Below are 57,671 nucleotides of genomic sequence, written 5' to 3'. Positions count from 1 at the left end.
GATATTCCTATTTTTCCAATAATTGGAAATCATGAGGTAAGAAATTCTACCAAGGCTTTGTATGAAAATTATATGGGACCTCTGAATTATACGCTTGGTGTGGATAGATTGAACTTGAAACTGGTATGTATGGATAATTCTGAGGGTATATTGAAAGAAAATCAGCTGCAATTTTTGGATAAAGAGCTCTCTGACGATCGCAAGATTCTATTCGTGGCCATGCATGAGCCGCCATCTTATGGTGATTGGTGGATACACTCATATGACAAAGGCGATAAAGAGGCGATAAATATAATATCTGCACATCAGGTAGACTCGGTTTTTCAGGGGCACATTCATCTTTACGACCACAAGGTCATTGGCGGAATAAATTATTATATTTCTGGAGGTGCAGGCGGCAAGATCTTCCCTTTGAATTTTGGAGATCCTTCTTACAACATACTTCATGTAAAGGTTATCAAAGGCAAGGTTTCTGTGGAAGAGCTTCAGCTACGAAGATTTTTCGATGTTAATAAACTTTTAACTTAGCAAATAAATTCTATTTAAAATTAAGCTAAATTGGATATTCTTTCCAGCGCCATAGCGCTAAGGTGGGTGATAGCATCAAGTGCTATTCTGTCATCAATTTTTAAATTTTTAACATCTGTGATGTTTACTGCTATTATTCCATAAATATCTTTTGCAGTGAGCATAGGCAAATATAATGCTTTTGTGTTCGAGAAGGTATCGGTTCCAAATCCTGCAGATTTTTTGTTTACAAAACACCATGAGATTATTCCTTTTATTTCTTGACTTATTTCAAATTTATCAGTTTTCGCACCTAATTTAATTTTTTCTTCTTCTTTAATGAATATAGCTGTTTCACATAAAAATAATTTTTTTATGTGATTTATAGTTAAAGATAAAACGTGATTTATATTTCTTGCCATTACCAGGTCTGAACTCAATTCATATAATCCTATCTCTCTTTTCTGGCTCTCTTTAAGAGTTTCAACTTTATTTTTAAGCTTCGAGGCTAACATGCTGATGGTGGCAACAGCAATAGAATAAACCATGAAGGAAAAAAAATAGTTTAAATCTGATATTGCAAAGCTGAAATACGGCGGTGTAAAGAAAAAATCAAAAATTAGCAGGCTTAAAAGAGTAGACAACAGCGTTGGCAATATCTGGAGGAAAAATGCGTTTAAAATTAGAGCTAATAAAAATAGGGATATCATATTGGTATGATTTAAATATCCTCTTAGAATATAAGCTAAAATTGACACAACAAAAATATTAAATATTCCTATTGCGTATTGGCCTGGGTAGATAAGCTTGAATTTTTTCTTTTTAAGATTGGCTGATTCTTCCTTTAGATCAAGCATGTATATATCTATATTCTTTGTCTTTGTGATGAGCTTTTCCGGTATGCTGCGTAAAATCATATTAAATTTTTTTGGTTTACCTATAACAATCTTGGTAACGTTATGGCCCTTGGCATAATCGATCATCTCTTTGGCGGTATCATCGCCCTTTAGCCAAACAATTTGGCCGCCGAGGGTTCTAACCAAATCAAGAGCTCCATTAAGCCATTTCATCTCTTCTTCTGTGAAAGATTTATTTTTTTGTGTTTCTACATGAAGTGCTATCCATTGAGCGTCTATTTCACTGGCAAATCTATATGTCGCTCTTACAAGCTGTTTTGCATACGGACTTGCAAAAACTCCCACAAGGACTTTTTTCTTTATAGACCATGGACCTGCTACTGCATGCCGCATCATATATAGGCGCATTTTGTCATCTACGCTGTCGGCTACAACCCTTAATGTAATTTGTCTTAAAGCTAGTAGATTTCCCGCTTTAAAATATTGGTCTATAGCATTCTTAGCCATGTTTTCAACATATATCTTGCCTTCTTTGAGCCTTTTTATAAGCTCTTCGGGCGTGAGGTCTACCAGTTTTATTTCAGCCGCTTCTTGAAAAAAATTATCTGGTACTGTTTCTTTTATAGAAATTTTTGAAATTTGCAAGACGATATCTTTAAAGCTTTCAATGTGTTGGACGTTGACTGCGGTATAAACGTCTATCCCAGCATTTAGCAACTCCACTATGTCTTGATATCTTTTGGAATTAGGGAAGCTGGGGGGATTGGTATGGGCAAGTTCATCTATAATTACTATTTGTGGATTTCTTTTTAGTATTTTTTCAAAATCTACCTCTTTTAACTTTAAGCCCTTATATTCTACTCTCAATGTAGGTATGATCTCTAAACCATCAAGTAGTGCTTGTGTTTCTGGACGATTGTGAGTTTCTGCGTAACCAACTACGATATCAATGCCTTCATTTTTTCTAAGATGTGCATCGCTGAGCATTGAATAGGTTTTTCCAACTCCAGGGGCATATCCCAGATAAATTGTAAGCTGGCCTCTTTTAGCTTTTTCCTCGCTTATTGCGAGTTGAAGCATTTCTTCTGGAGATGGTCTTTTTAGTTCTTCATCTGGCATATTGTTTCTCTATCTCTAAAAGTTTTAAATTTAATTTAAGAACGTTTACTCTATTAGCTCCAAGAAGTCCAAAGTCTTTTGGCTCAGTGTTATTTATAACAAGCTCTTTTAAAGTGTCTTCTGGTATGTTGGTAATCTTTGAGATTCTTGGAATCTGAACCATGGCTGATTCTGGTGTGATGTCTGGATCTAGTCCGCTGCCAGAACCCATAACCAGGTCAGAAGGAATAGGCAATTCTATCCCATTTTTCTTTAAAAATTCAATCCTATTTTCTATTTCTGAAATAAGTTTTGGATTTGTAGGGCCTAAATTTGAACCGCCACTAGAGGTTGCGTTATATGGACGATCAGGCGTTCCTGAAGGTCTTGACCAAAATAAATCAGGTCTTGTGCTAAACGATTGACCGATTAAGGCTGAGCCCACTGCAACCTTGTTTTGATATATAAGGCTGCCGTTAGCTTGCCATGGAAAAAATATTTGTCCAATGGCAGTGATTAATAGAGGATAAACTATTCCTGTAGTAAAGGTTAAAATTATAAAAATTATTATACAGCTTTTTAAATTTTTCATTTCTACCTCACTTAAATAAATATGCTTAAAACTAAGTATATTAACTTAATGCCAATAAAGGGTGCAATCAACCCGCCACCACCGTAAATAAGAAGATTGTATATAAGCAGGTTCTCTGCTTTCATAGGCCTATACCAAACACCTCTAAGAGCTAAAGGGGTAAGCAAAGGTATTACAATTGCATTAAAAATTACTGCTGATAAAATCGCTAAAAATGGATTAGCTAATTGCATTATATTTAGGGTGTTCAACTGAGGGTAAATAGATATTACAGCCGCAGGAATTATTACAAAATATTTTGCTATATCATTTGATATGCTGAACGTTGTAAGAGCACCTCGAGTCATAAGAAGCTGTTTGCCAATATCCACTATGTCCAAAAGTTTTGTAGGATTAGAATCTAAGTCTATAACATTGGCAGCTTCTCTGGCAGCTTGTGTGCCTGTATTCATAGCCACTGCCACGTCAGCTTGAGCGAGAGCTGGCGCATCATTTGTGCCATCTCCTGTCATAGCGACCATCAAACCTTGCTGCTGATATTCTTTTACAAGTCTGAGCTTGTCTTCTGGTTTTGCCTGGGCTAAGAAGTCATCTACCCCTGCTTCTGCTGCTATGGTAGCTGCTGTGAGAGGGTTGTCTCCTGTGATCATTACAGTTTTTATTCCCATTTTGCGAAGTTGTCCAAATCTTTCATTTATGCCAGTTTTTAGTATATCTTTTAGATTTATAACTCCTACAATATCATTGTCATAGGCAACTACTAGAGGTGTGCCGCCTAACTTTGAAATTTCCATAACAATTTTTTCCAAATTTTCAGGAATCTTTCCGCCTATTTGGGATATGTATTCGCTGATAGCGTCAGCGGAACCTTTTCGATATTTATGAGAATCGATGTTTACTCCACTCATTCTAGTTTTGGCGCTAAAGGGTATTGTTTCTGTATTGGCAGGCAATTCATGGAAGCGTAGGTTGTATTTCTCTTTGGCTAATACAACTATACTTCTGCCTTCTGGCGTCTCGTCTGTCAAAGATGACATCAAGGCTATTTGAGCGCATTCTTCTTTAGTGTGACTTCCAGCTGGTATAAATTCAACGGCTTGTCTGTTCCCAAGCGTAATGGTGCCCGTCTTATCCAGTAGCAGCACGTTCACATCTCCTGCTGCCTCTACTGCCTTTCCAGATAATGCAACTACATTTTTTCTGAAAAGCCTATCTATTCCTGCGATGCCTATTGCTGGAAGAAGTGCGGCAATAGTGGTGGGGGCAAGGCAAACAAACAGAGCTACAAGGATTACAAGCGATATAGGTGAGCCATGTCCTGAAGAATTGATGCTATAGATTGAAAGCGCTTTTAGGTTGATTACTACAAATATAAAAACTAATGTAAGAGCTATTAATAAAACTTCGAGTGCGACCTCATTCGGCGTTTTACGGCGTTTTGCGCCTTCTACCATCGAGATCATCCTATCTAAAAAGGTTTCTCCAGGATTGGATGTTATTTTTACTATAATATTATTTGAAATTACTAAAGTACCCCCAGTTACAGCACTCCTGTCTCCTCCTGCTTCTCTTACAACTGGCGCAGATTCACCTGTTACTGCTGACTCGTTTACCAGGGCAGCGCCTGATATTACCTCTCCATCACCAGGTATCAAGTCATCTTGTTCTACAACTATGATATCTCCCTTTTTTAATTGTGTAGAGGGAATGACCTCGAATTTACTATCAAATGAAGCCTTCTCGATTTTTTTTGCCATTATTTGTGTTTTCGATTTTTTTAAAGATTCAGCTCTTGCCTTTCCTCTGCTTTCGGAAAATGCTTCAGCGAAATTTGAAAAAAATACTGTAAACCAAAGCCATATTGAGACCCATCCTGTAAACCAAATAGGTATACTGCTCCCAAAAATGATTTGGCGCACGAACTCAAGTGTGGTGAGTATGCTGCCAATTTCTACTGATAGCATAACGGGATTCGAAATCAATTCTTTCGGGTTTAACTTTTTTAAGGAATTAATTAAAGAAGTTTTAAATATTTCAACACTGTAGAGATCTGATTTTTTTGCGCTCATTTAAAAGCCTCTCTGCATAAGAATATTTTCAAGAAATGGTCCCAATGCTAATGCTGAAAAGAAGGTTAAAGCTCCTACAATAATTATTATCAACATAAGCCATATGATAAAGGGAACGCGGTCAGTAGGAAGAGTTCCGACACTAGGAGGAATGTATTTTTTCCCTGCAAGAGAGCCTGCCATATAAATAACTGCTACCGCAGGCACATAGCGACCAATTAACATAGTTATAGAAGTCGTAATATTATAAAATAATGTGTTCGCATTTAAACCAGCAAGGGCGCTTCCGTTATTATTTGCAGTAGACGCATAAGCATATAGTATTTCGGATAATCCGTGGGGACCAGGATTTAATATAGAACTCAATCCTTCCTTTGTAGTAAGCGCAATAGATGTAAATATCAATATTAAGATGCCTGAAGTTAGTACTATGATTATCGACATCCACATCTCCTTAACTTCTATCTTCTTCCCTAGAAATTCAGGGGTACGGCCTATCATTAGGCCTGCCACGAAGACAGCAATTATTATGAATGCAAACATTGTGTACAACCCTGAACCAACACCTCCAAATATTGCCTCACCTGACAATATGAATATCATCGAAATCATCGATCCAATAGGCAAAAGGGAATCGAGCATAGCATTAACTGCTCCGCATCCAGTTGCTGTGGTAATTGATGAAAAGAGTGTGGAGCCTGCAACCCCAAATCTTATTTCTTGTCCCTCCAGATAATGTCCTGAAATTCCAAGAAGACTAACTATATGGTTGGAAGAAATATTTGCCCAATATTGAATGCCCATAAAGGTTATGAGCAAGAAAAGCATTGTAAAATAAATTGCCCAACCTTGTTTGGTGTTTTTTTGCATCCTCCCAAATGTGTATGTGAGCGAGGCAGGAATAAGAATCATCATAAATGTTTCCAAAAAGTTTGTTAAAGGGTTGGGATTTTCGTAAGGATGTGAAGAGTTTGCGTTGAAAAAACCTCCTCCGTTCGTGCCTGTAAACTTGATTGCTTCTTGTGAGGCTACGGGTCCCATCGGAATAATCTGTGATGAAATTAGATGAACTGATTGATAATCTTTAAAGTTTTGGATAACTCCTTGACTTATCAAGAAAACTGCAAAGATTATCGATAATGGCAAAAGAATGTAAAAAGTTGATCTTGTTATGTCAACCCAAAAATTTCCAATAACTTTTGATTCTCTTCTTGCAAAACCTCGAATTAGCGCAACAAGGATAGCGATGCCTGTTGCAGCGCTAAGGAAATTTTGGACTGCAAAGCCGAGCATCTGGGTTAGATAACTAACAGATGACTCTCCTGAATAAGCTTGCCAATTTGTGTTCGTGATAAAGCTTATGGCACTATTTAAGGCGATGTCAAATGAAAAGCCTTGAAAGTGTTCAGGATTTAGTGGCAGCAATTGCTGTGTTAGAAGTAACAAGAAAAGAAACATAAAACCCAGAAAGTTAAAGAGCAGCATTGATATAGCATACTCTTTCCACTCCATCTGGTTGTCTGGATCTACGAAACTCAATCTGTAAACAAGCAGTTCTATTGGAGAGATGATTTTCGAAAGAAAGTTTTTTCTACCTTCAAAAATATTTGACATGTACAAACCAAGAGGTTTTACGCACAACGTCAATAACGCAAAGAAAATTAAAAACTGCAAAATATCTAAAAACAAATTAATTAACACCTCCTGAAAACATATAAATTTACTATTACTTAAAAGTTAATTATAACCTAATTGAAAAACTGACAAATTAAATTGAGTTATATACTTATTTATATGCTTTAGTCAATTTGAAGGTTGAAGCTATTTTAAATGTTAATTTAGATTTTTAGAAATTTAAAAACCAGGTTTAATCTGCGTTTTCTTTATAGAAAGTTAGCTTATTTGTTTGATAGTATGCGCTTTCGTTGTGGTTTACCACTATCAAACTAAATTCATGGCTCCCGTTTGGAAGGTTTTTTATGCTGACATTGGAATTAAATCCTGAAAATTTGAACTGGGGAATTTTGAAAAGTCTAACGACGTCTTTCCTTGGGAAGCCATAAGTCAATGGATAAAGTTTGCCATCGATATCGGCATATAAAAATGATGCGGTATTTAATGCAAAAGGATCTAGCGCCCATCCATATAGATTTATGCTCTCATATCTTTTTACTATTAATTGAAAACTTTTGTTTGCGAAGGGAAATGGATATTTATGAAAGTAAGTAAGCACGATCAATGGCGGTGAGCTATATTTTCTGAGCTGTTTTATATTTTCCGCAAGGTGAAATTCTTGCTTTGTTTTATCATAAACATTTTGCAGTGGGGTAAACCATCCATGATTCTTGGCAAGCCTTATATTTTCAAACGCTCTGTCCTGATATGGGTATGACATAAAATTATTTAACATATATTGTTTGTCAGATAGCTCTGAGTATGCTGTTTGAATCCAGCCAACATATAAAACGATTGATAGTATAAAGCCCGAAAGAGCTATAAATTTTCTGATATTTTTACTTTTAGCGTTTAAGAAAAGTGATATATAAGATAGAGAAAATAAGAAAAGCGAATACATTGTATATCTTGAAAACATTGCGCTATCAAATCCTAAAAAAATTCTATTTAGACCTACTACCATAGATGTCAAGAATATGAAACTAATAAGTAATATTAAGGCATGGTTTTCTTTATTTAGTTTTCTGCGCAAGAGCCAGAGATAGTTTAATATTAATAAAATTGCGATAATAAACACTAAGGCATAATTTTTGGCAGCTGATGCTATAAAAATCAACATATAGCCCAATAGTGAGGCGGGGTTTTTTAAGCAAGAGATTAATGTGTCTTTTATCGGAGGCGAGATGTAATGCAGAAGAGGAAAGTAAATGTAAAAAATTATGATAGATACAATCAAAAAAATCGAAAATCTTTTATATTGTTTTGTTAACAATAGATATAAAAGAACGATAGGTGCTACGAATAGACCGCCTCCGCCAGTAAAGACTGCTATTATGAAGAATATTATCCCAAGCATAAAGCCATACCCTTCACAGGTAAATGCTGTGATGGATATGATCGAGAAAAGAAGCTCATAATATTGCTGAATAGATGCCATTGGAAAGTTCGACATCAGCTCCCATTGTGAAAAGCAAAGCATTGCTATGACCACTGGAAATAACTCTGATATTTTCAAATTATATTTTTTCTTAAAAAAGATAAACAAAAATAATATTATAAAGAGAAGTCCAAAGTTTCCTACAATTGATAATATTTTAAAGTCTATCTTGCCAATAATATTGAAAAAAAATAGTGTAATAATCCTGTCAAATACAATTCTGTGCTCGTGAAATTGAGAAAAGAGCAGATATAGTCTATATCCGAAGTCGTTATGAGTATAAAATTTGTTTATGAAGTCTAAAATAGCATCATAATCGTCTGAATAGGGCATATTTACAGAAAATTTTATGCTGGTATAAAAATAAAAAATAATCGCTATTACAATCAACGGAATAGAAGTCAGTAGATAAATCTTATTTAATTTATAAATTATATTTTTTAGTAAATTTTTAATTTTTAGCAATATGGCTGATAAATTATTTTTCATTTTTTATTTCTAAATCTTCTTCAATTACCTTTTTGTTTAGCCACTCTAATAGCTTCTTGCTGTTTGACTTTAGATCTTTTCCAGAATGGATAAGCTCGTGAAATCTAAAAGCATCGGTTTTTTCAAGATTGCTCTTAATTAAAAAGTCTGTTAATGGACAATCCTGAATAGAATTGTCGTGTAGAAAGTTTTTTCTTCTCATATATTGAAGATGATATGCAAGTGCTCCAAGATAGCTATGTATCTTGCCTTCTTCTATGGGGAATTTAAAATTTTGTATCCATTGAACTACCTGATTTGCTGGCATTGGCTTAGCCAATGCATATCCTTGTCCATATTGGGCTCCAAGGATGGCTGCTGCCTCAACCATATCTATCTTCTCTAGTCCTTCTACTACTACTTTTCTTTCAAAATCATCGCCCATCTGAATTATACTTTCTACAAAACATAGCGTTTGCAAGGGGTTTTGCCTTATCTTAGACAATAAGCCCTGATCAACTTTTACTAAATCAAATGGAAGATTTGATAACCTTTGCAGGCTGCTGTATCCAGACCCCAAGTCATCCATAGCAATTTGAACTCCAATATTTGAAATCTCATTTATTGAGCGGTCTTGTATATCCTTTTCAATATTTTGAGACTCTAAAAGTTCAAGGGTGAGCCTTTCTAGAGATATTGAATATCTATCTAAAGTATTTTTAATATATTTAGGGAGAGAGATGTCGAGTAGCGAGCAAGGGGCAAGATTGATTGATGAATCAATAAAAAATCCGATAGAATCCCAAATGGAAATTTGATATAATACCTCTTCCAAACCCAAGTGGAACAGCAAATCTAAATCTTTATTGCTTAATAGCGGCAAAAAAACACCAGGGGGGATTATTTCATTATTTGAAATTTGCAATCTGGCTAAGGCCTCTACTTTGACAAATTTTTTTAATTTAAGGTCTAAAATTGGCTGGAAGAATATTTTTAGACCTCCTGAAAATAGCTGCTGTTTATAATAAGTTGCAATGCTTTGGGGCATAACAATTTCGGTTTTTTTATAAATTGAGATAATTTGCTCCCAACGATACTTTAGACTTCTGGCGAATTGACCCATAAATGAAGATTCAAATTGATTTGGAAAGGCGCCATTTAGAACTATTATAGCTGTTGTTTGATTTGATTCGTCTAATATCGGAATACTTAATATAGATCTAATATTATTTTTTAGCGCTATTTCATTTATATAAATGTCATTTAGGTCGTTTGACAGGCAAGCCAAGCTTATAATTTTCTTACCAAGCCACATTTTTGAAAGTATTTTTCGCAAGCTAATATTATTTTTTGCAGGGTTTTCTTTATTTAATAGCGATTCAAAATCTATTGTAGTCCCAACGATGTTATTACCGCTACTGCTTTCTAAGGTAAAAATTCTTTTTTTGTCTAGTCTAATAAGTAAAACCGATTGGATTCCTGGCAGCCTGCCTAGTGGAGTTAGCTCTCTTTCTCTTGCGTCTGGCCATGATATGCTATGCGGTGGGAGACTTGACGACAAAATCTTTAGATATTCTTCTTTATAGGAATTTTCAAATTCAAGTTCTGTTTTAATATCTTGATGAAGTCTGATATCTGCAATCAACAATATCCAATATCTGTCACGAGGCGACATAAGAGTGCTGTTTAAATGATCGCTCAATAGTCTTCTAAATAAATCTGTAGTTTGTAAAAGCATTGAACTAGTCACACCAACTAGCGCATGGGAACGACCTGCATTTTGCGCCCTTTTTACAATTTCATCCTTAGTAGTTTTTGGATTAAAAATAAATCTTAAATGAGCAAACTGGCTTTGCTTTAATTTATCCACTTCTGCTATAGAAAGATTGACAGCAATCTTCTTTTGCTCTGGGTCATGCGATACCTTTTTGAAAAAGGCTTCTATAAATTGAGATATTACAGAATCAAAATCATTTGAGGCGTTTTTTAAAAGTATTGTGGCTTTTTCACCATAAGCATCAAACTCTTCTTCAATTTCAGGCTCATATAGACTTTTGGTAAAAAAGTGATACCAATTTTCTCTATCAAGTTTATGAAGCTTCATGTGGTAAAGAGCTGCGTCAGCCTTTCTTATCAGAGAATCAGTATCCTGGGCATCTTTTGGGTAAATAGAAACCCCTATGCTCATCCCTACATTGGCATATATGCCTTTGGCTACCTCAAATGGAGCTTCAATTGCTTTATGAATGCGTTTCAATATTATTTCGAGTTGTTGATAATATTTTAGATAGTCAAGGTCTTCAATTACTATAATAAATTCATCTCCGCCCAGCCGTATAACCAATTCTGAATTTCTCATTAAATTTTGGAGTCTGTGAGAAAAATCTTTTAGCAACCTATCCCCAGCTTCATGTCCCCATTTATCATTCACTGGCTTAAAGTTGTCCAGATCAATTATACCGACAGCGATATAAGAGCCATTTTTTTTGGATCTTTCAATTGATAGCGGTATGTGATTTTCTAATGCGCGCCTATTCGGAAGTCCTGTAAGGGCATCGTGAAATGCCTGATAAACTATTTTTTGCTTAGTATCATGTAATTCAGTTACATCTATCAGATTCCAAATTACCCCTTTCTCCCCATTTGGAAGAGTTAGTGGAGCGCCTAAAATTTCTGTCCAAATTATAGAACCATCTTTCTTCTTAAATTTATATTCTATTCTTGTTTTTGATTTATCTTTTTTGGATGTTTCAAATATTGGATAAAATTGATAATAAGAAATTTTACTCTCGTGAAGGATTAAAGCGCTTTGACCAATTAGCTCTTCTCTGTCATATCCAAATATTTTGCACATTGCAGGATTGACTTCAGCAATCACTCTTCTGGAATCGACTACGAATATGCCAGCTGAACTATTTTCGAAAATAGTCCTTTGATATTCAAGAGATTGTGAAAGCTGCTTTTGCAGGACATTTCGCTCTGACACATCCTTTATAGCCCAAATGCTGATATTTTCATCATTGTCTCTGACCAGTCCGACTGATACATCGCAAGTTAAGATCTCAGAATTTTTATTCTTATATCGAACGTTATTAATAGATATATTTCCCTTTTTAGATAGTTCTGGATAAAAAGAACCTATACGCTTATACTCGTCTTCATCAGATAGCACCATTCTTGTGGATTTACCGATGAGATCCATTGGTCTGTTATAGCCAAACATCTCCAAACAATGCTTGTTTATCTGGACAATCTTTCTATCCTTTATCATCGCGATTCCTATCATAGCGTTGTCTAAAATGGCTTTTTGTAAAAAATTAATTCTTTTCTGTCGTTTTTGCGACCTTATTTTACTAACACCAATGGAAATGCAGTTGGCAGTTTCATTGGTTAATATTTTACAATCCTTGTATAAAACCCTTTTCTTGTCGCAATAAACAAAAAGAATGGCCCACAGGTGATTTTTACTGTAAATCGGAAATGAGTATCTGGAATAATCTTCAAGTTTATTCTCAGTTTCATCTGTAAAGCTCTGAGAAACAATATTCAATGATAATTCGTTAAAATTTCTTTCGTTTGAATTTCGGGAATCTCTTTTGGCACTTTCAATCAGATTTTGGTTCGCTGCAACTTTGATGGTTTTACCTTCTATATTTTCATCATTGGAGGCTATTATCTTAAAAGCCCCATCTTTATTAATCTTGGCTATAAAAACTAGATTGAACTGGCCATATTTTGAAGCCAAATTACACATTGATTTGAGAAAAGTGTCTTCATCATCCGAGTCATTTACTAGCTGGATAGTTTTTGTCAACAATAAATTTAAATTAAAGAAATATTTGGCTTTTTCGATTTGCAATTTTAATTTATTTCTTATTCGGATGTATTTTGTCAATAAAACATAAAAATTCCTGTAAGAAATAATTTGTTTATATATATTGTTTCTTTTTGCCATAGAAGTAATATCAGGATTTGTTTTTTTAAATTCTCGAATTAAAATATGAGCTTTATTGTTTATATCCTGATTCATAATTACACGCTTTCAGAACTATGCTCCTTATGATTTAAATTTATAGAGATTTGTAATAATTATACTACTAATTAAATCGGCAAATTATATCTTTATCTTCTCAACCTGCCAATTTTCATTTACCCATAGGCCTATAATTTCTACATCATACCAATGTTTGACTATTTTTATGCATTCTCTTATTTGCATTACTTGAGTGTTCATATTCTCTGGATTTCTGGCACAGTCATAGTGTCCAACTATCGCAATAAGTTTTGAGCCGTGAATATTTATGGAAATGTTTAATCTTTCTTTTATAGAATTTATTAGGCAAATATCTGAGTTTTCAGAAATAATTTTGATTGGTCCTGCTTCAGTAATCATATCGACATATTTTACGTCATAGTTATCTTTTATCCAATTTATAACAGGTTCTTGAGTTCTTCCATCCATGCAATTTATAGTGCTTGCAAAGTCCATAAATTAACACCTCATTTGTGTTTATCATTATTATACAAAAAATTTTAAATAAAAGCACATATTAATCTATTAATATAATGTGCTACAAATAAATTTTTTTATATTTCGAATGATTTTAGGCTTTTTTTATATCCAAATGAGTACCGTATAAATTTATAGGGCTATTGTCAATGTACAAATCTTTTTTATAATTAGCTTTTTTTACTTTTAAGATAGAATTTGTTAAAATTAAAATTTAATTTGGAATATAAATGGATATGCGAAATATTTTATTGCATCTAAAGTTATGTACAAAGATCAGTAATTGAAATGAAAGGAATTTTCTATAAGAAATGAGAAAGAAAACTTTTTTAATTATAACTGTATTTATTCTTATTTTAACTACTATTCCTGATCTTGTAAAGGTTTTTGCTCCAACTGGCGATACTCTAGACACATCATGGTGCTGGCTTCTTGGATATGCATTTTCAAATAATTTGCAATGGGGTAAAGAGATAATATTTACCTTTGGACCTCTTGGCTTTTTGGAGAATACTTATTTTTATAGCAATCATTTGTTATGGCTTATAACAGCTATCACAAGTATTTTTGTAAGACTTAGTTTCTGTGCAATATTTATTTATTTTCTGTATTTATATGTTTTTAAGAACAAAGATTCTAATATTCACAATTCAATAGCATCATATATATATATATATATATAATTGCAATTAGCATCATAGTATCATCTTCTATCCCTATCTCAATGCTTCTTTGCCTGATGGCAACTCTGATAATTGCTGATACTTTTAATTGCGATTTTATAAAAAATAATAAGATTATTTTGATAAGATATGTCTTGTCTGGGGCTTTGTTCGCATTTAGCTCGCTTATCAAATTTAACATTATCCCCTTTTCAATATTATTCTTACTAATATATCCATTTTTAATAGAATATAATTTCAAAAGTAAAAAAAATTTCTTTCAAGGCTTTGTCGGATTATTTTCATTTATCTTAGTTTTTCTACTTATCTATCTACTTATTGGACAAAATTTGTCTAATTTACCTGATCTCTTTATGGGAGTATATGAAATAATAAAAGGATATACTCCAGCAATGTTTTTAAATGGTAGGATTTTACAGACATTTGGTGCGATAACTACACTTTTATATTTTATTTATTTAATTTTAAATTCGTATAAAAATAAGCAAAAAATTCTTTTTTCTCAACTTTTTTTACTTTTATTATTGTTATTTCTTGTTTTTAAAGAAGGTTTTGTTAGACAGGATCCTGGTATAGCTGGCGGACATGCTTTATCCTTTTTTACAGTTTGTATAATTGTAATAGCATTTACCATTCTTCTTTATTCAAGAATGAGGTTGTCAAATAATTTCATAAATTTTATTTTCTTGTTTATATTTTGCTTTAATTTAATTGGTGGTTCAGTAAATATTAACGGTGCCAATAGTACTAAATCCATTATTAATTTTATAAATCTAAGTTTTAACAAACACGAAAGAATCAAACTTCAGCAATCAACAGATAGCGCTATTCGTAACCAATTTAAAATTGATTCAGCGATTCTTCAGACTATTGGAGATAAATCTGTTACAATAATTCCCTGGGATCTTATGATGGCTCAGGGTTATAATTTTAAATTTACCCCACAAATTATCCCACAAGCTTATTCTGCATATACTCCATATCTTGATGAGCAGAATGCAAAGCAAATTTTAAGCGATATAGCTTTGCAAAAAATAATTTACACATTTGAGGATATTGATAACAGATATCCCTTATTCTCTGAGCCATATACTTTTATGGCAATATTATCTTGTTATAGAACTGAAATTCAGGGAAATAGGTATAGTCTTCTTACAAGAAGAGATTCATGTCATGATCTAAATTTGACTTCAATATCAAGTATAAAAACTGAATTAAATCAATGGGTTGATTTGCCCTCAAATGCTGATTTTATGGATATTTATATCAATCCGACCTTTATATCTCATATTATAGATATTCTTTACAAACCTCTTAGCCAAATTTACATATCTTTTAAGCTATCAAACAATCAAATAGTTGGTCCATATAGATTTATTCCTACTGTATCTGGGGATCACCTTTTTGTAAAATATTTTATTAGAAACCAAAGCGATTTAAACGACATAATGAATGGGGATGCTTATAACCTCTTGAAAATAAAATCTTTTAAAATTATTACAAAAGGCATAAACTTAGATTATGATAATAGCTATAATGTGATTTTTTATAATTCTGATGCTAAATTTAAAGATATTAGCTTTTTGACTCAAAACACTCATTTATTAAATCAACCAACCTCTTACACAATAGAATCAATCACATTAAATAATACAAAACCTTTATATAACTTATCACAAAATCCTACACCTCCAACTGATATAAATCTAACAAAAAATGATAAAAATGACATTATCCAAATATCTGGCTGGGCAGTAGACAGCGTTGCAAAAAATGCTGATAGAGGTGTTATTGCAGTAATAGATAATAAATATTTTTATCCGTTAGGAAGTGGAGTCAAAAGACCTGATGTAAGTAAGGCTTTTAATAATTTAAATTATGAATATTCCGGATTTAGTGGTTCAATACCTTTGAACGAATTAAGTTATGGGAAACACATTTTAACCTTAAGAATAATAAATTATGATGAAACTGGTTATTATGAATCTAAGCCAATAGAATTAAATATTGAAAAGTAATGTAGAATAATTATGAATTGTTTTTTTAATTTGTGATCACAACCAATTGGAGGTTCATATTAAAGATTTAGAATTGAATGCTGATAAAGTTTTTCTCACGCATAAAGAAAGGGTAATTAGGTTTATCCTGATAGGTTTAATTTCTGCTGCCTTTAACTTTCTTCTAATATATGTCTTCATAGATCTCTTCAGAATGAACTCTACTCTTTTAAAAAATATTTCTAACTTTATTGCCCTCATCTTGAGCATATTGTTTGCATTTTTTTTACACAGGGCCTGGACATGGAGAGACTGCGTTTTTGAAAAAGGATACAAGCTTTTAAAACAACTAATTCTTTTCTACTCTTCCAACACATTTGCAATTGTCATCAGAACAGTTTCTTTTGCCTTCTTTGACTACTTTTTTAAATTAAACTATATGCTGAATGTTGCAATTGGAATCGGAATAGCATCACTGTTAAATTATGTAGTGTACGACAAGGCAATCTTTAAGAGATAAATCTTACTTAACTAAATTTGGAGGTTAAATTGAGCTTTAAGTATGACGTATGTATAGTTGGCGGTCTAGGTCATGTGGGACTACCACTTGGACTATCCTTTGCAAGCAAAAATCTAAAAACTATCCTGTATGACATTAATAAGGATGCAATAGATCTGGTAAAGAATAAAGTGATGCCCTTTATGGAATACGGTGCAGATGAAATATTAAAAACTACTCTTGATAAAACCCTTTTCGTTACTGACGATAGAGATGTAATTAAGGATTCAAAGTTCATCGTCATAGTAATAGGAACCCCAGTAGATGAGCACCTATCTCCTAATTTTGTCTTATTCAGAGACTTTCTATCACGATTTATAAATCTATTTTCAGATGACCAGCATATAATCTTAAGAAGCACGGTATATCCTGGTACTACTGAAAAGATTGTTGACTACCTTAGAAAGAACAATCTGAAGACAAGGGTATCCTTTTGTCCTGAAAGAATTGCCCAGGGCTATGCTATATCTGAAATATCCAGTCTCCCTCAGATAATCTCATCTGATGACGAAGAATCTTTTTCTGAGGCTGAAAAACTATTTAAGACTATTACGTCAGAAGTAATAAGGCTCTCTTTTATGGAAGCAGAGTTAGCAAAGCTCTTTACAAATGTTTATAGGTATATAAAGTTCTCTATTGCAAATCAGTTCTATCAGATTGCCTCTCAAAACGACCTCGACTTCTACAAGATATATGATGCTATTGTGTATAACTACCCGAGAGCAAAGGACCTTCCTAGAGCAGGCTTTACTGCAGGGCCATGTCTTTTTAAGGATACCATGCAGCTTGCTGCCTTTAGCAAGAACAATTTCTTCTTAGGACATGCAGCTATGCTCGTAAACGAAGGACTTCCTTACTTTCTTGTAGAGCAGCTAAAACAAAGAATATCTCTTGAGAACAAAACAGTAGGCATTCTTGGCATGGCATTTAAGCCAGATAGCGATGACAAGAGAGAATCTCTTTCATACAAGTTAAAACACATATTAGAGTTTGAAAACTGCACGCTCTTTTGCTCAGATCCATTTATAAAAGATCCTAGATTTTTATCCGAAGATGAGTTAATAGAAAAAAGCGATATCATATTCATAGGCTGTCCGCATAGCAAATATAATAATTTAGAGATACCTGATGAAAAGATATTAATTGATCCGTGGAACACTATGTTTAAAAAGGATTTTAAGAATAAAAAACAAATCTAATTTTAGGAGGCTAATTTAATGAAGATACTTGTAACTGGATCTGCTGGTTTTGTAGGAGGATATCTTGTAGAAGAGCTTTTGAACAACGGCCATGAGGTAGTAGGAATAGATAACTTTTCAAAATACGGTGAGCTATCTAAAAGCTATGATACAAATTCAAAGTATAGGCTTGTAAAAGGAGACGTAAAGGATACAGAACTCTTAAAGGAGCTAATCTCTGACTGCGATCAGGTGGTAGCAGGAGCTGCTATGATAGGAGGCATACCGTATTTTCACAAGTTTGCATACGATCTCTTGGCTGAAAACGAAAGGATAATAGCATCTACCTTTGACGCTGCTATATGGGCATTTAAAAACAAGAAATTAAAGAAGATAAACGTACTTTCATCCTCTATGGTATTTGAAAACACATCGGTATTTCCTACTCCAGAGGGAGAAGAGAGAAAGTGTCCGCCTCCATCCTCCACATACGGCTTTCAGAAACTTGCCTGCGAATACTTTGCTCAGGGAGCATGGGAACAATACAGACTTCCATACACCATTATCAGGCCCTTTAACTGTATTGGAATAGGGGAGAGAAGAGCTCTTTCAGATGAGAGCGTTATGTCTGGCAACGTAAAACTTGCTATGAGTCACGTAGTCCCAGATCTGGTCCAAAAGGTCCTAAAGGGCCAAGATCCCCTTCACATACTTGGTAGTGGAAATCAACTCAGACACTATACCTATGGAGGAGACCTTGCAAGGGGTATCAGATATTGTATTGAAAGCGAAAATGCTGTAAACGAGGACTTTAACATATCCACCTCTAAAGCTCACACTGTTCTTGAACTGGCTCAGATTATCTGGAAAAAGATTCACGGCAATTCAAAACCCTTCAGATATGTATCAGATGAGCCATTTCCATACGACGTTCAGAAGAGATCTCCTGACGTATCAAAGGCAAAGAGGCTTCTAAACTTTGAGGCCAAGGTAACCCTGGAAGAGGCCTTAGACGAGATAATCCCATGGATAAAAAAACAAATTGAGCTGGGTAAGGTCTAATTGAACCATGAAATAACCTTAGGAATTGTAGTCCCCGTTTACAACGAAGGGGACAACATCCTTAAAACGCTTAGCGAAATAAAGAATAAGATAAAGTCATACAACAGAATCTACATCGTATATGACTTTGATGAGGATACTACCCTAAAGGCACTAAAAAGCGTTAATTTAGGTGATTACAAAGTATCTCTCTTGAGAAATAAATACGGCAAAGGTGCTCTAAATGCCATAAAGACAGGTATAGAGGAATCTACTGAAGATGCAGTCCTGGTAGTGATGGCAGATCTCTCTGATGACTTATCTGTAGCAGATAAGATGTTTGACCTAATAAGAAATGGATATGACGTGGTTTGCGGCTCAAGGTATATGAAAGGCGGTGCTCAATTTGGCGGACCAAAGCTTAAAGGCCTTCTTTCCAGACTTGCAGGCATCAGCCTTCACTATCTTATAGGTATACCTACTCACGATGTAACGAATAGCTTCAAGATGTACAGTAGAAATGCTCTAAAAAGAATAAATATAGAGAGTACTGGCGGCTTTGAGATAGGCATGGAGATAACTGTAAAGACATTCTTAAACGGTGGTAGGATAGGTGAAGTGCCTTCTACCTGGAAAGACAGGTCTGAGGGCAAATCCAATTTTAAGCTTTTTAGATGGCTTCCAAAATATATTAAGTGGTATGTATATGCAGTGCGTAAGAGATATTTTTAAGAAATTTAGTCTTTCAGATAAGTTTAGAGATAAAATTTACCGGTTGTTGGTTTTGCTTCCATTTGCAATTTATATCGCAGCAGTTTTAATTTTTTCTATAAACATTCCTGCTGATGATGACTACGATGCAGTTTTAGGATTTCTAAACAAATTCGTTACTAGCAATAATCTTGGCGAGAAAGTCTGGCTTTTGTTCTCTCAGCACAATGAACACAGGATATTTTTCAATAGAGTAGTTGAACTGTTGCAATATTGTATTATGGGCAAGGCAAACTTTTATGTACTTTCTATCATAGGCAATCTTGGCTGGGTATTATCATTTTTCGTAATTTATAAGCTTTACAAAAAGAAATTTAATAATTTCAAGTATCTTCTACCCATTTCGATTATATTTTTTTCATTTTTAACGCACACATTAATGTCATGGTCGATGGCATCAATTCAGCAATACTATCAAGTATTATTTCTACTTCTCTCATATTATTTTTTAATTTATAAATTTTCAATTAAGAATGCACTTTTATATCAATTTTTTCTTCTTTTAGGAGTATGGACTGGTGGAGGAGGACTTATTTTCTATATACCTGCAGTAATTTATTTATTTTTTAAAAAAAGAAATAAAGAAGCAATTTTTACAATTATTTTGTTTTTAATTAACGCATATTTTTATTTTATATTTTTTAACTATCAATTCATGTCAAGTGTTTCATTTTCATATTTTCTCAAACATTTCTCTGATATATTAATTTATGTTCTAAACTTTATTGGTAATATTAAGGTTTTAACAAGGTATGAATATATAGTTGGCTTGGTCTTTCTTCTTTGCTCAATTTATATAGCTTTTAAAAAGCGATGCGAATTCCAAATATTGATCCTGTTGGCTGTGACGCTTACTGCACTTGCTGTAGCTATTGATAGAGTTCATTTTGGTATCTGGCAGGCTTTGAGCTCAAGATATTCTATATATCCGATTATTTTGCTTTCTTTTAACTATCTATCAATTTTGCCAGATAAAGATAAAAAATCAAACAATTATATTTATATTATTGCTTTAGGATTATCTATGCTTATTTTTTCTATTGCTATGCCAAATGGAGTTAGAAATCTCATTAAATACGATTCAAACCTTAATTCACAGTGTATTTATTATTTTGATAAAGAAGAGCATGCAGTAAATATTTATGAAGAATCTCACAGGCTGGGTATTTATAATTTGAGTTGCTATAAAAAATAATCTTTAAGTGCTGATGTAGAGATTATTTTAACTCCTGATAACAATTGCAACTGTCATCATGACTGGTATTGGTATCATCACCATCATGAACACTATTACAATCACGGCTATTACGAGTGGCATCATTAAATTTTTCTCTATGTTAAAACCTTGAGGGCGTGATATTTCGCCCTCTTTTTTATTCGGTGATTAAAAATTAAATAAAGTGTTAATATATTTAGAAATAAAATATTGAATTGAGGGTTTAATATATCTCAAAATAATTTGGAATCTTTAGATAATCTTAAATTTACATCCCCAGGTTTAAAGGAGATATTCAAGACTTTTTTGTATCTTGGACTGACTGCTTTTGGCGGTTTGCTGATGATCGTAAATATAAATAAAAAAATTGTTAAAGAGAAACAATGGTTTAGCGATAAAGAATTTCTGGAAGGGCTCGCTCTTTGTCAAACTATTCCTGGTGCTACTATAATTCAGCTTTGCAGTTATATTGGGCTGAAGTTGCGCGGTATCTCTGGATCTGCTGTAAGCCTGGTTGGTTTTATGACCCCTTCATTTTTGTTTATTATTTTTTTCTCTTATTTTTACATCCTTACAAAGGGTTCAGACTTTACAAAGGACATATTTATGAACCTTCAAACGGTGGTAGTAGCACTGATGATCCAGGCTACCTTTGTCATTGGAAAAATGAATATCAAAAACGCAAGGTCTTTTCTTATAGCTATAATTGGCACTATACTTTTTTGGCTAAAATTTAGCTCATTTATGACAATTTTTCTTTCAGCTATCTTAGGGCTCTTCCTTTTTAACAATATTAAAGTAAATTTAAAACAAGATTACGCTGTTGAAGGTAGATATGCTGTATTTAAAAATCTGAAATCGATTTTGTTTATGCTCTTAATTTTAGCATCAGTAATGCTGTTTTCATTTTTCTACAGCAAAAATCTATATAATCTATCTGTTACTTTTGTCAAAATAAGCATAGTGTCTTTTGGAAGCGGTTATTCTGGGACATCACTGATGTTTAAAGAAATAGTAGAAAAATTTCACATGATATCTCCTCAAACCTTTCTCGATGGCATGATATTTGGTAGGGTTACTCCTGGACCTGGTATGGTATCGGTATTCATAGGTTTTGTGATATTCGGCATTTTAGGCGCAGTGGTTGCAATGACCAGCATCTATCTACCTGCCTTGATTGTTCTCATTACAGTGGAGCCTATATTTAGTAAATTGAAAAATTTCTGGATATTTCAAAGGATTATTATGAGCATATTGAGCTCTTTTGTTGGATTGTTAATAAATGTTACATTTACATTTGCGACTCTGATTAGCTGGGATATAAAACAGCTTGTTATATTAGCAGTTTCATTTACAGCACTGTCATTAAAGATCAGCCCTCTGTGGGTAATTCTTGCTACTGCAATAGTCAGTATAGTTTTAAATGTATTTATGACTATACATCTTTAGCTTATCTGAAGACTGAGTAGAGCACCCCAACTATTATTCTATAAAATCCAAACGGTTTAAGATTGTTTGATGAGATAAACTTCAAAAAGGTTTTTACTGATATTATTGCGAATATTAGCGCTGTTATAAAACTAACTGCCATTGGTAAAAGGTTTGCCCCTGCAAGAGCTGAATGGTCTTTTAAGAGCGCGTATGAACCCGCTGCTAAGATTGTAGGAATAGCAAGCAAGAAAGAGAACTCTACTGCTGCCTTTCTTTCAACTCCCAGTAACATTGCGCCAACAATTGTAGCGCCAGAACGCGATACTCCCGGTATGAATGCAAGGGTTTGGATAAATCCAATTGCTAAAGCCTGCTTGTAGCTGATATTTGAAATGTTTACAGTAGAAGGTTTAATCTTCTTGTATTCGACGAGAAGTATGATTACGCCGCCTACAATGAGGGAAAATACTGTAATAGTGTCGTTATATAGAAGAAAGTTTTTAACTATTTTATAGACGAGCAGCCCGATGATTCCCGTAGGGATAAAGGCTACAATTATCTTTTTTATAGTTTCATGATCGACCAAAAGTCTTTTTGCATACAGAATCAAAACTGCAATGACTGCACCAAGCTGCATAACTATTTCATAAATCTTTATAAAATCAGAAGAGGGAATTGATAATAGTTTTCCCACAAGAGTAAGGTTTCCAGCAGCAGAAACCGGTAGAAATTCTAGCACGCCTTCGACAATGCCCAGTATAATAGCATGGATAATATTCATAAATTTATGCTCCCTTATAATATTTAAATTTATATTAAAAACACGTGATTAAATTTATATTAAAAACACTTTGTTGTCAAATTAAGTTTTCATTTTGTTAGTTAAGTATCGCATTTGTTCATTAGGATCTAAAAAATAAATACACATAGATTGTGCTAATGAATATTTAAAGCAAAATATTATATACTATATATTTGTTAAACTTATTTTACTTGTTTCCCGAGGTGGGTTGTGAATAAAAATAATATTGAGATTAGGGCTTTTGCAGGGTTGTATGGACTTTTTAAAGATAGGGGTTTGGATCAGCCTTATATCTTGGATCTGGACAGAGAGATAGATGGATATGAACTCCTTAAAATCCTAAAGCTTGGTGAGGACGATGTGGAGGCTGTTTTCATAAATCACAATACCTGTGGATTGAAAGAAAAGATTAGGCCTGGAGATAGAGTGGGCCTTGTACCGCCAGGAACGCCAGGTGTAGTGAGAACGATGCTTGGCATAAGGGGAGCGAAAAATTAATAAGGTTTACATCATACTTGTAAATTATAACAATTGGCATGACACTATTGAGTGTATTGAGAGCCTATTCAAGTTAAATTACACAAACTTTCAGATAATCGTAGTTGACAACCATTCTGTGAATGATTCTATTGAATATCTAAAGTTGTGGGCTGAAGGGGGATTGGACGTTTGGGTAAATCCTGACAACCCTCTTAGAAAGTTTTCTTTTTCGCCTATCTCAAAGCCAGTTCAATATACTCTCTACAAAGACACTGAGTTTGAAAGCATGAAAGATCTTAGCGGCGATGGCTTGATCTTTATACAATCGGGCTACAACGGCGGATTTTCATTCGGCAATAATCTGGGCATTAAGTATGCATTAAAGAAGGGCGATGCTGATTTTTTTTGGTTTTTAAACAATGACACTGTTGTGGATAGTAACGCGCTTACTTGTGCTTTGAAAATATTTGATAATGACAATAAAATTGGCTTGGTAGGATCGAAAATAATATATTATCACCATACAGATACTATCCAGGCACTATGTGGTAGTAACAAAATAATACCCTGGGACAACAACTCTTTTAAGTGGATATCTTTCAATTCTAAAGATTCTCAAAATTTCAGAAAAAGCTTTGAAATTGAAGGTGCCTTATTTGGTGCAAGTATGGTGGCAAGAAAAGAGTGCTTGAGTGATGCTGGGCTTTTTGATGAAAAATATTTTATGCAGGTTGAAGAAGATGACTTTTGTTTTATGGTTAGGAAACGCAGTTGGAAGATTATCTGCTGCTGTAAATCTGTAATATATCATAAAGTTGGTGCAAGTACAGGCTATGGTACCATAAAGACCTTTTTTGGAAGAAAGAGCTTAAGGAATAATTTTAAAAGATTTTTGCAAACTCCTTGCCTACACTTAAGAAATAGAATTTACTTTACTAAAAAATTTTTTGGAACTTTTTATTTCTATTTATTTCTTATTCTAAATTTTTCTTTTGTATTAAGGCTGATATTTGGAATCATTGTCTATGACGATGAGAAATTTAAGAGAATTAAATTTCTATTAATAGCAGTTTGTGATGGAATCAGAGGGAAAATGGGAAAACCAAAATGGATAAATTCATAACAAGAAAAATTATATATCTAAATCCCAATTCCAAAATGACTCCTATAAAAAAATTTATAGATTTTTTTGGGTATCGATTTTTTTGTAAAAACAAAGCCAATCTTGATAATCTGGATATGAATAACTTTAAGTCTATCTGTATCGTTCAAATGGGACACATTGGTGACTTTCTGCTCAGCACGCCAATGATCAGTGAGATTAGAGAAAATTTTTATGGCAAGCTTATCATTGCTATTAATAAGAACACTTTTGAGCTTGCGTCAAATTTAAAAGGCGTAGACGAGGTAATAGTCTTAGAACATCCAAGAAAAATTTATTCAAGATCAAATGATAACTCTATCCATTCTGCTATAAAATCCTTTTCGAAAATAGATGCTGATATAGTTCTTGAGGTAAGAGGGGACATAAATATTATCCCGTTTATAAACCTTTTTTCAAAATATAAATACTTAGTAGGTTTCAATGTGGGCGGAGCAGGATTTTTGCTTGACAAAGCGCTCGAATATCCCTATGGGAAGCACATTACAGAGACCTACAATATGTTCTTAGAGTTTTTCAAAATTAAAATTCCTGAAATTAGAAAGTTAGATAGCTATTATGATTTGAAAACTCCCAATCCTGTCAAAGAAGATAAATATATAGTAATTGCTGTGGGCCAAACTGGCGCTCGTTCTAAAGATTGGGAGATTAACAATTTCATAAAGCTAATTAATATGTTTTTTGATAAAGGCTATACTGTGGTTTTAATTGGCAAGATTACGCCAGATGAGTCAAAAGAGTATAATAGACTCGGTAATAAAAACCTAATAAATCTAACAAACGAAACAACTTTGATGGAACTTTTTTCTGTCCTGAGGGATACTTATCTTTTTATCGGCTTGGATAGCGGTCCCACTCATGCTGCAGCAATGCTCGGGATAAGAACTGTTGCACTATATAGTGGAGTGCTTGATTTTAATCTATTTAGGCCAATTGAAGTTTTTGGAAATGTCAGCATTATTAAGATCGACGTAGAGTGTGAGAAGTGCTATAAAATTAATTGTGAAAACAATATTTGTATGAAGATGATAACGCCTGAAATGGTCTTTGATAGGTCGATAGAATTAATCAGGGGAAGCTTACGTAATGAATAAAAGAATTTTGATAATTTCAGCCAGAAATTTTGGCGATGCTATAATCTCTACCTCTCTGATAAACTCTTTTGGGAATAATTTTTCTGATTATAAGATTGACCTCTTAACTAGATATGATTTTAAAGAAATTTTTGAAAAGAATCCTTATGTAAATAATATCTATTATGCAAATTTTCCAATGGGCACAAATAAAAATTTTAATTATAAAGAGCTTTTCAGACTTATTAAGGTTATCAATCTTTTGTCTAAAAATAAATATGATTTCGTTTTAAATAATATTGGCGATATAAGAGAGAACTTGCTTGGTAAGTTGATTAAGCCAGAATTAAATATTTCAATTAAATTTGAAAAATCTCATCCATTTAGAAATTTGATTAGATTAAATAATTGCCTGTTTACTGATAAGTGCATCAGCATACCCGCTGAGGTTAAAAATATTTATGATATTCAAGATTTTATCCTATCACAGTTGGGCTGTACTAAAGTCTTGCCTCCAGAGATATATATAAAGGCTAAAAATGAAAAGTCACCTAAAATAATTGGCATACATCCAATGGCAAGTCAGGATTGTAAGTTATGGGATTTTCATAAATGGGAAAATATAATAAATATCTTAAAAAGCGAATATACAATTTGGATTTTTGGTTCGAATAATGAATTTTCTTTACTTAATAAAGTTTTCAGGGCTGCTGTCGATGAAAAAAGAGTTTTTATTAAGACAACCCCATTAGATGAATTTTTTATAAATCTCTCTAAATGCTCTCTCTTAATAGGTCTTGACAGCTTCTCTATTCATGCCGCAAACGCCCTTGGCGTCAAGAGCATCATGATAAGTGGAGGAAATGACTGGGAAATATGGAAACCAAAAAACTGCTATGTTATTTCAAAAGGCAGGTCTGTTTGCAAATTTTATCCGTGTTTCAATAAACCAAAATGTATGAATACATCTGATGAGTATATATGTATGAAGTCTATCGAAGTTGAAGAAGTTCTAAACCTGGTTAATAAAACACTATGCTAAGCGTGATCATACCGACATATAATGCTGAGAAGTATATAGAAAGACTTTTTCAGAGTTTAATTGAAAATCTAAAAAAATCTGATGAGAAATCAGAAATTATATTGATTGATTCTTCTTCCTCTGACGATACTGTTAAGTTAGCTGAGAAATTTGGAGCTATGGTTTACACAGTCCCAAAAGAAGAATTCGACCATGGCGGTACGCGTTCATACGCAGCTAAGATAGCGGCTGGCGATATTTTAATATTTTTTACACAAGACGCTCTGTTGTTTGACGAGCTTTCAATATCGAACTTGACATCACATTTCCAATATAGAGATGTTGGCGCTGTTTATGGCAGGCAAATCTGCTATGAAAACACCAACCCTTTTGGAAGACATCTAAGATTATTTAACTATCCTGAAGAGTTTTTGGTTAAGGAATATAAAGACAAGTCTAAATACGGCATAAAAACAGCTTTTATGTCTAATTCTTTTTGTGCATATAGAAAGACTGCTCTTGATAAGATAGGCTATTTCAAAGAAAGGCTTATAATGGGAGAGGACACCTACGCTGGCGCTCTGCTTTTGAAGGCTGGGTATAAGATAGTTTATGAGCCAAAGGCAATAGTCTTTCATTCCCATAACTACACTGTATTTGAAGAGTTTAGGAGATATTTCGATATCGGCGTCTTTCACAATTCTGAAAGATGGCTTTTGGAAGAGTTTGGCAGCGCGCAGGGAGAGGGCAAAAGATATATAAAATCAGAGCTAAATTTCTTAATCAAAAATGGGCTATATAAATCCTTGCCTGAATATATTCTCAGAAATCTTTTAAAGTATACTGGTTATAAGCTGGGCATGAGTTATAAAATATTGCCAAAATTTCTAATTAAGAAATTCAGTATGCACAAGAGCTGGTGGAATAAAAAATATGATTAAATTGATTATCAAATGATCATGAAAAATTAGAGGTAAGTTTGCAAAGGTTATTTTCAATTAAGAATCTATTTAATAGTCAAGAAAAGAAGAGACTGGTTAGTAATTTTTTCTCTCTTTCTATACTGCAGGTCGCAAATTATCTTTTCCCTTTGATTACCCTTCCATATCTTGTGAGAGTGCTTGGGCCTTCACAATATGGGCTCGTAGCATTCGCTCAGGCTTTTATCGGATACTTTCAAATACTGACCAACTATGGGTTTAACCTATCGGCTACTAGAGAGATTTCAATAAACAGAGAGAATCCCGAAAAGGTGTCAGAAATATTTAGCTCTGTTATTACTATTCAAATCCTACTGGCTATTTTATCTTTTATGGTAATGGCTCTTGTTGTATTTAGCTTTTCGAAGTTTAGAGATGACTGGCTGCTTTACTTTTATACCTTTGGTTTAGTTTTAGGTAACGTTTTGTTTCCAGTATGGTTTTTCCAGGGCATAGAGAGAATGAAATATATTACTTTGCTAAACGTTCTGGCACGATTTGTGTTTACTATTGCAATTTTCGTATTTATTCATGAAGAATCAGATTATATTTATGTGCCGTTGATAAATTCAATTGGTATGGTGCTATCTGGTACGGTAGGTTTGTGGTTAATTTTTAACAGGTTCGGTGTAAACTTTATTATGCCAGATGTAGAGAGTATAAAATATCATCTAAATGAAGGATGGCATATATTTATATCTACTGTGGCTATAAGTTTGTATACAATTTCCAATACTTTTATTTTAGGATTATTTGCGAGTTCAGAAATTGTGGGATATTATTCTGCAGCTGAGAAGATTATAAGAGCTGTTCAAGGGCTTTCAAGCCCTATGTCACAAAGTATTTACCCATATATAAGTAGATTGGTCAGCCAATCAAAAGAATCAGCAATAAAGTTTATTAAAAAAATTATTATTTTAATCGGGAGTTTTACATTTATAATATCTTTGTTAATATTTATTTTTGCAAATTTAATTGTAAAATTACTTTTAGGACTACAGTATAATGAATCCGTCATAATTTTAAGAATTATATCTTTTTTACCCTTTATAATAGCTTTGAGTAATATTTTTGGAACACAAACAATGTTAACATTTGGTTATAAAAAGACTTTTTCAAGGATTTTAATATTTGCAAGTGTTATAAATATTACTTTATCTTTTGTTTTGATACCTATATTTAAAGCTAATGGAACTGCATTTTCAGCATTGATTTCAGAAATTTATGTTTCGCTAGCAATGTTTATTTATTTGAAAAATAAATTAATATTTTAGAGGAGAAAAATGTTTGATTTTATAATAGTTGGCGCAGGGCTTTCTGGATGTGTAATTGCAGAAAGAATAGCTAAAGTATTAGATCAAAAAGTATTAATAATAGAAAAGAGGAACCATATTGGTGGAAACTGTTATGATTATAAGGACAAAAATAATATAATCGTTCATAAGTATGGACCCCATATCTTCCATACAGACTACAAAGATGTATTTGATTACCTTTCGAATTTTACAGAGTGGCATCACTATCAACATAAAATTTTGGCTTTTATAGATGGCAAAAAGATTCCAATACCTTTTAATCTTAATACTCTTTATGAAGTTTTCCCAAAAAATTTTGCTGTGAAATTAGAAAATAAATTACTAGAAAAATACCAATATAATTCTAAGATTCCTATACTTGACCTTTTAAAAGAAAAAGATAAAGATTTGGAATTTCTTGCAACTTTTATATACGATAAAGTATTTAAAAACTATACCGTGAAGCAGTGGGGTCTGAATCCTGAAGAAATATCTCCAGATGTAACTGCAAGGGTGCCAATAAATATAAATAGAGATAATAGATATTTTACTGATAAATACCAGGGAGTCCCCAAAGATGGGTATTCAAAAATGATTGAGAATATGCTTTGTCATCCAAATATTAAAATAATGTTTAACACTGATTTTAAAGAAGTAATAGATATAGATTTTGAAACAAAAAAAATTGTTTTTATGGGCAATGAATTTCAAGGCAAACTAGTCTTTACTGGAATGATAGATGAATTATTTAAATTCAAATATAAAAATTTGCCTTATAGAAGTTTAGATTTGAAATTTGAAACAGTTGATAAAGAATATTACCAAAAGGTAGCAGTAGTAAACTACCCGAATGATTACGATTTTACAAGGATTACCGAATTCAAACATTTATATTTTATAGAGTCTATAAAGACTACGATTTTAAAAGAATACCCAAAAGATTATGAAGCAGGTGTAGATATACCTTATTATCCTATATTTACTGAGGAAAATCAGAAGCTTTATAGCAGATATAAAGAAGAGGCAGATAAGTTTGAAAATCTTTTTCTGGTAGGCAGGCTTGCTGAGTACAAATATTATGATATGGATGATGCCATAAAAATGGCATTGGAAGTGTTTGAGGAGAAGATTAGGTGATAGAAATATACCCAAATACTAAGATTTATATTGCTGTTCCTGCATCAATATTTACTGGTGGTCCAGAATTATTACATCAATTAATGTTTCAATTAAAAAATGTTCTAAAAATTGATAATGTATTTATGTATTACTATCCACTTGGTTCTTCTGATCCTATACATCCTAACTTTAAAATTTATAATCCTACCCCAATAGATTTTATTGAAGATTCTCAAAATAATTTACTTATTGTTCCAGAAACAAGCTCGTTATTTATTAATTATTCTCAGATTAGAAAAGCATTATGGTGGTTAAGTGTCGATAACTTTTATTTAAACTTTATAATAAATTCTAAAATAAACTTTTTTTTCCCAAGATTAATCAATAAAATACTTAAAACAATTATAAATCATAATATATTTGATATTGTAGAAATTGCCTTAAATAGTAAAAAATTTCAACGATTTGTTCTACCTGATTATATTGAAACTATAAATTATCATTTATGTCAGAGTTTTTATGCTAAAGAATTTATTAAAAAAGGTGGTATATCTCAAGACAAAATTTATTTTTTATCTGATTATTTAAATAGCTCGTTTCTTAGTATTAATACAGATTTGTCTCAAAAAGACAATTTAGTGGCATATAATCCCAAGAAAGGAAGCTCTTTTACTAAAAAAATAATTTCAAATTCTAAAGATATTAAATTTATCCCCTTAATTAATATGAGCAGAACACAAGTAATATCTACACTTCAAAAAGCAAAAGTTTATATTGATTTTGGTAACCATCCAGGTAAAGATCGTATTCCTAGAGAAGCTGCAATATTAGGTTGTTGTGTAATAACTGGTAAAAGAGGTTCAGCTGCCTTTTTCGAGGATGTTTCTATACCAGATGAATACAAATTTGAAGATAAAGATGAAAATATACCAAAGATAATATCCAAAATGAAAGATTGCTTAGAAAATTTTGAAAGTATATATAAGGACTTTGATCTCTATAGGGAGAAAATTAAAGATGAGCCTCAAAAATTCATAGAGGATTTAAAAAAAATATTTGTAAAAGTTGAGAATGACCAACCTATAATTTGATTTTTCCTTTTGAAATTTTGCGTTAAGCTCAATTTAAATTTTTATAAAGATAGCTTAAAAAACTAATTTGAATGGGAAAAGTTAATTTTTTTGTGTGCCTAATATGTACAAATAATTTAAAATGTTGTTTGGTCTTTTGAGTCTTAAAATTTCCTTTATGACATAGAAAGCGGTGATAAATATCTCTAGAACAGTATATAGTAAGTATTATTATGATTGTGATGAATTTAATGCTGATATCCAATTTGATATTTATTTTGAATTTGAAAATATTGTAGCTTTCAGTAATCGGAAAGAAATTTTAACACAAGATAAGAACTCAAATGAAAATTCATTAGAAAAACATAATGAGATAACAATAATTACGAAATTTGAGTTGGAACAAAATGAACCGATATTGGAAGCAGCTCGATATTCTCGAAAAAATCTTTTAATTGTTGAGGGAATTATAACTTTTTTTATTGGACTTCCATTAAGTGAAGTTCGTTGTGATGAAAGTCTAATGAGATGTTCTCCGATTTTTTATGACAAACAAAATTTGCATATGTATATTGAGGGTATAAATTATACGTCTGATTTAATCAAATTATTAGATCGAGTTGGTAATGAACACGAGCCAGTTATTAGTCTTTTAGATAGGTGGCGAAAAGCTGTATTTTTAAAGTACGAGAGTTCTGAATCTGATTTATATAACGAAGAAGCGATTTTGAGTTTTTTTCTTATATTTGAGTTATTAGGAGAGAGTGTGAAAGATGGGTTAAAAAACAAATTAACAAATAACATTAAGCATATACTACAAAATTATTACGAAGAATTATATTTATCTAATTTTCAGGTTGAACAAATGATTAATAAGAAAATTAAACCCATTAAGAGTGTTTTGATTGGAGATTATTTGCCTTTAAGGATTAAAATAGAGTTTTTTTTGAAAAAGTACGATATGTTAGATTTAACTACTTCTAATTTTGTAGAAAATATAATTAAAACAAGAAATACTATTGCTCATGGCAGAATTAATAATAGAACTAATAGTAAGGAAAAATTTATTTGGCCTATATCACCATTCTTTAATTTAGTAAGAGATTCATATAATATTGTTGAACTTCTTTATTATATGACAGCGATTATGATTTCAAAATTCTTAGGTTTAAACCGCTGGATAGATATTTGGAAGGATATAAAAGCATGCTTTTCTCCACCTATAGAATTAATTAAAGATTTTTTTGATAATAAGCTAGATAATGAAATATTTAATACTGAAATGTTGTTAACAGGTAATCAATACAATATTACTTGGAGAACTATCTTCCAGAGTTATATTTCTCATTTCAACTCATTAAAGTTAAATAAAATGGAAAAAAACTAAAGATCCATTTTATAGAGACACAAGTAGATGAAGAGAATTCAATGGATATATTAAATATATCTATATTATTTGCAGATTCACAAGATAATGAAATTAAAAACAAAGCAATTGAAAACATTAAAACAATTGCAATCAATCAATGGTGTGATTGGTCTGATCTTAGAGATATTTACCAATATTTAGATTTTTACAACGTTGATATAAAATGGTTTAAACAATTTTACTATCAAATTAAACAATTCTACTATCAAAAATCTGATGGTAAAGATGGGAATATTGATTTTCCTGAACCATCAAGTTAATGAATTTTATTATCAAAAATACTTTGATGTGAAATGAGAAATATTGATAAATTTATTTGTCTAAATACATTAAGAAATATTGATTGTTTTAGAGTAGGAAAGTACATTTAATCCTGATACCTAATTTCTTCACTCCCACATATAAAAATTTGTTACCTTTTCGATAGATTATTCGTATAATATTAGTCGAGTTAATTTTATTTTTATTTAATCTATTTTAAATAGCAAAGGGTGAGTTTAAAATTAATACTATATATAAACTTCCAAATTTTTTAATTGTAGGAGCCTCAAAAGCAGGAACTACCAGTTTGTATCATTATCTTTCAAAACATCCACAGGTTTTTATGAGTAAAATAAAAGAACCTAAGTTTTTTTCTTATATATCTGGTCACAAAAATTTTAATGGTCCTGGTGACTCTGAGGGGGAAAGGGATATTATAAAAACATTCGAAGATTATAGGAGATTGTTTTTGAATGTCAATAGCTCAAAGGTGCTGGGGGAATGTAGTGTGGACAGCTTATATTATTATGAATCTGTGATACCAAAAATTAAAGAGCATTTAGGTAAAGAGGTTAAGATTTTTATCATCCTAAGAAATCCGATTGATAGAGCCTATTCTTCATATATTTATCATCTACGAGATGGCAGAGAAAATCTATCATTTGAAGATGCACTTAATGATGAAGAGAAGAGAATAAGGGATAATTGGGAATTTATGTGGCATTATAAGTTAGTTGGGTTATATTTTAATCAAGTAAAGGCATATCTTGATAACTTTAAGAGCACTAAGATCTGTTTATTTGAAGATCTCAAAGAAAACCCTGATGGTTTGATGAAAGAGCTTTTTAACTTCCTAGGTGTGGATCCAGAATTTGTTTCTGATGATTTAGGGATAAAATATAACAAATCAGGAATCCCAAGACACAGATCTCTGTATAACTTTTTAAATAAGCCAAATCTATTTAAGGCCGTAGTTAAAAATTTCTTCCCGAAAAACTTTAGAATAAAGTTAAAAAATGAATTTATGCAAAAATTACTTATAAAGCCTGATGGGATAAATGAAGATACGAGGGGGTATCTGATAAATTTTTATAAAGAAGATATAATAAGACTTCAAAAGTTGATAGATAGGGATTTATCCAGTTGGCTAAAGTAACAGAAACTATCTAAGTTAAATTTTTTTATCTACAAAAATTCTACCTGATTCTTAACACTCAAAAAACTCGACCATCATAGTGACAAAATTAGCGTTTTCATTAGGGATGAAGTTAGCGTCCTTTAACAGTCGCAATTTTTGCTATTGACTGCTGCCCACAAAAGGTATAAACTTTGGACGTTTCTTTTTCAAAAAATGTTGTGAAAAATTGTCAAAAACAAATTAATGATTTATTGGAGTGATTTATCTTAATGATTGATTTAGGTTTTATCTTATTCTATCTTTCAGTCGGTTTTTATATTTTAGGTGCAATTGTGCCACTTGCTTTTTCAAAAAATAAAACGCTATCTTTGAAAATCGGTTCATATTTTGGTTTAACTGCTTCAGCTCTTGGTTTTATGTCGGGCGTTTTTATATTTTTATTGCCAAATCCAATTTTGTTTAATCTTTTAGTTATTGCTCCAAATATAGTGCTGCAATTTTATTTTGATAAGCTTTGCGCCTTTTTTCTTTTAATTCTTTCTGCAATCAATTTTTTGATTATGATATATTCTTTGGAATACATGAAGTCTTATCTAAACGACAATATCGCTAAATTTTCCTTTTTTTATAATTTATTTATTTGTTCGATGTCAATTTTGTTTTTGGTTTCTAACTCGATTACATTTTTGATTTTTTGGGAGTTAATGAGCATTCTTTCTTATTTTCTTGTAACTTTTGAATACAGGCATCAGCATGTTAGAAAAGCTGGATTTTTTTATATATTTATGACTCATTTTGGAACTGTTTTTATTATCTCTGGGCTCTTGTATTGGGGGACATTTTCAAATGGATTAAGCTTTGATGCTATGAAGATTGCTGCTATGCATATGAGCATGTTTTCTAAATCCATTATCTTCTTATGCTTTCTGATAGGCTTTGGAACAAAAGCTGGTATTGTTCCTTTGCATATCTGGCTTCCAATGGCACATCCTTCTGCACCGAGCAATGTATCTGCGATGATGAGTTCTGTTATGATCAAGACTGCTATATATGGAATTTTTAGATTTGTAATCGATATGCTGGGTGTGGGCCCTATCTGGTGGGGGAGTGTTATACTCTTCATTGGGATAGCATCGTCTTTGATCGGCGTTCTTTATGCCTTGATGGAGCACGATATTAAAAAACTTTTAGCATATCATAGTGTTGAAAATATTGGGATAATCTTTATGGGAGTCGGTTTAGGTGCGATTTTCTCATCAATGTCTCTATATACTTTTGCTGCTATTGCCTACTGCGCTTCTTTGTTTCATGTTTTGAACCATGCTGTTTTCAAGAGCTTGCTTTTCCTTTCTGCAGGTTCGATTAGTAAAATAATCGGAACACGAGATATGGAGCATTATGGTGGATTGATAAAAAATATGCCTAAAACTGCTTTATCTTTTTTGATTGGATCATTGGCAATTTCAGCTATCCCTCCCCTTAATGGGTTTGCTAGCGAATATCAAATATATATTTCGATGCTAAATCTGTCTTACTTTGCGCATTCTTACTGGAAGCTTTTTGCTATATTGTCTCCTGTAGCATTAATTTTAACTGGTGCACTTGCTGCTGCTTGTTTTGTAAAGGCTTTTTCTGTATCATTTTTGGCTTTGCCGCGCTCATCTGAAGCAAAGAATGCAAAGGAGCCAAATCTGATGATTATCCTACCAGAAGCTATACTTGCCTTTAGCTGTATATTACTCGGTTTATTAGCTTCCAATATACTTTTTTATATTTCTAAAATACTGTTACAGATAGATTCAAATTTTAATGTTGTCTATTTTCAAACGACAAATCTTTTATTTTTTATAATTTTTGGAATATTCTTTAGTTTATCTATAATTTTTGGTAAAATTTTTGGACTATTTGAGATTAGAAAGGTCCCCACATGGGGATGCGGCATTAGCTTAAACTCTAAGATGGAATATACTGCTGCGTCTTTTTCTCAACCAATAAGGCGAACTTATTCATTTTTTCTGAGACCACATAGAAAGATCACGCTTAATCCTGCTAAGCCATTGGATATTTTATTCTCTGAGGATTTAAAGCCTCCATTTACTACTTATTTATATAGCCCAATAAGAAAATTTATATTAAATTTTTCTATTAAAATGAGATTTCTTCAAAGCGGTTATGTGCATTTTTATCTTGCATATATATTTATTACATTGGTGGTGCTTTTGTTATGGTATCGATAAATCCATCATTAATTTTGGTTTCAATAATTCAAGTTATTATTGCATTGGTTTTTTCTCCTCTTGTAAGTGGGATTATTAGGAAAATAAAATCATATTTCCAATCCAGGAAGGGGGCGTCTGTATTTCAGCCATATAGAGACCTTTTAAAATTCTTTAAAAAGGAATCGACAATCTCTGAAAATTCATCGATAATATCCATTTTTGCTCCTTTTATTGTCTTTGCTTCATACCTAAGCGCTTGTGTTTTGTTCCCCTTTCTTGGTTTTAAAAATGGTTCGGGATATGACCTTATTACATTTATATATTGTTTTGGAGTAGCGAGATTTTTTATTGCATTGGCTGGAATGGAATCAGGTTCGAGTTTTGGAGGCATGGGTTCTAGCAGAGAAATGATGATATCAGCTCTTTCTGAGCCAGTTTTCTCTATAGTCTTGTTTGCTCTTTCGTTAAGTGTCCTTTCGTATAATCTTAATAGCATGCTTTCATCTGGATGGTCTATTCCAGGGATTTTGCTGAGCATTTCTATGTTTATAATTGTAATAGCAGAGTCTTCAAGATTGCCAGTAGACAATCCTGATACCCATTTAGAGCTTAGCATGGTTCATGAAGGAATGATTCTTGAATATTCTGGCCCTCTTTTGGGAATTTTTCACTATGCATCTATGTTAAAGCAATTTATTTTAATTGCTTTATTCGTAAGTATTTTCTCCCCTAATATAGAAAATTTTGTTTTGGCTATTTTTATAAAGTTTTTATTATTTCTTCTTACTGTCTTTTTAATAGCATTTATTGAATCTATCGTTCCTAAGATGAGACTTTTCAAATTGCCTGGATTTTTCTTTGCTACTGGCATACTGGGTGTTCTTGCAATTTTAATATATTTTATAAAATAATTTTAGGAGGCATATTTTTGGACTTTTTAAGTTTTATTTTTCTTATATCTGCATTGTGGATGTTGCAAACAAGAAATGTGACAAAAAGCGTATATTTATTGATCTTGCAGTCTTTGTCACTAAGCATTCTAATGATAGGCATTCCGATGATTTCTTTGGGTTATGATTTCAATCTTTTTCACTCGGCTATCGCTGCTATATTAACCTTCTGTGTGAAGGTCGTTTTTCTTCCCTTTATAATCCTTCGTGTTAACAAAAAACTTAGATCAAACGATCTCGTTCCTATGAATATGTCACAGGGTCTTTCTTTATTGATAGGGATATTTCTTATTGGGTTTTCTCAAGTTTTGAACTCTTCAGGCTTCTTCAGCACATCTCATTTAAGTTCTGGGTATTCATTTTTTGCAATTTCGTCGATCTTGATCGGATGTTTTTATATGCTAAGTCATCGTGCTCTTCTATGTCAGATTATAGGAATAATCGTTATGGAAAACGGAATATTTTTATATTCTGTCTCCCTTACAAATGGAATGCCTCTGATTTTCGAATTTGGAACCTTTTTTGATTTACTTGTTGGGGTTCTCGTAATGGGAATTATGACCAATTATATTCATGGTCTTTTCGAGTCGACAGATACTGAAAATCTAACTGAATTGAAGGGCTAATCGTGATACTCTTATTTATAGTTTTAATACCGATAATATTTTCTTTTTTCTGTGTTTTGCCAAAACAAACCAAGATAACTCAATGGATTGCATCTTGTGCAATTGTATTAATGAGCTTATTGGCATTCATATCATGTTTTTATGTTTTAACATCAGGCAAAATACTCTTCTTATCAAATATATTTGCTATCGATCTTCTTTCAGTCCCATTTGTTCTGGTAATCGCCATAGTCAGCCTTATATGCTCAATTTCATCTATTGGCTATGTGAATAGAGATATCGAAATAAATGAAATGAAAAAAAGTTATGTTAAACCATTTTATGTACTATTATTATTATTTGTCTGCACAATGTATTTATCAGTTCTTTGTCAAAATCTCGGCTTAATATGGGTATCCATCGAAGCAACAACTGTAATATCAGCATTGCTGGTTGGCTTTTACAGAAAAAGGGCATCTCTTGAAGCTGCATGGAAATATATCATTCTTTGTACAGTTGGAATTGCATTTGCGCTCGTTGGATTGATTTTAATATATCAAGCAGAACAAATCTCACTATTCAATGGCGTTGAAACTCTTAACTGGTTCAAGCTTATTTCATATGGAAAAAATCTGGACCCAAATTTGATGAAAATTTCATTTATATTTATTATGGTTGGATATGGAACGAAAGCTGGAATTTTTCCTATGCACACATGGCTTCCAGACGCACACGGGCAGTCTCCAGCTCCAATAAGCGCTCTTCTTTCAGGTGTTTTGCTTAACTGTGCTGTTTATGCAATTTTGAGACATCATTTATTGCTTTCCTCAGCGGTTGGCAGTGGTTTTTCCAGTAATCTGCTATTAGGTTTTGGGGCTCTTTCAATGATATTTTCAGTACCTTTTATTTTGACTCAACGCGACATAAAAAGACTTTTCGCATATTCGAGCGTCGAACATATGGGCATAATTCTGATAGGTTTTGGTTTAGGGAATTTTTTTGGAGTGCTTGGCGCAATACTTCATATGTTCAATCATTCTATTGGAAAGTCAACGCTGTTTTTAAGTACAGGATCTATTGTTAAAAGATATGGCAGCAATAACATTGCAAGATTAAAAGGAATCGGTCAAACAAAGCCAATTACTTCAATAATATTTTTGTGTGTATTGTTAGCTATTGCTGGATCTCCTCCATTTGGACTTTTTTTAAGTGAGATGTACATCGCGTATGCTATTTTTCAAAAATTTGGTTTTTTTCCAGGTATAGTCTATCTTACTTTAATAGCTACCGTATTTGCTGCGTTTATGTATTATTTAGGGAAAATGTATTTTAGCAATCAAAGACCAGATTTTAAGTTTAAAGAGCGCATTGGTCTGCAACATATTTTTCTTTCTATTCCTATTATTATTCTAATAATTACTGGCTGTTTTCTTACACCTTCTATAAATATTATTTCAAAAATTGTTGAATATTTTATGAGAGGTATTTGAAATTATGAAAAATTATATATTGGTTACCACTACAAATGAAAGCTTAGACAATGAAATTATTAGCTTGAGAAGTTCTGGCGCTCAACTTCTGACAATTTTTGCAAATGATGAGAGATCGGTTAGCAATAATTTTAAAATATATGCGATTTTTCTTATGAAAAATGGTGATATCGTCGAATTATCTTTTTTTGTTAACTCTGATCAGTCTTCATATAATTCTATCTCAAGGTATTTTCCATCAGCTAACTGGCTTGAAAGAGAAATATTTGACACATTTGGAATAAAACCTATTGATCACTCTGACTTAAGGCCTGTTATCAATTTTCCTGACTGGCCTAAGGACATATTCCTAATGAGAAAAGATTTTGTTGATAAAAAGGTTGATCGTGGAATTGCTAAAGATTTTAATTTTATCCCTGTAAAAGGTGAGGGCATTTTTCAAGTTCCTGTTGGTCCAATTCACGCTGGGATAATTGAACCTGGCCATTTTAGATTTTTTGTTTTTGGAGAAGACATGATAAATTTGCAGGCCCAACTCTTTTTTACTCACAGGGGTATAGAAAAGAGATTAGAGGGCTTAGACATAAACGATGCGCTTTTTCATATCGAGAGATTGTGCGGTGTTAGCTCTGTGTCTCATGGTTATGCTTTTTCAAAGGCTATTGAAAATATTTACGATTTGCATACATCTAAATACTCCGAATTTTCAAGGGTGATAATACTCGAACTTGAAAGGCTATACAATCACATAGGCGATATAGGCAATATGTGTGCTGGTGTGGGCTTTCACTTTGCAGTGAGCAGGGGAGCTATTTTAAAAGAGAGACTTCAACAATTAAACTTTAAATATTTTGGGCACAGATATCTTCGTGGAATTATATGTCCTGGAGGCTTGAACAGGAGCATGCTCTTTGATGATGAAATGTTTGTCAAACTGGATGCTATTGAACACGAGTTAATAGAGCTTTTCGAATCTATAAGAGGTTATGAGCTCTTATTAGATAGATTTATTACCACTGGAGTGCTACCTAAAGATGTAGCGTCAGAAATGGGGGCTACTGGAGTAGCATTAAGGGCTTCTGGGATAAATTTTGATACCAGGAAAGATATTGGATATTCTGTATATCCAGATTTAAAATTCAATATCCCTTATCAAACTGAAGGAGATGTTTACTGTAGGTTTGTCCAACGATATGAAGAGTCTATTGAATCTTTCAAGATAATAAAACAGTGTTATGAAAATATTAAAAAATTAGATAATAAAGCCTTTTTTACAGATTTACTTGAAAAAATTAAAACCAATACAGGCATAGGAATTACAGAAACCCCAAGAGGTACAGCCTTGCATTGGGTTATGCTTGACGACTTTGGTAAAATTTTTAGAATTCATATTCGTTCTGCTTCTCACAGAAATTGGATGGTCTTGCCAATATGTATTCCGAAGAATATTATTCCAGATTTTCCGCTAATAAATAAGAGCTTTGAGTTATGCTACTCATCTTGTGACAGGTAGGAGGATATATTGTTTAAAGTTTTAAATCGTCTGTTAAGAACAAATGTGGTTACAAAGTCGATTGATGAATTATCTGAGTCATTTAAAGATTTTCCATCTATAGACGCTTCTATGTGTCCAACCAATTGCAATTTGTGCGTCGAAAGATGCCCATCTCATGCCATAGATAAAGATAAAGAAATTAATAATATAAAGTGTACTAACTGCAGACTATGCTTTGATACTTGTACATTTGGAGCCATTGAACTTATTGAGAGACCCATAATCATAAACGAAAATTCTAAAAATATTGAAATGTTTAGAAAACAATTTAAAGATTCGATTCATATTAGATATGTGGATACAGGAGAGTGCAATGCATGTCTTTTTGAAGTGAATGCTACCTCAAATTCGTTTTATGATATTGATCAATATGGCATCAGCTTTGTGGCATCTCCAAAACATGCTGATGTAATCCTATTTACTGGATCAATAGTAAGAAATATGGAAAAACCATTTCTGGATACTATAGTTGCTATTCCTAAACCCTATATTGTTATTGCAGTTGGTAATTGTGCATGCGGCAATAATATCTTTGTTTCTGAATATGCAAAAAACAATTTACCAGACAATGATTTTATAGACGTTTATATTCCTGGTTGTCCACCAAATCCTTTATTGATAATTAAAGGTATTTTAAAGGCGTTGGGCAGAATAAAATAAATTTATATCTTTTTTAATTTCTTACTATAAAATATTTAGTATGATAAATTTAGTATTTATAATTACATAACTGTATGATTTTAAGAATTCTTTTATCTACAGTAAAAATAAATCTGAAACAGATTTTAAAGGTTGTTATTATGAGCTCTGGCATTGCACTGTGCATTTTGGTCATTACTTTGATTACATCTATCAGCCTGGGCGCAAGAGAACAGGTAAGCAATCTGCTTCAAAAATTTGGACCAAAATCAATCGTAATTCTTGCTGGTGGTAAAAGGCAACCCGGGCAGCCTTTCGAGCGATCTACCACGCTTACGCTAAAGGACGTAGATACAATTAGATCTCAGATCAATGGCATTGAATCTTTATCGCCAGCTTTCAATAGCACAATGAATGCTAAGTATAAGGATCAAAATATCGATACCACAGTTTCAGGTTCCAATGCATCCTGGCCAGATACATGGGATTGGAACGTAATAGAAGGAAGATTTTTCACTCACAATGAAGATTTTCACATGAGAAGGGCAGCTGTATTAGGTAGGACGGTCGCAAACGACCTATTCTTGGGTGAAAATCCTATTGGAAAGACTATCAGAATAGAAAACACACCTTTTATAGTCATAGGAATATTAAGCCCAGAAGGCACATCTCCCCATGGCAACGATAGAGACAACAGAATCATTATTCCATTGAAAACAATGCTCAAGAGAATGGTAAATGAGACCTATCTCTCTTCAATCAGGATAAAATTTGAAAAACAGTCGTATATAACTTCTTCAGTACCTGACATTGGCAATATTTTAAGAAGAAATCACAAAATTTATAACGGGCTGCCAGATGATTTTACTATAATTACTCCTGACCAGATAATTCAATTTCTGAACAATATTAATTTGACAATGAATATATTTTTAGTTGTAGCAGTTTTAATATCTTTGATTATCGGTTCTGTGGTAGTATCAAATATTATGCAGGCCTCAATTTCTGAAAGGGAGAAAGAGATTGCGCTCAGGAGAGCATTTGGAGCTACTAAATTTCAAATTATAGTACAGGTTTTTCTTGAGATATTTGTAATAAGTTTGATTGGTGCCTTTTTTGGCACAATATTTGGCACAATTTGTTCGATCGCATTGAACAGCTTTACTGGAATACCTATTTCTGTAAGCCCATTTCTATTTCTGATAGCTTTTTGCTTTTCTACTGTAATTGCATTAATCTCAGGTATTAGGCCAGCTTTGAAAGCCAGTTCATTTGACCCAGCTGTTATCTTACAAAGATAAACTCACCCTCTAATAACAATTTGACAATATTTTAAAAAAGTTGTAAAACTCAATTAGAGGTGAGAAAAATGATACCAAAAAATGTCTTAACTGAATTGGAAGATATAGTCGGGAAAGAAAACGTGCTCACTGATTATGCAGATATTTTTGTGTATTCCTATGATGCTACGCAGCTACATAAAGTACCAGACATGGTAGTAATAGTATCTAACTCAAATCAAGTTTCAGAAGTGGTAAAGGTAGCCAGAAAATACGATGTCAATCTTTATCCAAGGGGTTCGGGTACCAGTATTAGCGGAGGTCCAATACCTACTGATGGTGGAGTAGTTCTGGAGCTAAGCAGACTGAACAAAATATTAGATATCGACACAGAAAATATGATAGCTGTTGTAGAGCCAGGCGTGATAGCTGCTGTTTTAGATGCTGAGGTTGCAAAAAAGGGCTTGTTCTATCCTCCAGATCCGGGCAGTCTTTCTGTGGCCACGATTGGTGGCTGTGTGGCAGAGGGAGCGGGAGGTTTAAGGGGATTGAAATATGGAACAACAAAAAATTACGTTATAGGTTTAGAGTTTGTCCTGCCAAATTCGGATATAGTTCAGACGGGCAGTTTTTCGCTTAGAGGTGCTCCAGGTTTTGACCTGACTCACCTTTTCGTATGTTCAGAGGGCACATTGGGGATAATTACAAAGATAATGCTAAAGCTAATTTATCCGCCAAAAATGATAAAGACAATGCTGGTGATGTTCGATGAGATTGAATCAGCTGGCATTGCAGTGGCCAAAATTATTGAAAACAAGGTTATACCATCCACTATGGAGCTATTGGATAAGGTATCGATAAATGCAATTGAAGACTTTAACAAGATTGGCTTGCCAAGAGATATCGAAGCGCTCCTATTAATAGAAGTGGACGGTGAGCCAGAGGACGTCGAAAAATCAGCCAAAATCGTGGAAGAGGTTTGTTCAAAGGCGGGCGCCAGGTCAATAGAAGTAGCAAAGAATGAAACTGAGAGAAATAGACTGATGCAGGCAAGAAGGTCTTTGTTTCCTGTTTTGGCAAGACTAAGGCCTACTGCGATTACTGAAGACGCTACAGTCCCCAGAAGTAAAGTGCCATTGATGATAAAAAGAATTCATGAGATTAAAGAGAGATACAACCTTCTTATAGGCAGTTGTGGCCATGTGGGCGACGGAAATATGCATCCAATTCTTCTTACAGACAAAAGGGACAAAGTAGAAATGGAAAAAGTAGAAAAGGCAGTTAGTGAGATCTTTGATTATTGTATAGAGCTTGGTGGAACGCTTACCGGAGAGCACGGAATAGGAGTAGTAAAGGCAAAGTTTATGGAAAGAGAATTTAAAAAAGAAGGTATGAGGTTTTTTTCTGATATAAAAAATTCAATTGACCCACAAAACATAATGAATCCGAATAAGATACTGAAAACTAAAGATATAAAAGTTGATTACGTGTGAAAAGATTGACGCAAAAATTGGTTCATAATATGTTTAAATAGGTTTAAAATATTATTAATTAGCTGATGATTTTTTGTTAAATGATATGTGCATTTTTTTAATTTCTAAATTTCACGATATATAATTCGAAAGGGGAGAGTAGCGCAGAATATGAAAAAAAGTATTGTCATATTGTTCTCAGCTGCAATATTTATCGTCGCTATTTTCTTATTATTTGTAAATAAACCTATAGACAAAAAAGAAGCTGCAAAGTTAGAAAGCAAGCCGACTGACGCTCAAGCTAAAGCATTTGATACACAAGAGCCCTTACTTTCAGACAAGGCTGTTCTTAATTCACTGGCATGGAAAAATTGGTTTGGACATGATTTAAACAAAATTCCTCATAAAACAGTAATAATTAATTATGAGTCTCTGGATGCCTTTCCTGAAAGTTCAAAGATCTTGTCTGGATTTTGCTGGATATCATCTGTCGCAGATGATCATAATAAAATGGCTTTCAGGTGCATGTCAGAGAATCAAATACTCGATCCATGCTTCACGACGGCTTTCAAAGGTGTCATGGCTTGCGATATTAACCCATTTAATAAGAACATCGTTTTGCTGAAGTTAAACAAATCTCTTGATGGGATAAAATTAAATGCACCAAAGGAAGAGGATAATGAATGGGGATTTTTATTACAACTCGATAATAACGTTTCGTGTTCTATGCTAACTGGAACAAGGCTTGTATCAAACGGTACTGTATACCCTTACGGATGCTGGTACACTGGCAAACAAAGCCAAGATGCTTATTCAGATAAATATCTGAATGGTAGATTTTTAGATACAACTTCTTCTCCATATTGGAATTTCGAGGTGATAGAGGTTCCAAAAAATTCTAATCACTCCGAAAAAGATGCTTTTATTAAAAAAACGTTTAATGTTTTAAGAGTTTTTCGATGATAAAAAGCTAATAAAAATTTATGATCTATTTGAGTTCTGTCTTGTTATCATCCAGTTTGGGTAGATTTCTTTAACTGCACTTACTTCTGAGAGCATATCAATTTCATTTTTGGTAAGTTTTAGATCTGCTGATTTTATGTTATCTTCTAACTGATTCATTTTATTTGCGCCTATAATAACCGATGTTACGCCTCTTTGGTGCAAGAGCCACGCAAGAGCTACTTGTGCAGGGGATACGCCTCTTTCTTTGGCGATTCCAAGTAAAACATCTATAGTGTCATAAGCTTTTTCTTCATTGATCGGTGGGAAGTTAAATGCGCTACGTCTTGCTCCCTGTGGTTTTGGATTGTCCCTGGTATATTTTCCTGACAAAAATCCTCCTGATAGAGGTGACCAGGTCATAAGTGCAAGACTCTCTTCTATGCAAAGTGGTAAAAGCTCATGTTCAAGGTCTCTACCCAGAAGCGAATAGTACGCTTGCAGGCTGACAAATGAAGAAAGATTCTTTAATTGTGAAATTGCCAGTGCCTTCATAATGTGTCTTGACGCTAAATTAGAGCAGCCAATGTAGATTACCTTGCCCTGTTTTACTAAGATATCCAATGCTTCAAGCGTTTCCAATAGTGAGGTAATGAGATCTACGCCGTGAATCTGATATAAGTCAATATAATCAGTTCCCAGCCTTTTTAGACTATTGTTGCATGCCTCTATTATGTGCTTTTTTGATAAACCTACGTTGTTTAAATCGCTTGTCCCCTGCAACGCCTCCTTGCTCATAGCGCCCTTAACTTTGGTTGCGATTATTACCTTTTCTCTATTTACAGAAAGATTTTTCAAGGATTTGCCAAGGATAATCTCAGATTCACCATACGAGTATACGTCAGCAGTATCTATAAAATTTATTCCAGCTTCAAGAGATTTTGCGACTATCTGATCTGCCAGATTTTGATCGACTGCGCCGATATTATAGAAATTTGATCCAAAAGTCATTGTCCCAAGACATAGAGAAGAAACCCTAAGACCAGTTTTTCCAAAAATTTTGTACTCCATAAATATTCCTCCATTTGAAAAATATTTTTTATTAAGTTTATTATATCACTAAAATATAAATTGTTATTATAAAAATATTTGATTAATTTAATATGATATTGTTTATATGTAGGGCTCAATCAAAAACTCCAAATAATGTAAAAACTAATAATAGTCTTAGAATTATCCTTAATGCCAAAAAAATTGTTATACTAAATTATTAAGCAAAAATTTATTTAAAGGGTTAAAAATGTCAAGTCATGTTTTTTTATTAATGAATTTACAATTGCATATTAGATCCTAATACTCTAATATTTGAGCCCCTACAAGATGGCAAATATATAGCTACAAACATGCCTTCTGGTTGCTGGGAGCCGATGATAAATCCTAGAACTATAAATGTATTACAAAAAACCGAGCCATAAATATATATGACTCGGTTGTAAATTTACTTATATTTTAGCTTCAGCATCAACTATGTGGCTTGCTTCGTTACTAGCTTCTTCTAATGATTTACCGCTTGGTTCAGTTATGAACGCTAATGTAAGCAATATTCCAACTATTGAAAATGCTGATGTCAAAACAAGTGTTTTGTCTAAACCTAAAGTTTTTAAGATTATTGGGAATATGAACGCACCAATAAATGCTCCAATCTTTGCTACTCCAGCAGAATAACCATGTCCAGTAGTTCTTAGATTTACAGGAAATACTTCTGCTGCTAACAAAAAGGTGGTGGTGTTTGCACCAAATTCTGCAAAAAATATGACAAACCATACAGTGTTAAAAATATTGCTATTGATTGTGTGAGGAATGGGAAGGCTCCTATTATAAAAAACATCAATCCCATAAGCGCAAAACCTATAATCTGAAGTCTTTTGTGACCAATTTGATCGACTGTAAGCAATGCTAAGATATATCCAGGAACAGCTGCAACTGAAAATAGAATTAAGCTCATAGCTGTGGATGCAAGAATATTTGCGTGTGGAACTATTTCTTTCATGATTAGTGGAGTTGATATTGCATTTCCATAATATGCGAAGTCAAACACAAACCATGTTCCAGCAGTGCCAATTAAGGTAAAAATATATTTTGAAAGTGGAGCTTTTACAATATTATCTTTACCATTTGATATTGCAGTCCCCAGACTAAATGAGGCTAGTTCATTTGCAGCCCTTTTAGCATCTCCTTTAACCCTTGCTATCCAGCGAGGTGATTCAGGAAGAGTTCTACGAATATAAATAACTGACATTGCTGGCAGAGCGCCAAGGCCTAGCATAATTCTCCAAGCGAGATCATGATTGACTCCTGCTGCTAAAAGTGTAAGCGCTACAGCTGGTCCAATCACCAAACCGAGCGCTTGGGCTGAAAAGACAATACTTACTAATCTTCCCCGAGATTTTGTATTCGCATATTCACTCATAAGAGTAGCAGAAAGAGGATAATCTCCACCTATTCCTAAGCCTAAAATAACTCTTGAAATTAGCAAGAACATTACATTTGGGGAAATAGCAGATAATATTGATCCCACGGTCATAAGGATTGCTTCTAAGCCATAAATTGATTTTCTTCCAAGTATGTCTGCAAGTCTTCCGAAAACGAATGCTCCTACAAATGTGGCTATCAGTGATATAGAACCTATAAGACCGATTGCGCTACTAGATAAGTGCCATTCATCTTTTATGAGGACCAACGCTGTTCCAATAATAAAAAGATCATAAGCACAGGTAAAAAACCCCATTCCAGAAGCAAAAAGTGCTTTAAGATGAAACAGGCTAAAACTTGAAGTATTTAGAGCCTCTGAAACTGTATTTTCTTTAACATTTTTTCTTGAATCAAAGTCAATATTATCCACTAATACCTCCCAAAAGTTAGAATAAATTATTACAAAAGATTCAATTTCTCCTCCTTTCTCTAGTTGATATTAGTGATAATATTAAAAAAAATCATGTTAATTGCTTGTTAATAATCTGTTAAAATATAATTAATGTATTTTGATAAAAATTATATAGTCTTCTTGAATATTTTTTAACTTATGATTAACTTTACATTTACACTTTGTTAACAATTTTAATTTAATATTTATTTAAATATCAAAAAGGGAGGTTGGGACATTGAGAAAATCATTTTTATGTTTTGCAGTTGTTATTTTGCTTTTGCAATTTATATTTTTTCAATCCTCTTCATTTGCTGGAAGTTCAAATTCTGTTCCTACAGATCAGAATTTGACTCCTGCAGGAGAGCAAGTGCTTTTTTCTGGTAGACCCAATGCTATTGCTATAAGCCCAGATGGCAAAACTGCTGTAGCGAATGTGGGGGGATACCCAGAGAACTTTACTCCAGGTTATTCTCCAATAGTGGTAATAAATTTAGATGAAGACAAGGTAATCCAGAATGTCAGCCTGTCAAAAAGTGAAAGAGGCGGTTCTTATACTGGAATAGTTTATTCAAAAGATGGCTCTAAGTTATATGTCTCTTTCAGCGATGGAAAAATTCTTGATTTTAATGTGGATAATGAAGGGCTTTTAACTTTACACAAGACAATAGAATTGTCAAACAACGTAGACGGCAATACCGCCGATCCAGGCGGACTAGCTATCTCACCTGACAACTCTAAATTATACGTAGCATTGAGCAGGAACAATTCAGTAGGCATAATAGATCTTTCAAATGACAAGTTTATAGGTGAGGTTCAGGTTGGTAACGCCCCATATACAATCTTAATTGACTCAAACTTAGCTTTTGTTACAAATCAGGGAGGAAGGGTCGCCACAGCTGGTGATTACACGAATTATTCGAGTGGAGCTTCAATAGTTTCAAATCCCGCTACTGGGGCAGCTAACACTGGCACGGTTTCTGTGATAGATCTTAACACTGATTCAGTAATAACAAATATTGCTGTAGGTTTGCAGCCTACCGCAATGTGTCAGAACAAAGAAGATATTTTTGTAACCAATACCAATAGCGATACGATTTCAGTTATAAACAAGAAGTCTCTAACAGTAGTAAAGACTATCAGTATTCATCCGTATCCAAACTCTATATTTGGCAGTCAACCAAATGCAATCGCAATTTCATCTGAAAATAAATTATATGTTAGCCTTGGTTCCAATAATGCTGTAGATGTTTATGATTGGAATGGGGAAAACGAAGCGGTAAAATTTGACGGTCTAATTCCTACAGGGTGGTATCCTGGTGATATCGCTATTGATAAAGCGCTAAATAGTATTGTAGTAGCAAATATTAAAGGTGTCGGATCCCTGGGTAATGAGGTGCCATTTGCCCATTCAAAACAATTTTTTGGACATTCAGTATACGCATGGCTTGGAAGTATATCTATCGTAAAGTATCCCGACGATACTGCCTTATCTAACTTTACAAAACAGGTATATGAAAATAATAATTGGGGCCGTTTGATGAAAGATAACCCTAAGGTTCAATACAGTTCAGGTCCTGTCGCAATACCTTCTGATTTAGGTGAATCATCTGCTATAAAACATGTTTTTTATATTATTAAGGAAAATAGGCCATACGATCAGGTACTTGGTGATATGAAAGAAGGGAATGGTGACCCAAACCTGGTGGTATTTGGCGAAAAAGCTACCCCAAACGAACATGCTTTAGCAAGTGATTTTATCCTATTTGATAACTTTTATTGCAGTGGCTCAGTTTCTGCTGATGGGCATCAATGGACCGATCAAGGTTTAGACCCTGATTATGTAGAAAGGCAATTCGGTGATTTTCCAAGAAGCTATCCAAATGATGGCGGAGATAGTTTAGCCTATCTTTCATCGGGTTTTATTTGGGAGGATGCAGTGAATCATGGTAAGTCAGTGGCTAATTTTGGAGAATATGTAATGTATTTTCGTACTCCCACTGGAGCAGGTGTAGAATCTCTTGGCAGCTGGGATGAGTGGTACAAAGACTCACAAATCCTTGAGGGAAAGGCTACTGGTAAACTTCACGTTTCAGTTGGAAGATTTCAATCTGTATCGGATGTAGTGTCAAATGATAAGCTCTTAATTCGAGATTATCCACCATTTTGTCTAAATATACCCGATCAGTATAGAGTGGATATTTTCTTGAAACAATTTAACTCATATATAGAAAACAACAACTTGCCAAATCTTGTAATTATGTCTCTGCCTGACGATCACACAGGGGGGACAAAACCAGGATTGCCTACACCAATGGCTATGGTAGCGGATAACGATCTTGCTTTAGGTAGAATTGTTGACGCTATAAGCCATAGCAAGTACTGGAAAGATTCAGTCATATTTGTGGTGGAAGACGATGCGCAGAATGGGATAGATCATGTAGATGGTCACAGAACTACAGCATTTGTAATAGGTCCATACGTGAAGAGAAATTTTGTAGACCATACAATGTATACTCAGATAGATATGTTAAGAACAATAGAACAGATCTTGGGCTTGCCGCCAATGAATCAGATGGATTCTGCCGCAACTCCTATGTACAATGCGTTCACAAATACGCCAAATCTTGCTCCTTATGACGTGCTGGCAAATAATATTCCCTTAGATGAGATGAATCCAGATTTAAATACCTTGAAGACTTCAGACAACAAGCTTCAATATTTGTGGGCTTTGGCTTCAGAGAAGATGTTTTCAGGTTCTACAATGGATGACGAGGACAAGCAAAGTGTGAATCTCTTTAACCGAGATATATGGTATAGCGTGAAAGGCTTTAATTCACCATATCCAGGCGACAATAAAGTATTTTCGCCTGTTGAAGCAAAGATTTTGCCTGTAATGAACAACAGCTATCACAATTAGACTGTTGAGCCCTGTGAGATAAATTTTATTTCATAGGGCTCATTTACTAAATATCTAATTTTTCATTTAAACTGGAAAAGTACTTAATTAACGACATAGGATGTTCATATTTTTCACACATAAATAAATATTCTTCATAAAATATTTCTTTATTGAACTTTTTTGAGAGTTCCTGAGCTACTTTTTCAGAAAACGTGTACACATTGATATCGTTTCCTTGAACAATCGCATGGCAAAAAAATTGGCCTGGCCTAATTGATTTCAATTTATAGTTTTTGTTATTTCTATCTAAATATCTTTGTAAATCATCTATGCTATCAAACAAAGGCATACATATTCCTCCTAAATATTTAAGTTATATTGCTATATGAGACATTTGTATTATAATGTACTCTAATAAATAATTTTTTTATAGGGGGTTTAAGGCTTGAAAAATTTATTAAAAATGATGATTTTTATTTTGCCATTTATTTTTTTGTTTTCAATTTCATACGCTGAACAATCTGAGATGCTAATTCCTCATCCTGACACAAAAAATATTTCTTCTAACTGGCTGCCTATAAAAGACTCTCTGAACAAAAACCTTTCTAGTACTCCTTTAGGACTATACTATCCTGTATTTTATTACTATTATCCAGAAACTATTACGGTAGATAAAGATAACGAAACTCTCACCGTATGGATATTGGAAGCTCCTTCAAATAACGCCATATCTCTTAGCTGCGCAAATAGCACTGGTTGGTTTTCAAAGTCTTGCTTTGTGGATCACCAAGAAGTATTCTACAAATTCGACTATTTGAGAGGAACCTATCAAAGAATTTCGCCTGTTTATTATTATGATGCCAATGACAATCTTACGAACAGATCAAAGGATGAAACATCGAAAATTGAAGAGATTAAAGACGGCTCTATCCAACAAAAAGAATATGAATTTTTTAAAAGGTTTTTGAAATAAAAAATCAAAATGAAGGCCTTAGTCTTAGATAAGATTTCCAAAGTAGAGGATGCTCCCCTTAAAAATAGAGAAGTAGGCTCCCCATTTCCAAATGAAAGTGAGATCTTAGTTGAGATTTCTTGTTGCGGAATATGTCATACCGAGCTTGATGAGATTGAGGGTAGGGTTATACCAAAGCTGCCAGTTATACTGGGGCATCAGATAGTAGGTAGAGTTAAAGAAATTGGAAAAAATGTTACAAAATTTCAGCCTGGCGCAAGAATTGGTATCGCATGGATAAATTCAGCTTGTGGGAAGTGTTATTTTTGTGAAAGAGGCGAAGAGAATCTTTGCAATGATTTTAAAGCTACCGGATGTGATGTGGATGGAGGTTACGCTGAGTATTGCATAATATCAGAAGATTTTTGCTATAAAATACCCGATAGGTTTTCAGACGTTCAGGCCGCACCACTTCTGTGTGCTGGAGCAGTAGGCTACAGGTCGCTAAAGCTTACGAATATGAATGACTGCGATTGCATAGGACTTTTCGGTTTTGGAGCCTCAGCTCATATTGTACTTCAGATTATAAGAGGGCTTTATCCAAATTCAAAAGTATTTGTATTTACCAGGAGAAAAGACGATTCTGCAAGCAAGGTGGCGCAAGATATGGGAGCTGATTGGGTGGGTACTACTGGAGATACGCCCCCGAAAAGGCTAAATCGTGCTATTGACACTACGCCTGCAGGTTATGTAATAAGAGAAGCATTAGGTGTTCTTGAAAAGGGCGGGAGATTGGTTACAAATCTTATCAGAAAAGAGTCTCTCATACCAGAGCTTGATTATCAAGAACATCTGTGGAATGAAAAAGAAATTAAAAGCGTAGCTAATATTACAAGAAAAGATGTAAGAGAATTTTTAGATATTGCATCATCCATCCCAATAGTATCAAAAGTGCATGAATTTGATTTTCATGATGCAAATAGAGCTCTTGCAATGCTTAAACATGGTGAATATAAGGGAGCAGGCGTTTTAATTGTTAAATAAATTATGTACTGTGAGGAGTGGTTTATGAAATATGCTTTGATCGCTACTGACTGCGAAAGTGAGATTTTTAAGGGGAATTTTGAAGAAGCGCCTTTTTATTTAATTTTTGATAATGATAAATTTTTGAAAAAAATTCCTGGAGAGACTCTCTCAAACATTGATTTATCCGAATATATATTGATTGGTTCCAAAATTAGCGATGAGTATAAAGAAAAATTAGTTAAATTAAATGTAAATTCTATAATTTCAGATTTTGAAAGCCTACAGATCGCTAAAGCTTTCTATTTAGACTTTTTGAAAAAGGTAGAAGTTTTTGAAGAGTACTCATCTGAATATGAATCCTGGTTTGAAGAGAATAAATTTGTTTACCTGTCAGAAATAGAAGCGTTAAAAATGGCAGTTCCTTCTGAGGGGAAAGGTCTTGAAGTAGGGGTCGGAAGTGGACGATTTGCTAAGCCATTGGGAATCTCATTTGGGGTAGAGCCTTCAGATAAAATGGCTCAAATTGCAAGAGATAGGGGTATAAATGTATATAAGGGCTTAGCTGAAAATTTGCCTTTTCCTGACGAAGAATTTGATTTTGTGCTCCTTGCAGTAACGATTTGTTTTGTAAATGATCCAGAAAAAAGTTTATTGGAAGCGAAAAGAGTTCTGAAAAATGGTTCAAAATTAATAGTTGCTATAGTTGACAAAGAAAGTGAGCTTGGCAGATTGTATCTAGAGAGACAATCAAACAGCGTTTTTTACAAGAATGCAAGACTCTTTTCGTCAGAAGAAGTAATTGAGCTTTTTAATAAAATAGGCATTCGATTCGCAGGAGCTATTCAGGTACTGTTTGATAGAAATGTTATTGATTTGAATTACGTACAGAAGCCTGAATCTGGTTATGGGAGGGGCGCTTTTGTGGTCATAGTAGGTGAAAAAGCATAAAATTTTGTGATAATAATCATTTGACCTATTTTAGGATGTTTAAGTATAATGTTAAATGTTTTGGAATAAGTTCAAATTTATAAGTAACTTTTTAGATGTATACCATTTAAAAATTAATATTGTAATAAAAATTTTACTAGGAATCTTAATATTTCTTTTATTTGATTTTGCTATTTATAATGCCTATCAACCTTTAAATAACTCTCTTTCAGGTAAGTGGGAATTAGAATCCAGCAATATTAAAAAAGAAATAGTTCTGCCATATACCGAACAGGTGCCAGACAACACAATCCTAAGGTTTAAAAAAACATTTAAGAAAATTCAGGCTGACACAGTGGTCATAGAGAGCATTGACTGTGCTGGCTTTGAGGTTTTAATAAACGATAAACTTGTATTTAAAAAGGGCGATATGAACAAAGCAGTCTTCAATATACCCTGGAATGAAACTTACTCAATATATTTTGATCCGAATATTATTAGAGATGATAACACTTTGGAAATATTAGTAAGCGGTTTTTCTATATCGGGTATAACGTCTGTTCCGTATTTGGGTTTGGACGATAAGATAGCTCCAATCCAAAGTCTTTACAACCTTATCAGCTATTATTTTTTTCTAATATGTATCGGTGCTATTTTAATATTTGGGATAATTTTATTAGTTTTTGGGTTTCAAAATCAGTTAATAAAAAATATCTATTTAAATTTTGGCATATCTTTTATATTTGTTTCAATATATCTTTTTGAGTTTGTTTATTGGGGCACTCCAAGTACATTTTCTTTTGTGATGTTTAAAAAAATAACATTATCATCTTCTCTAATAGCATCACAATTTTTCTTAATGGGGACAGAGTATTATTGCTTTAAAAAATATCTATTGTCAAAATATACATCTTCTTTAACTGTTTTATATTTGATATATATTATTTTTATTGGCAGTCCTGCACAACTGATGGGTTCTTCAGTTAATTTCAAAGACTTGGCATTGTTGCTGAATCTGTCTTTAGTTGTATATTTTGTCGTAAAAGCTAAAAAAATTCAATTAATATTGCCTATTGTAGTTCTTTGGTTGACAATCATGAAGAGTATTTTGATATTAATAATAGGGCAATCCCAAGATTATTCTTTTATATATGGCATAGCTCTAACTTTATATGCTTTTGGGATGATTTTACTTGAAGATTATAAGAATATATATCAGAATATGGTAATTTCACTAAATAAATACACCACTGATGCGTTAACTAACACATTTAACAGATATATTTTATCTAATATTGTTTTTTCTTCATCAGATATATTTATTGTAATTGATATTGACAACTTTAAGGCGATTAATGATAAATATGGGCACGTATTTGGCGACAAAGTATTGAAAGATTTTGTAGATGTATCTAAGCAAAATTTGCGCGACAATGATTTAGTTATTAGAATGGGTGGAGATGAATTTTTAATTGTATTAAGAAATTGTTCTGATAATACTGCTACAAATATAATCAACAGGATAAAGAACAAATTTATAAAATCATCAGAAGAAGCTCTAACCACCTTTTCTTATGGAATTTCTCAATTTACAAGCAATTTTGACGATACATTTAAGAATGCTGATGAAAGTATGTATGAGATGAAAAATATGCATAAAATCACATAATGTATTATCATTAAATAAATACTATAAGTTGGTGGAGTTTGAATAATCTTAAGTTAGGTCTAATAATAATTGTTTTTTTAGCCATTAGCATTAATTGTAAACAGGCATTGGCAAGCAATTGGATATTTTTTGCAAGCGATAGCACATATGGGAATCAATATTTTTATGATGCAGATAGCATAAAATATATTTCTAAAAATATTATTGAAGTAAATTATAGAGAATTGTACTCTGGATCAGGCAAAAGCAGCTATATTTCAATTTTAAAATCTAACAATATATCAACTTATGGATACGATTTGCTTTTATATACGATTGTTTATTTGAAGTTGGATCTCAAAAATAATTTAATAATGATAATATCTTTTACTGACTATAATAAAAACGGGGATATTTTGTACCTTGATAGCATAGATAACCCAACCTGGGATTATGTGCAAGAAGGAACTATTGGCAGACTTCTAATAGAATCCATAAAGAACAATCAAAACAAATAGTCTTTAACAGTTTTTTTATAAAGTTTAATTAAGGAGGAGATTATGTTTAGAGGAGTTTATACGGCTTGTATTACAATTTTAGATGGGAATGGTAATTTCGATCTTGCGAAAATGGCCGTTCACATAGATAATCTCATAAACAATGGAGTAGATGGAATATTATTTCTTGGGAGCATTGGTGAATTTTATTCTTTCTCGGTTGAGCAAAAGAAGAAATTCGCATCTTTCGTCGTGAATGCGGTAAATAATAGGGTAAAAGTTCTTATTGGTACTGGCTCTACAAATATAAATGAGGTTATTGAAATGTCAAGGTATTCCAGAGAAATTGGGGCAGATGGAGTGACTATTGTATCGCCATATTATTTTGGACCATCTGAGGGCGCTGCAGAACAATACTTTGGAAAGATTGCTCAGTCGGCAGATATCCCCATTATGTTATACAATTTTCCTGCCAGGACAGGGACAGAGTTATCTGCTGAAGTAGTATCAAATCTTGCAAAAAAATATTACAATATCGTTTCTTTGAAAGACACAGTTGACAGCATCAGCCATACGAGAAGTGTGATACAAAAGGTAAAATCAATTAGGCCAGATTTTACTGTTTTATCAGGTTTTGACGAATACTATATTCTAAATAGAGTTTCAGGTGGAGATGGAGTGCTATGCGGCCTGGCCAATGTAGATCCGAAACTTCTTGTCAGTTTGCATCGAGCCTATGAAAACAAAGATTTCGTTACAGTAGAAAAATGTGCAAAAAAGATTTCTGTTCTAATGAGACTGTATGAGTGTACTGATCTTTTCATTACCGGCATCAAGGCTGCTGTAAAAGCTAATGGGTTAGATATTTCTACCTTTACTAATCCGCCAGGGGTCAATATAACTGATGAGCAATTCGACAACGTTAAAAAAATTATTGAAGAGGCAAGAGCTATTGTATGATAAATAGTTTTTTGAGAGTTTAGGGAATGGAGGCATTTTTCAAAAATGAATTATTTGTTTTTAGATGTTGAAACAGTTATTGATGATGATCTGCTAAAAAAAGCAGGATCAGAAAAAAATAAAAAACAGTTCGACAACAACGAGTTCGTTAGTCAAAATGTATTTCATATTCCTATTTGTTTTTCTGTTCTTGGCAATGTGGACACAGACGATTTCTATTTTAAAACCTTTGTGAGCCAAAATGCATCATTAATAGTTGATAAATTTTTTTCGGGTTTTTATCTGTCTATAAGACAATCAAAATCACAAAAATCACAATATCCTGTCATAGTTACTCACAATGGGCAAAGTTTTGATATGCCCATTCTTACCCTGAGAGCCATCAAGCATTATGATGCATTGTCGGAAAATGCAAAAAATGGCTTGAAAGAATATCTTGATACCAGCGACAAATGGGAAAATAATAGACCAGATTATACAAGCAGAAATACACTTTATCATATAGATACTTATTTGCTTACAAATTCTTATTCTTCCCTGAAGGCTCTTTGCATGTTAAACGATATAGACAGCAAAACTCAAATGGACGGTAAACAAGTCGCTGAATATTTTAAGGCTAATAAATTGGAAGAAATTGCTCTCTATTGTGCTGAAGACGTTCTTTCACTTTCAAAGTTGTTCAATAAGATTAATATTGCGCGCGGAAATAATTCATTGGTATTGCCAGAGAATTTCAATCAGTGTGAAGTAAATGTATTGGCTTAA

At 33.1% G+C, this 57,671-nt stretch carries 47 protein-coding genes and 1 pseudogene (1 of these 48 running past the window's edge); 37 read left to right on the top strand and 11 right to left on the bottom strand.

Annotation, left to right across the window (positions count from 1 at the left end; genetic code table 11):
• Positions 1-528: the 3' portion of a metallophosphoesterase family protein gene (locus V4762_RS02805; protein WP_347314259.1), read on the top strand. The gene continues 327 nt to the left of window position 1, outside the view; only the last 528 of its 855 coding nucleotides appear in the window; its start codon lies beyond the left edge, outside the window; the stop codon is at positions 526-528.
• Positions 529-548: 20 nt separating this feature from the next.
• Here V4762_RS02805 and V4762_RS02800 read toward each other — a convergent pair whose 3' ends face one another.
• From V4762_RS02800 to V4762_RS02770, 7 genes are all read right to left on the bottom strand, one after another.
• The gene (locus V4762_RS02800; protein WP_347314258.1) at positions 549-2,483 is read right to left on the bottom strand and encodes a DUF4118 domain-containing protein; all 1,935 of its coding nucleotides are present in this window, start codon (positions 2,481-2,483) and stop codon (positions 549-551) included.
• A complete protein-coding gene (kdpC, locus tag V4762_RS02795) occupies positions 2,473-3,054 on the bottom strand; it encodes a potassium-transporting ATPase subunit KdpC (RefSeq protein WP_347314257.1) in 582 nt (193 codons plus the stop codon). Before kdpC ends, V4762_RS02800 begins: the two co-directional genes overlap by 11 nt.
• An 11-nt stretch (positions 3,055-3,065) precedes the next feature.
• On the bottom strand, positions 3,066-5,123 hold the full coding sequence (kdpB, locus tag V4762_RS02790; RefSeq protein ID WP_347314256.1) for a potassium-transporting ATPase subunit KdpB: 2,058 nt from the start codon (positions 5,121-5,123) through the stop codon (positions 3,066-3,068).
• The gene (gene kdpA / locus V4762_RS02785; RefSeq protein WP_458646934.1) at positions 5,124-6,818 is read right to left on the bottom strand and encodes a potassium-transporting ATPase subunit KdpA; all 1,695 of its coding nucleotides are present in this window, start codon (positions 6,816-6,818) and stop codon (positions 5,124-5,126) included. It abuts the gene before it with no gap.
• 172 nt (positions 6,819-6,990) lie between these two features.
• Complete coding sequence (locus tag V4762_RS02780) at positions 6,991-8,724, bottom strand: hypothetical protein (protein WP_347314254.1); 1,734 nt, start codon at positions 8,722-8,724, stop codon at positions 6,991-6,993.
• A complete protein-coding gene (locus V4762_RS02775; RefSeq protein WP_347314253.1) occupies positions 8,714-12,457 on the bottom strand; it encodes an EAL domain-containing protein in 3,744 nt (1,247 codons plus the stop codon). The genes V4762_RS02780 and V4762_RS02775 overlap by 11 nt, the downstream gene beginning before the upstream one ends.
• Before the next feature lie 360 nt (positions 12,458-12,817).
• Complete coding sequence (locus tag V4762_RS02770) at positions 12,818-13,192, bottom strand: carbonic anhydrase (protein ID WP_347314252.1); 375 nt, start codon at positions 13,190-13,192, stop codon at positions 12,818-12,820.
• A 332-nt stretch (positions 13,193-13,524) separates the two neighbouring features.
• Between V4762_RS02770 and V4762_RS02765 the strand changes: the two genes are divergently transcribed.
• The 8 genes from V4762_RS02765 (at position 13,525) to chrA (ending at position 22,107) form a co-directional block, all read left to right on the top strand.
• On the top strand, positions 13,525-13,896 hold the full coding sequence (locus V4762_RS02765; protein WP_347314251.1) for a hypothetical protein: 372 nt from the start codon (positions 13,525-13,527) through the stop codon (positions 13,894-13,896).
• A gap of 656 nt (positions 13,897-14,552) precedes the next feature.
• Positions 14,553-15,914 (top strand): hypothetical protein, encoded by a 1,362-nt coding sequence (locus V4762_RS02760; RefSeq protein ID WP_347314250.1) that lies wholly within the window; start codon positions 14,553-14,555, stop codon positions 15,912-15,914.
• Positions 15,915-15,960: 46 nt separating this feature from the next.
• Positions 15,961-16,413 (top strand): GtrA family protein, encoded by a 453-nt coding sequence (locus V4762_RS02755; RefSeq protein WP_347314249.1) that lies wholly within the window; start codon positions 15,961-15,963, stop codon positions 16,411-16,413.
• 29 nt (positions 16,414-16,442) lie between these two features.
• The gene (locus V4762_RS02750; RefSeq protein ID WP_347314248.1) at positions 16,443-17,651 is read left to right on the top strand and encodes a nucleotide sugar dehydrogenase; all 1,209 of its coding nucleotides are present in this window, start codon (positions 16,443-16,445) and stop codon (positions 17,649-17,651) included.
• 18 nt (positions 17,652-17,669) lie between these two features.
• On the top strand, positions 17,670-18,692 hold the full coding sequence (locus V4762_RS02745; RefSeq protein ID WP_347314247.1) for an NAD-dependent epimerase/dehydratase family protein: 1,023 nt from the start codon (positions 17,670-17,672) through the stop codon (positions 18,690-18,692).
• Positions 18,693-19,403, top strand: coding sequence for a glycosyltransferase family 2 protein (locus tag V4762_RS02740; protein WP_347314246.1), 711 nt, complete (start codon positions 18,693-18,695; stop codon positions 19,401-19,403).
• Positions 19,378-20,637, top strand: a complete 1,260-nt coding sequence (locus tag V4762_RS02735) for a hypothetical protein (protein ID WP_347314245.1) — start codon at positions 19,378-19,380, stop codon at positions 20,635-20,637. The genes V4762_RS02740 and V4762_RS02735 overlap by 26 nt, the downstream gene beginning before the upstream one ends.
• A gap of 264 nt (positions 20,638-20,901) precedes the next feature.
• Positions 20,902-22,107, top strand: a complete 1,206-nt coding sequence (chrA, locus tag V4762_RS02730; RefSeq protein ID WP_347314244.1) for a chromate efflux transporter — start codon at positions 20,902-20,904, stop codon at positions 22,105-22,107.
• Position 22,108: 1 nt separating this feature from the next.
• Here chrA and uppP read toward each other — a convergent pair whose 3' ends face one another.
• The gene (gene uppP, locus V4762_RS02725) at positions 22,109-22,870 is read right to left on the bottom strand and encodes an undecaprenyl-diphosphatase UppP (protein WP_347314243.1); all 762 of its coding nucleotides are present in this window, start codon (positions 22,868-22,870) and stop codon (positions 22,109-22,111) included.
• Positions 22,871-23,101: 231 nt separating this feature from the next.
• On the opposite strand from uppP, the gene V4762_RS02720 reads away from it, so the two are divergent.
• From V4762_RS02720 to V4762_RS02625, 20 genes are all read left to right on the top strand, one after another.
• Positions 23,102-23,389, top strand: a complete 288-nt coding sequence (locus tag V4762_RS02720; protein ID WP_347314242.1) for a MoaD/ThiS family protein — start codon at positions 23,102-23,104, stop codon at positions 23,387-23,389.
• Positions 23,385-24,494: a glycosyltransferase family 2 protein gene (locus V4762_RS02715; protein ID WP_458646933.1), complete on the top strand. Its 1,110-nt coding sequence runs from the start codon at positions 23,385-23,387 to the stop codon at positions 24,492-24,494. The genes V4762_RS02720 and V4762_RS02715 overlap by 5 nt, the downstream gene beginning before the upstream one ends.
• Complete coding sequence (locus tag V4762_RS02710; protein WP_347314240.1) at positions 24,479-25,627, top strand: glycosyltransferase family 9 protein; 1,149 nt, start codon at positions 24,479-24,481, stop codon at positions 25,625-25,627. The genes V4762_RS02715 and V4762_RS02710 overlap by 16 nt, the downstream gene beginning before the upstream one ends.
• On the top strand, positions 25,620-26,648 hold the full coding sequence (locus tag V4762_RS02705) for a glycosyltransferase family 9 protein (protein WP_347314239.1): 1,029 nt from the start codon (positions 25,620-25,622) through the stop codon (positions 26,646-26,648). Before V4762_RS02710 ends, V4762_RS02705 begins: the two co-directional genes overlap by 8 nt.
• Positions 26,642-27,568, top strand: a complete 927-nt coding sequence (locus V4762_RS02700) for a glycosyltransferase family 2 protein (RefSeq protein ID WP_347314238.1) — start codon at positions 26,642-26,644, stop codon at positions 27,566-27,568. Before V4762_RS02705 ends, V4762_RS02700 begins: the two co-directional genes overlap by 7 nt.
• A gap of 38 nt (positions 27,569-27,606) precedes the next feature.
• Positions 27,607-28,881: a flippase gene (locus V4762_RS02695; RefSeq protein ID WP_347314237.1), complete on the top strand. Its 1,275-nt coding sequence runs from the start codon at positions 27,607-27,609 to the stop codon at positions 28,879-28,881.
• A gap of 9 nt (positions 28,882-28,890) precedes the next feature.
• A complete protein-coding gene (gene glf, locus V4762_RS02690) occupies positions 28,891-30,039 on the top strand; it encodes a UDP-galactopyranose mutase (RefSeq protein ID WP_347314236.1) in 1,149 nt (382 codons plus the stop codon).
• Positions 30,036-31,112, top strand: a complete 1,077-nt coding sequence (locus V4762_RS02685; RefSeq protein WP_347314235.1) for a hypothetical protein — start codon at positions 30,036-30,038, stop codon at positions 31,110-31,112. The genes glf and V4762_RS02685 overlap by 4 nt, the downstream gene beginning before the upstream one ends.
• A 172-nt stretch (positions 31,113-31,284) precedes the next feature.
• A complete protein-coding gene (locus V4762_RS02680; RefSeq protein ID WP_347314234.1) occupies positions 31,285-32,478 on the top strand; it encodes a hypothetical protein in 1,194 nt (397 codons plus the stop codon).
• A 41-nt stretch (positions 32,479-32,519) separates the two neighbouring features.
• Positions 32,520-32,780 carry a hypothetical protein gene (locus tag V4762_RS02675; RefSeq protein ID WP_347314233.1) on the top strand — a complete coding sequence of 87 codons (261 nt, stop codon included), beginning with the start codon at positions 32,520-32,522 and terminating at the stop codon, positions 32,778-32,780.
• Positions 32,781-33,001: 221 nt separating this feature from the next.
• Positions 33,002-33,937 carry a sulfotransferase domain-containing protein gene (locus V4762_RS02670; RefSeq protein ID WP_347314290.1) on the top strand — a complete coding sequence of 312 codons (936 nt, stop codon included), beginning with the start codon at positions 33,002-33,004 and terminating at the stop codon, positions 33,935-33,937.
• A 251-nt stretch (positions 33,938-34,188) separates the two neighbouring features.
• Complete coding sequence (locus V4762_RS02665; RefSeq protein WP_347314232.1) at positions 34,189-36,156, top strand: proton-conducting transporter transmembrane domain-containing protein; 1,968 nt, start codon at positions 34,189-34,191, stop codon at positions 36,154-36,156.
• On the top strand, positions 36,144-37,049 hold the full coding sequence (locus tag V4762_RS02660) for a respiratory chain complex I subunit 1 family protein (RefSeq protein ID WP_347314231.1): 906 nt from the start codon (positions 36,144-36,146) through the stop codon (positions 37,047-37,049). The genes V4762_RS02665 and V4762_RS02660 overlap by 13 nt, the downstream gene beginning before the upstream one ends.
• 17 nt (positions 37,050-37,066) lie before the next feature.
• Positions 37,067-37,714: a hypothetical protein gene (locus tag V4762_RS02655; protein ID WP_347314230.1), complete on the top strand. Its 648-nt coding sequence runs from the start codon at positions 37,067-37,069 to the stop codon at positions 37,712-37,714.
• Between the two features lie 2 nt (positions 37,715-37,716).
• The gene (locus tag V4762_RS02650; protein ID WP_347314229.1) at positions 37,717-39,183 is read left to right on the top strand and encodes a hydrogenase 4 subunit F; all 1,467 of its coding nucleotides are present in this window, start codon (positions 37,717-37,719) and stop codon (positions 39,181-39,183) included.
• A 4-nt stretch (positions 39,184-39,187) separates the two neighbouring features.
• Complete coding sequence (locus V4762_RS02645; RefSeq protein WP_347314228.1) at positions 39,188-40,696, top strand: hydrogenase large subunit; 1,509 nt, start codon at positions 39,188-39,190, stop codon at positions 40,694-40,696.
• A gap of 9 nt (positions 40,697-40,705) precedes the next feature.
• The gene (locus V4762_RS02640) at positions 40,706-41,398 is read left to right on the top strand and encodes an NADH-quinone oxidoreductase subunit B family protein (protein WP_347314227.1); all 693 of its coding nucleotides are present in this window, start codon (positions 40,706-40,708) and stop codon (positions 41,396-41,398) included.
• A 140-nt stretch (positions 41,399-41,538) separates the two neighbouring features.
• Positions 41,539-42,678, top strand: a complete 1,140-nt coding sequence (locus tag V4762_RS02635; protein WP_347314226.1) for an ABC transporter permease — start codon at positions 41,539-41,541, stop codon at positions 42,676-42,678.
• Positions 42,679-42,746: 68 nt separating this feature from the next.
• Positions 42,747-44,150 (top strand): FAD-binding oxidoreductase, encoded by a 1,404-nt coding sequence (locus tag V4762_RS02630; RefSeq protein WP_347314225.1) that lies wholly within the window; start codon positions 42,747-42,749, stop codon positions 44,148-44,150.
• A 150-nt stretch (positions 44,151-44,300) separates the two neighbouring features.
• Positions 44,301-45,092: a hypothetical protein gene (locus V4762_RS02625; RefSeq protein ID WP_347314224.1), complete on the top strand. Its 792-nt coding sequence runs from the start codon at positions 44,301-44,303 to the stop codon at positions 45,090-45,092.
• A gap of 18 nt (positions 45,093-45,110) precedes the next feature.
• On the opposite strand, the gene V4762_RS02620 is transcribed toward V4762_RS02625, so the two are convergent.
• Positions 45,111-46,142: an aldo/keto reductase gene (locus V4762_RS02620; protein ID WP_347314223.1), complete on the bottom strand. Its 1,032-nt coding sequence runs from the start codon at positions 46,140-46,142 to the stop codon at positions 45,111-45,113.
• A gap of 431 nt (positions 46,143-46,573) precedes the next feature.
• Positions 46,574-47,859: pseudogene (locus tag V4762_RS02615) on the bottom strand (MFS transporter).
• 373 nt (positions 47,860-48,232) lie between these two features.
• Here V4762_RS02615 and V4762_RS02610 point away from each other — a divergent pair.
• Complete coding sequence (locus V4762_RS02610; protein WP_347314222.1) at positions 48,233-50,914, top strand: bifunctional YncE family protein/alkaline phosphatase family protein; 2,682 nt, start codon at positions 48,233-48,235, stop codon at positions 50,912-50,914.
• 46 nt (positions 50,915-50,960) lie between these two features.
• Here V4762_RS02610 and V4762_RS02605 read toward each other — a convergent pair whose 3' ends face one another.
• Positions 50,961-51,245 carry a hypothetical protein gene (locus V4762_RS02605; RefSeq protein ID WP_347314221.1) on the bottom strand — a complete coding sequence of 95 codons (285 nt, stop codon included), beginning with the start codon at positions 51,243-51,245 and terminating at the stop codon, positions 50,961-50,963.
• Between the two features lie 96 nt (positions 51,246-51,341).
• On the opposite strand from V4762_RS02605, the gene V4762_RS02600 reads away from it, so the two are divergent.
• From V4762_RS02600 to V4762_RS02570, 7 genes are read left to right on the top strand one after another with little or no spacing between them, the layout of a single operon-like run.
• On the top strand, positions 51,342-51,869 hold the full coding sequence (locus V4762_RS02600) for a hypothetical protein (RefSeq protein ID WP_347314220.1): 528 nt from the start codon (positions 51,342-51,344) through the stop codon (positions 51,867-51,869).
• 9 nt (positions 51,870-51,878) lie between these two features.
• Positions 51,879-52,892: a zinc-dependent alcohol dehydrogenase family protein gene (locus V4762_RS02595; RefSeq protein ID WP_347314219.1), complete on the top strand. Its 1,014-nt coding sequence runs from the start codon at positions 51,879-51,881 to the stop codon at positions 52,890-52,892.
• A gap of 24 nt (positions 52,893-52,916) precedes the next feature.
• The gene (locus tag V4762_RS02590; RefSeq protein WP_347314218.1) at positions 52,917-53,822 is read left to right on the top strand and encodes a class I SAM-dependent methyltransferase; all 906 of its coding nucleotides are present in this window, start codon (positions 52,917-52,919) and stop codon (positions 53,820-53,822) included.
• Between the two features lie 55 nt (positions 53,823-53,877).
• Positions 53,878-55,470 (top strand): GGDEF domain-containing protein, encoded by a 1,593-nt coding sequence (locus V4762_RS02585; protein WP_347314217.1) that lies wholly within the window; start codon positions 53,878-53,880, stop codon positions 55,468-55,470.
• A 38-nt stretch (positions 55,471-55,508) separates the two neighbouring features.
• Positions 55,509-55,967, top strand: coding sequence for a hypothetical protein (locus tag V4762_RS02580; protein WP_347314216.1), 459 nt, complete (start codon positions 55,509-55,511; stop codon positions 55,965-55,967).
• A 42-nt stretch (positions 55,968-56,009) separates the two neighbouring features.
• Positions 56,010-56,906 carry a dihydrodipicolinate synthase family protein gene (locus V4762_RS02575; protein WP_347314215.1) on the top strand — a complete coding sequence of 299 codons (897 nt, stop codon included), beginning with the start codon at positions 56,010-56,012 and terminating at the stop codon, positions 56,904-56,906.
• A gap of 45 nt (positions 56,907-56,951) precedes the next feature.
• Entirely contained in the window at positions 56,952-57,671 is a 720-nt protein-coding gene (locus V4762_RS02570; RefSeq protein WP_347314214.1) for a ribonuclease H-like domain-containing protein, read from the top strand.

This window comes from Thermodesulfobium sp. 4217-1 (assembly GCF_039822205.1).
GTDB lineage: Bacteria > Thermodesulfobiota > Thermodesulfobiia > Thermodesulfobiales > Thermodesulfobiaceae > Thermodesulfobium.
The sequence above is the reverse complement of the archived record's forward strand: the minus strand, read 5'-3'. Positions and strand labels throughout refer to the sequence as shown.

Bases quoted from the DNA above. Each gene is read 5' to 3' on its own strand.
- V4762_RS02800 (WP_347314258.1), bottom strand. From the start codon at position 2,483: ATGCCAGATGAAGAACTAAAAAGACCATCTCCAGAAGAAATGCTTCAA.
- kdpC (WP_347314257.1), bottom strand. From the start codon at position 3,054: ATGAAAAATTTAAAAAGCTGTATAATAATTTTTATAATTTTAACCTTT.
- kdpB (WP_347314256.1), bottom strand. From the start codon at position 5,123: ATGAGCGCAAAAAAATCAGATCTCTACAGTGTTGAAATATTTAAAACT.
- V4762_RS02780 (WP_347314254.1), bottom strand. From the start codon at position 8,724: ATGAAAAATAATTTATCAGCCATATTGCTAAAAATTAAAAATTTACTA.
- V4762_RS02775 (WP_347314253.1), bottom strand. From the start codon at position 12,457: ATGTGTAATTTGGCTTCAAAATATGGCCAGTTCAATCTAGTTTTTATA.
- V4762_RS02770 (WP_347314252.1), bottom strand. From the start codon at position 13,192: ATGGACTTTGCAAGCACTATAAATTGCATGGATGGAAGAACTCAAGAA.
- V4762_RS02765 (WP_347314251.1), top strand. From the start codon at position 13,525: ATGAGAAAGAAAACTTTTTTAATTATAACTGTATTTATTCTTATTTTA.
- V4762_RS02745 (WP_347314247.1), top strand. From the start codon at position 17,670: ATGAAGATACTTGTAACTGGATCTGCTGGTTTTGTAGGAGGATATCTT.
- V4762_RS02735 (WP_347314245.1), top strand. From the start codon at position 19,378: ATGCAGTGCGTAAGAGATATTTTTAAGAAATTTAGTCTTTCAGATAAG.
- uppP (WP_347314243.1), bottom strand. From the start codon at position 22,870: ATGAATATTATCCATGCTATTATACTGGGCATTGTCGAAGGCGTGCTA.
- V4762_RS02710 (WP_347314240.1), top strand. From the start codon at position 24,479: ATGGATAAATTCATAACAAGAAAAATTATATATCTAAATCCCAATTCC.
- V4762_RS02705 (WP_347314239.1), top strand. From the start codon at position 25,620: ATGAATAAAAGAATTTTGATAATTTCAGCCAGAAATTTTGGCGATGCT.
- V4762_RS02700 (WP_347314238.1), top strand. From the start codon at position 26,642: ATGCTAAGCGTGATCATACCGACATATAATGCTGAGAAGTATATAGAA.
- glf (WP_347314236.1), top strand. From the start codon at position 28,891: ATGTTTGATTTTATAATAGTTGGCGCAGGGCTTTCTGGATGTGTAATT.
- V4762_RS02675 (WP_347314233.1), top strand. From the start codon at position 32,520: ATGGATATATTAAATATATCTATATTATTTGCAGATTCACAAGATAAT.
- V4762_RS02665 (WP_347314232.1), top strand. From the start codon at position 34,189: ATGATTGATTTAGGTTTTATCTTATTCTATCTTTCAGTCGGTTTTTAT.
- V4762_RS02660 (WP_347314231.1), top strand. From the start codon at position 36,144: ATGGTATCGATAAATCCATCATTAATTTTGGTTTCAATAATTCAAGTT.
- V4762_RS02645 (WP_347314228.1), top strand. From the start codon at position 39,188: ATGAAAAATTATATATTGGTTACCACTACAAATGAAAGCTTAGACAAT.
- V4762_RS02635 (WP_347314226.1), top strand. From the start codon at position 41,539: ATGAGCTCTGGCATTGCACTGTGCATTTTGGTCATTACTTTGATTACA.
- V4762_RS02630 (WP_347314225.1), top strand. From the start codon at position 42,747: ATGATACCAAAAAATGTCTTAACTGAATTGGAAGATATAGTCGGGAAA.
- V4762_RS02625 (WP_347314224.1), top strand. From the start codon at position 44,301: ATGAAAAAAAGTATTGTCATATTGTTCTCAGCTGCAATATTTATCGTC.
- V4762_RS02620 (WP_347314223.1), bottom strand. From the start codon at position 46,142: ATGGAGTACAAAATTTTTGGAAAAACTGGTCTTAGGGTTTCTTCTCTA.
- V4762_RS02605 (WP_347314221.1), bottom strand. From the start codon at position 51,245: ATGCCTTTGTTTGATAGCATAGATGATTTACAAAGATATTTAGATAGA.
- V4762_RS02595 (WP_347314219.1), top strand. From the start codon at position 51,879: ATGAAGGCCTTAGTCTTAGATAAGATTTCCAAAGTAGAGGATGCTCCC.
- V4762_RS02590 (WP_347314218.1), top strand. From the start codon at position 52,917: ATGAAATATGCTTTGATCGCTACTGACTGCGAAAGTGAGATTTTTAAG.
- V4762_RS02585 (WP_347314217.1), top strand. From the start codon at position 53,878: ATGTTTTGGAATAAGTTCAAATTTATAAGTAACTTTTTAGATGTATAC.
- V4762_RS02575 (WP_347314215.1), top strand. From the start codon at position 56,010: ATGTTTAGAGGAGTTTATACGGCTTGTATTACAATTTTAGATGGGAAT.
- V4762_RS02570 (WP_347314214.1), top strand. From the start codon at position 56,952: ATGAATTATTTGTTTTTAGATGTTGAAACAGTTATTGATGATGATCTG.